This window comes from Deinococcus alpinitundrae (assembly GCF_009982895.1).
In the GTDB taxonomy this organism is placed as follows: Bacteria; Deinococcota; Deinococci; order Deinococcales; family Deinococcaceae; genus Deinococcus; species Deinococcus alpinitundrae.
On the sequence record NZ_WXZL01000009.1, the window covers coordinates 55,063 to 109,114 of the forward strand.

The window sequence follows — 54,052 nt, forward strand, 5'->3', positions numbered from 1 at the left end:
TGATGTCGGCGCGGCGCAGTTCGGCGGCCCAGGCGATGATCTCGGCGCGGTCCTGGTAGCTGCCGTAGGGAATCAGGGTGTTGTCGAGGTCGAGCAGCAGCCCCCTCAACCCGCGCTCGGCCAGAAAAGCCGGGGTGATCAGCTCCACGTTTTCGAGCAATTCGCGCGGCTGCAGCAACCCGCCCCCAGGCCGGGGCGCGGGCCACCCGGCTAGTTTCACGTCGGTGTTCACGTCCCGGCTCACGCCCTCACCCCGATCAGGGCCAGCATCCGCCCGGTACGCCCGGCGTCGCGGCGGTGCGAATAAAACTCCGGCTCGAAGGTGCAGCGCCCCGAAAGCCACACGTGCGCGTCCGGCACGCCTGCGTCCAGCAGCACCTGCTTGTTGGCCCCGGCCAGATCGAGCTGCTGCTCCCGGACGTGCGCGCCCAGGCCCGCTGCCGCGAATTGCCCGGCCACATCCACGCCCACCTGATAGCGCGCGGCGCTGATGCCCGGCCCCACGGCGGCCCGAATGCGCTCTGGGCGCGCACCGAGGCGCTGCATGGCCGCCACCGTCCGCTCGGCCACCCGCTCCAGCGTCCCTTTCCAGCCCGCGTGAGCCGCGCCGATCACGCCCGCCTCCGCGTCTTCGAGCAAGATGGGCAGGCAGTCGGCGGTCAGAATGCCCAGCAATCTGCCGGGACGGTCCGTCACCTGGGCGTCCGCCGTCTGGGTCTGGTCCGGCTGGGCCTCGACCACGTCCGCGCCGTGAATCTGCCACAGCAGCGCCAGGTCCGGCGGCGCAAAGCCCAGGGCGCCAACCGCGCGGCGGCGGTTCTCGGCGACATGCTGCGGGTCGTCCTGCCCGCCGCCGATGGCCCGGCCATCCATGTTGAAGCCGCCGCTGCCGTCCGGCGCGGCGTAGACGCCTTGAGAGACGCCGCCGAAACGCGTCGTGAAGCCGTGGGGTGAGGTCAGGTTCGGCGCGTGAAGCATCAGAAGGGCAGTATGAAGCGGCATATCTCACTGGATTCTGTCAAGACCGGGCACTGGGGGGGGTGGCAGGGGTCACGCGGGCTGGAGGCCGCAGCGGAACGCGCCTGCTAGCCTGCGGACCATGACGCCCGAACGATTCGCGAAGATTCAGCAGGTTCTCGCCCTGCGCCAGCCCACCCTCAGCGTCTTGATGGACGAGGTCAACAAGCCCCACAACTTTAGCGCCATTCTGCGGACCTGCGACGCGGTGGGCGTGCTGCGGGCCTACGCCGTGCCGCCCAAGAACGGTGACGTGCCGACCTTCAATGCCACTTCCGGCAGCGCCGAGAAGTGGGTGGCGGTGGAGCGGCGCGAAAACGCGGTGAGCGCCGTGCGGGAGTTGCAGGCTCAGGGCGTGCAGGTGCTGGCCACCCACCTCTCGCAGCGCAGTGTGGACTACCGGGAAATGGACTACACCCGCCCCACCTGCATTCTGCTCGGCGCGGAGAAGTGGGGGGTCTCGGACGAGGCCGCCGACGCTGCGGACGCCAATATCATCATTCCGATGTTCGGGATGGTACAGAGCCTCAACGTCTCGGTGGCCGCCGCGACCATTTTGTTCGAGGCGCAGCGCCAGCGCCTGGCCGCCGGAATGTACGCCGCTTCGCAGCTGCCCGCCGCCGAACTGGCCCGCCTGACCTTCGAGTGGGCTTACCCCGACCTCGCGCCGCTCTACCGGGAGAGCCAGGAGAGCTACCCGGCACTGGGTAAGCAAGGTGAGCTGCCGGTGGCCGCCGAAACCCAGCAGCCATGAGAAGATGAGAAAGGCCTTGCTAAAACATGATGGTTTTCACAATCTAACTGAGCACAGTGATCTCTAGACTGGGACCCGGACGATTTGACGTTTCCAACCCGCAGCCCCAGCTCGCCCTTCATCACGTCGGTGGGCTGGGGCCGCTCACCCTCAGTTTTCTTTTCAGGAGGAACCCCCTATGCCCGTATCCCTCACCAAAGGCGGCAACGTCTCCCTCAGCAAGGAAGCGCCCGGTCTCAAGAAAATCAATGTGGGTCTCGGCTGGGACACCCGCCGCACCGACGGAGCCGACTTCGACCTCGACGCGATGGTCTTTCTGGTCAACGACGCGGGCAAGGTCCGCAACGACCAGGACTTCGTGTTCTTCAACAACAAGTCCTCGAGTGACGGCTCGGTGACTCACCAGGGTGACAACCGCACCGGGGCCGGTGAGGGCGACGACGAGGTCATCAACATGGACCTCGAAAAAGTGCCCGCCGACGTGCAGAAGATCGTGGTGGCCGTAGTCATCTACGAGGGCCAGACCCGGGGCCAGAACTTCGGCATGGTCGAGAAGGCCTACGCACGCGTGCTCAATGGCGACGGCGGCGCAGAAATCGCCCGCTACGACCTGACCGAGGACGGCGGCACCGTCACCGCCATGATCTTCGGTGAGATCTACCGCAACGGCGGCGAGTGGAAATTCAAGGCCATCGGCCAGGGCTTCAACGACGGCTTCCAGGCCCTGGTCAAGAGCTACGGCGTCAACGCCTAAGGCGTTTCCCACCGTTCACACGCCCCGCTGACCCGCCTTTCATGGGCGAACTGCGGGGCGCTCGTTTCGCTGCTGCCCAGCTCCCGCTCTCAGTAGCCCATTCGCGGCAAGTCCAGTCGTTATCACCTGGACCTGTTGATGCCCACAAGGAGCGCCATGCAACTCGCTACCGGCCAGCGCACGGCGCTCGCCACCCTGAACCTGTCCGATCAGCTCGATATCGCGTTTGATGTTTCCGGCTCGGCCAGCGCCTACGCGCCCCTCTGTTTCGTACTCAACGCCGACAGCCGCCTAGTGCAACCGGACGCCATGGTATCGCCCGCGCAGACGCACAGCAATGACGGCGCAGTGACTTACCAGGCAGAGCGCTTTCGCGTGGAACTGGCCCGCCTCGCACCCGGCGTGGAGCGGCTGGCCTTCGCCGTGGTGCCGGAAAACGGCGACCTGCGCGGGGTCCGGCGCGGCGAGGTCAGTGTCAGCGGGCCGGGCGGCCCTGCCGCCGCCAACTGGAGTTTCAGCGGAACCGATTTTGGTAACGAGCGGGCCATTATCGCCCTGGAACTCTACCGTCACCAGGGAGACTGGCGACTGATGGTCAACGGGCAGGGCTTCGCCGACGGCCTCGCCGGACTGGTGCGGCATTTCGGCGGCAACGGCGTGCCGGATCTGCAGCCCGCCGCAGCGCCTACCCCGGCTGCGCAGCCTGCGCCTTCCGGCGGCCTCAACCTCTCGCGGCCCAGGGGCAACGGCATGCCTGCTTCGTCTGCACCGTCGTCCACCAACCCACCCAGCACTAGCAGCCCTGCATCCACGCCCTCACCCAGTCGTCCGCTCTCGCTCACCAAGATCACGCTCGATAAGCAGGGCCAGAGTGCCCGCATCAGCCTCCAGAAAGCCGGGACGCAGCGCGTTCACGTCAACCTCAACTGGGACGCCAAACCCAGCACGGCTCCTACGCCCAGCGGTGGGTTTCTGAGTAAGCTCCTCGGCAACGTCTCGGGTGTGGGCAAGGCCGCCGATCTCGACCTGGGCTGCATGTACGAACTCGCCAGCGGTGAGAAGGGCGTCATTCAGGCGCTGGGCGGCAATTTCGGCAACGCGGGCGGGCCACCCTTTATCAAGCTTGACCAGGACGACCGCTCCGGCGCCTCGGCGGGCGGTGAGAACCTGTTTATCGAGCGCCCCGATTTGATCCGCAAGGTGCTGATCTTCGCTTTTATCTACGAGGGCGCGGGCAACTTCAGCGAGGTGGGCGGCAGGCTCAGCTTCAACGATCCGCAGGGCAACGAGGTCAAGATGCAGCTCTCCAACCCCGCCGCCCTGCCGTTTTGCGCGGTGGCGCTGGTGCAGGCCCAGGGCGGCGAACTCGTCATCACCAAGGAAGAGCGCTACTTCTCGGGCCACCGCGACTGCGATGAGGCCTTCGGCTTCGGCTTCAGCTGGAAAGCGGGGCGCAAATGACGCAGCTACAAGCCGGTGAAAAACGCAAGTTTTCGGACGTGGGCTTATCGAGTCCGCTGGTGGTCACGGTGCGCCACAACCTGACGGGACTGGACATCAGCGCCTTTGGCCTCAGCGCCGAGCGCAAGATGGCCGGAGACGACTACATCGCCTTTTACAACAATCCGCGCACGCCGCAGGGCGAGATCACGGCGCAGCTCGGCGCGGATGAGGCCAGCTTCAACATCGACCTCGGCAAGCTGCCGCCCAACATCGAGCGGGTGATGTTCACGGCGACCCACGACAGTGTCCCCGTCGCCAGCGCCCCGCAGCTGCTTGTCACGCTCGGCGGCGTCAGCTTCGACGCCAAACCTGCCCTCAAGAACGAGAAGGCGGCCATGCTGCTCGAACTCTACAAGCACTCCGGCGAGTGGCGGGTCGGAGCGGTGGGGCAGGGTTTCAACGGTGGCTTGGGCGATCTGATCGTGTACTTCGGCGGTGAGGTGGAAGCTCCGGGTACGGCGGCTGCGCCCTCCCCTGCTGCCGCTCCAGTGCCCACTGCGCCCGCCGTCAGCCTGAAAAAGCAGACCCAGGTGCGGCTCGACAAGGAGATTGCCGAGAAGGCCCCACAGCTCATTTCGCTGGTCAAGCAGGCCGAGGTCAGTCTCAAGAAGCGTGGGCTGGACGAGCACACCGCTCGGGTGGCGCTGGTGCTCGACATCTCGGCCAGCATGAGCGTTCTCTACCGCCAGGGCGTGGTGCAGCGGGTGGCCGAGAAGACCCTGGCCCTCGCCAGCCGCTTTGACGACGACGGGCGCATGGACGTCTTTCTGTTCGGCCTCCAGGCCCACGACGCGGGCGATATCGGCATCGAGGGCATTGCCGGGGCCGTCGAGAAGCTCATCAAGCGCCATCCGCTGGAAGGCGGCACCATGTACGCCCGCGCCATGCAGGAAGTCCGCAAGCATTACTTCGGCGCCTCGAAGCCCCGAAAAAGTGCCCTGATGGAAAAGACGCCTGTGTACGTCATTTTCATCACCGACGGCGAAACCTTCGACAAGAAGGAATCCGAGGCGCAGCTCAAGGACGCCAGCCTGGAGCCGGTGTTCTGGAAGTTCGTGGGCGTGGGCCGCGAGAAATTCGAATTTCTGCAAAAACTCGACGATCTCTCGGGCCGCTACATCGACAACGCCGACTTCGTGCAGATCGAGAACATCGACACGCTTGACAGCGGCCAGCTCTACGAGATGCTGCTTCAGGAATACGACGGCTACCTGCGGCTGGCCCGGCAGCAGGGCCTGCTGAGCTGAGCTGGCCCTGGGCACCGCTGGCAACTTTTCATCCCGCCCCCGCGTACCCTCAGATGCTGTACCCACCTTTCAAGGAGGAACCCCATATGCCTATTACTCTCGCCAAAGGCGGCAACCTGTCGCTCAGCAAGCAGGACCCCAGTCTCGTCAACGCCGTGCTCGGCCTTGGCTGGGACGTGCGCAGCACCGATGGCCAGGACTTCGACCTCGACGCCAGTGCTTTCTTGCTAACCGCTTCGGGCAAGGTCCGCGCCGACAGCGATTTCATCTTCTACAACCAGATGAAGAGCACCGACGGGTCGGTGGAGCACACCGGCGATAACCGCACTGGGGCCGGTGAGGGCGACGACGAGCAGATCAAGATCGATCTCTCGAAGGTGCCTGCCGACATCCAGACGGTGGCTTTTACCGTGACCATCCACGACGCTGAAGCGCGCCGCCAGAGCTTCGGGCAGGTCCGCAACGCCTTTATTCGGCTGGTCAACGAGAAATCGAACAACGAGATCGTGCGCTTCGACTTGGGAGAAGACTTCTCCACCGAAACCGCCGTGATTTTTGCCGAAATTTACCGCAACGCGGGCGAATGGAAGTTCCGCGCGGTGGGCCAGGGCTTTGCGGGTGGCCTCGGTGCGCTGGCCCGCAACTACGGTATCAACCTTTAGACTTCTTATCTTTGCGTCTGAGTGAAAACCCATTTCATCTGAGCCTGAGCAACTTGTGCTGTATCTCACGCCGTAACGGAACATGGTTTTGTCCGTACGGCGTTTATGATAGGTCGACAAAACTGACCCGACGGCGAGTGAAAAGCTTTTGCCGGACAAGAGGCAGTGGGGAGCGTTCGTAGAAATGAATAACACCATTCGCAGAGAGTTTGGATTTGCCGGGATCATCACGGTCGTGGCCGTGGCGCTGGCCATGTGGTATGGCTTTCGCACCGGCGGCTGGGAGCGCGCCCTCAACGACATGCTGATCGTGCTGGTGCTGGGTGTCATGGAAATCTCGCTGAGCTTTGACAACGCTGTGATCAACGCTTCAGTGCTCAAAAACATGTCGGCCAAGTGGCAGCAGCGCTTTCTGGTCTGGGGCATTCTCATCGCGGTGGTGGGGATGCGCCTGGTCTTCCCGATTGCGATCGTGGCGCTCAGCGCCGGGCTGGGCTTTTTCGAGGTGGGTAACCTGGCCCTCAACAATCCCGAGCAGTACGCCCTGGAACTCGAAAAGTCCTCGGTAACCATCAGCGCCTTCGGCGGTGTGTTCCTGCTGATGGTGGCCCTCAATTATTTCATCGACACCGAGAAAGACGAGCACTGGCTGATGCCAGAAAGCCGTCTGGCAGGGCTGGCCCGCGTGGAAGCGGTGCAAATCATCATCGCGATGGTGGCGCTGATGGCCATCACCTTCTTGCTGGTGCCGGTGGAGCAGCGCCTCACCGCCCTGGCAGCAGGCATCGTGGGCCTGCTGATTTACCTGGCGGTCAACGCCCTGGGCGGTCTCTTCGACGTGGACAACATGGCGGCCAAAGCGGGCGCGGCAGGCTTCGCCTCGTTCCTCTACCTGGAAGTCCTTGATGCCAGCTTCTCACTTGACGGCGTGATCGGGGCCTTCGCCATCACCAAGGAAATCGTGATTATCTCGGCAGGTCTGGCGATTGGCGCGGTCTTCGTGCGCTCGATCACGCTGTTCCTGGTTCATCAGGGCACGCTGGCGCAGTACCGCTTCCTGGAACACGGCGCGCACTACGGCATCCTGGCGCTCTCGATCATCATGCTGTATTCCATGAGCGGCGCACACGTGCCCGAAGTCATCACCGGCCTGATCGGCGTGGCCTTTATCGTGGCCTCGATTCTGTCGAGCCTGGCCGCCAATAGACGCGAGAAGAGTACCGGCTGACCCAACGCTCTGCACCGATGGGCCGGACGCCCTGTGCGGCGTCCGGCCCTTTTCGCTGCTCTCGCAGGCGCTAGCATCCGGCCATGACTCCCCGACTCATCTTCGTGCCGGGCCTCGGCGGCGGCACCCTACAGCACTGGTACAGCCTCTGGCAGCAGAAATTCGGTGGCGTTCGCGTGGAGCAGGCCGACTGGGACGCGCCGACGCCCGAAGATTGGGCCGCCCAGCTCAACGAGACGGTGAAGACTGAGACGGGCGACCTGATACTGGTGGGGCACTCTGCCGGAGTGCTGACCATCGCCCACTACGCCCACCGCTACCCGGTGCCCGAACGGGTGCGCGGGGCCATTCTGGTGGCTCCCGCCGACCCCGAACAGCCGGGCGTGCTGGAAGCCCTCAGGCCGATGGCCCCGGTGCCGCTGCAACCGCTGCCCTTTCCGGCGCTGATGATCGCCAGCGAGAACGATCCCTACAGTTCCTTTGAGCGCGCCGCCGCCTTCGCCGAGGCCTGGGAAGCCGAACTGGTCACGGTGGGTGAGGCCGGGCATCTCAACCCAGCGAGTGGGCACGGCGTGTGGGAAGACGGCGAGATTCTGCTGGGCGAAGCGCTGCATGCCTGGACGCCGCCAGACATCGTGCGGTTCTGAGGCGCATCGAAACGCCGCCCCAATCAGGAGCGGCGCTGTGCTTCGTTAGATTCGGGGCCTTCAGTTGCTGACGGCACTCTCGACGTGCTTGTTGAGCAGTTGCTCGAAGGCGCGCTTGGGCTGCGCGCCCACCACGCCCTCCACCGGCTGACCGTCCTTGAACAGAATCACGGTTGGAATGCTCATCACGCGAAACTGCATGGCCGTCTGCTGGTTGTCGTCCACGTTCAGCTTGCCGACCTTGACCTGGCCCTGGTACTGTCCGGCGATTTCCTCGATGACCGGGGCCACCATCCGGCAGGGGCCACACCAGGGTGCCCAGAAGTCCACCAGGGTCAGCCCACTCTCGATCTCGCTCTTGAAGTTGCTGTCACTCAATTCTACGGGTTTCATGTCAGCAGTGTACGCCGCTCTACCTGTAATGACATGTATGACAAGTTGGGATTGGGCGTTTGCAATCTTGAGCGGGCCTTTAGCTGCTGGCGGTGTGGGGGATGGAGGGGAAAAATGCAGCGATGATGGGAAAAGAGTTGCAGGCAGGCGCGCGGCTGTTCAACGCGGGCCACTGGTGGGAAGCCCACGAAGCCTGGGAAACCAGGTGGCTGCTGGCGCGCGGCGACGAGCGGGCCTTTCTCAGTGCGCTGATTTTGCTGGCCGCCGCACTGCACAAGCGCTGGGTACACAGCAGCCTGACCCACCGCAATTTCGACAAGGCCGAAAAGTACTTGCTGGCCCTGCCCGCCCACTACGGCGGCGTGGACTTGGTCGCCCTGCGCCGGGAAGTCTGGGAAGCGCTCCAGCAGGCGGGCTTGCGGCCCCAGTTGCCTGTCGGACGCTGAAGCGCGGCTCCAGGTCACGCCTTGCTCCTGCGTTGAGCCGCCCTTCCCTGACATGCCTGTCAGCAAACCCGCTATCCTGCATTCTGCGTCAGCCGCCAAACAGCGCCGCACCCTGGCCCCGGTTGCGCTGAGCGTTGACTTCTTTTGCTCTTCGAGTTGGCCCTATTCAAGTTGCCCCATTCATACCTTATGTGGCACCACATTGGTCGCGCTGCTGCCCCCGCCCGCAGGCTGGGCACCGCGCCGCCCGGAGGATTATTCGTGAACGACCCTGAGCGCACTAACCGAATTGGCCTGTTTATCGACGGAGCCAACGTCTACGCCGCCGCCAAGCGGCTGGGCTGGAATTTCGACCACCGCAAGATTCTGGAGCACTTCGCCGATCTGGGACGGCTCTACAACGCTTTTTACTACACGGCCGTGCCGACTCCTGTGGACGACAAGCAAAAGCGCTTTATCGACGCCCTGACCTATATGGGCTACACCGTGCGGACCCGCACCCTGCGCGAGAACACCGACGAACACGGCGACACCCACCGCCGTGCCAACCTCGACATCGAGATCGTGACCGATCTGCTGACCACCGTCAACCTCTACGACGTGGCGGTGCTGCTGACTGGCGACGGCGACTTCGAGCGCCCGGTGGAAGCGCTGCGCGCACGCGGCAAGCGGGTCATCGTCGCCTCGATTCCCGAGATGACCAGTTACGAACTTCGCAACGCCGCCGACGAATACATCGACTTCAAAGACATCCGCGCCGCCGTGGAGCGTCCCGGCTACCGCCTGCCCAGCGAAGGGGGCGGCAATGCCAGCCGGGATGCAGGCCGCAGCGATCCACGGTCCTTTTACGTGAGCAGCGCCCTGGACACCGAAGATGACCGGTGAGGGTTCAGCGGTCGCCAACCCTGCCCCCAATGCCGCAGGCCTGCCCATCGCCCTGGACGCGGTGGGCGGCGACCACGGGGCCGCGCCGAACGTCGAGGGCGCGGTGCAGGCCGCCAGAGCTGGTGTCCGCGTGACGCTGGTGGGCGACCGGGTCAAGCTGCACGCCGAACTCAGCAAGTATCCCGGTGCCGCCAGCTTGCCGCTGGAGATTGTGGACGCGCCGGACGTGATCGGCATGGACGAGCACGCCAGCGACGTGCGCGGGCGCAAGGACGCCAGTATCAACGTGGCGGCCCGGCTGGTCAAGGACGGGCAGGCCGCGGCGCTGGTCAGCATGGGCCACAGCGGAGCGACAATGGCGGCCTCGCTGCTGACGCTGGGACGGCTGCCAGGCATCGACCGCCCCGCCATCCTGACGCACCTGCCGACCCGAAACGGCGCGCTGGCGCTGCTGGACGTGGGCGCCAACGCCGATGTGAAGGCCGTTTACCTGGCGCAGTGGGCGCGACTGGCCAGCACCTACCTGCGGGTGGTGGAGGCGCGCGAGAACCCGACGGTAGGCCTGCTGAGCATCGGCGAGGAGGACCACAAGGGCAATACCCTGACGCTCGAAGCCCACGCCCTGCTGCGCTCGATGCCCAGCATCAACTTCTACGGCAACGTGGAAGGCGGCGACCTCTTTAAAGGCACCACCGACATCGTCGTGACCGACGGCTTCACCGGCAATATCGTTCTCAAGCTGGCCGAGGGCGAGGCGAGGGTGCTGTTCAGCTGGATCAGAGAAGCGCTGGGCAGCAGCGCCCGCAACAAGCTGGGCGGCCTGCTGGTGCGCGGCGGCCTGAGAGCCGTGGCCGAGAAGATGGACCCCGGCACATACGGCGCGAGCATCCTGATCGGGGTGCGCGGCCTGAGTTATATCGGGCACGGCAGCGCCGACGCCAGGGCCGTCAAGAATGCGCTGCTACGGGCCTCGCGGGCACACCAGTCGCGCCTCATCGAGCGCCTCAGCAGCGAGCTGAGCTCATCTCCGGGCCATTGAAGGCCCGCACCCTTCCTGAAGCGGCCCCCTGCGACCTCATCAGCCACCCGTGAGAGACTGGAGCACATGCTCGATCTGCTTCTCGCTCAACTCTCCAAACCCTGGGTCTGGCTCAAAGTCGTGGTGGTGCTGCTGGTCACCTACGCCGTATGGCGGGCCGGGCGCAGTTTACTGCGGCTGCTCACGCCGCACATCGGCCCCAGCCTGCTCAAATTGCTCAAGTGGTTGTGGCTGGCCGTGTGCCTCTTCTCGGCGCTCGCGGTGTCGGTCTACGCCGTGTACGTACCGGTGCCTATTCTCTTTGACGCCGGGCAGATCATCACCTCCTGGTTCCGGGCCAGCGCCGGGCAACTGGTGGTCATCGTGGCGCTCTCCCTCATCGGCTGGCGCTTGGTCGGCACGCTGTCGGGCCGGATCGTGCCGGGCGACGAGTTCAGCCGCCGGGCCGTGCGGCTCTCGACCCTGCGCGGCGTGGTCGAGAGTACCCTGCGCGTCATCATCGTGCTGATCGCGGCCATCAGCGTGCTGCAAGCCATCGGCATCAACGCCACCACGCTGCTGGCGGGCGTCTCGGTGTTCGGACTGGCGGTGGGCTTCGGCGCACAGAGCCTGATCAAGGACGTGTTCAACGGCTTTTTCATCTTGCTCGAAGACCAGTACGGCGTCGGCGACGTGATCACCGTCAACAGCGGCTCGCTCAGCGGCGGCGTGGAGAAACTCAACTTGCGCGTCACGGCGCTGCGGGCACTCGACGGCACGGTTCACATCGTGCCCAACGGCCAGATTCAGACGGTCAGTGTGAGCAGCAAGGACTGGTCGCGGGTGGTCGCCACAGTGGACGTAACGTACACCGCCAACGTCAATGATGCGCTGAGGGTCCTCGAACAGGTATCTCAGGGCCTCTACAAGGACCCGGAGTGGAGCGGCAACTTTCTGGACGAGCCGGAGTTGCAGGGCGTGACCAACCTGGCCGCTGACGGCGTCGAGTTGCGTGCCCTGTTCAAGGTGCAGCCCAAAACCCAGTACGCGCTGCACCGCGAATTCAATCGCCGCATCAAGATCGCCATGGATCAGGCGGGCATCGAGATTCCCTTTCCCCAGCGCACCATCAGCATGGGGGAAGCGCCCATCTCAATTCGGCTGGTGCGCGAGGCCCCCACAGCGGACCTCTCCAAGCAGACCGTCAGCGCGCCCCGGCTGCGCCCCGGTGAGAGCCGCGACCCGGACAGTGCGGAGGACCGGGACTAACCTGTGCTCACCTTCGCTTACATATTTTGCAGCGCTGCCGTCATCAACGCTTGGAGCTTCTGGCGCACCACCGCCTGATCCTCGCGCAGTTTGACGACGCAGCCGAGCGTTTCCTCCACAACCTGCGGCGTGAGGGTGTCGTGATGCAGTGCCACCAAGGCTTCGACCCAGTCGAGCGTCTCGGCGATACCAGGCGTCTTGGCCAGCGGCAAGGCGCGCAGATACGCCGCCGCGCCGACCACCTGGCGGGCCAGCCGCGCCTCCACTCCCGGCAGCCGCGCCCGCACGATGTCCAGTTCGGCTTCGGGCGTCGGGTAATCGACCCACAGGTACAGGCAGCGGCGACGCAGGGCGTCACTGAGGTCGCGCTCGCGGTTGCTGGTCAGGATGACGTGGGGGCGGCTCTTGGCCGTAAGGGTGCCGAGTTCGGGAACCGTGATCTGCCACTCGGCCAGCAGTTCGAGCAAGAACGCCTCGAAGGCCTCGTCGGCCCGGTCCACCTCGTCGATGAGGAGCACCGGGGCCACCTCCTGACTGATGGCCTCGAGCAGCGGGCGGCGCAACAGAAACTCGGGACGGTAGAGGTCCTGCTCGCTCTCGCGCTGCCCCTGGCCTTCCAGCAAGCGCAGGTGTAGCAGCTGACGCGGGTAATTCCACTCGTAGAGGGCTGCCTGGGCGTCGAGGCCCTCATAGCATTGCAGCCGGATCAGCGAGGTGCCCAGCGCCAAGGCCAGCGCCTTGGCCGCCTGGGTCTTGCCGACCCCTGCCGGGCCTTCGAGCAGCAGCGGCTTGCCCAGCAACGTCACCAGTTGCAGGGCGGTGGTGAGGGCAGGTGAGGGCAGGTAGCCGGTGGACATCAGGGCCGCGCCGAGGTCGGCTGAGGGTGAGGACATGGTTGCCGCTCAGCGTAGCAGGCGCGGGCCGACTCGACTGCGGGCCGCTAGACTGAGCGCCATGGGTGGACCTGTCTGGGGTGTGGTGCTGGCGGCGGGCCTGAGTCGCCGCCTGGGCCAGCCCAAGCAACTGCTGACGCTCGGCGGCGAGACGCTGGTGCGCCGGGCCGCCCGCGCTGTGCTAGACGCGGGCTTCGCGGGCGTGGTGGCCGTGGTGCCGCTGGGCGAATTGGGCCTGCGGGTGCGTGCGGCCCTGACTGACCTACCGCTGACCTTCGCCGAATGCCCCCGGCCCGACCTCGGTTTGTCGGAGAGCTTCCGGGCGGGTCTAACGGCGCTGCCCGGCGAGGCGGTGGCGGCCCACTTCGCGCTGGCCGACATGCCGTTCGTGACGGCCCCGCACCACCGGGCCGTGCTGGAACTGTTCAGGGAGACGAACGCCCCGCTGGTGCTGGCCCGCTACGGTGAAGGCGGGGTGCGGGCTCCGCCTCACCTCTTCAGGGCCGATCTGTTCAGCGGCTTTACCCAGGCGGGCGACCACGGCCCCAAGCATTTGATCCACGAGTACGCTTCACAGGCGGCCTGGGTCACGCTGCCTTCGGCAGCGCTGCGCGACGTAGACACGCCGGAAGACTGGGCGCGGCTGAGAGGCCAGGCTGGAAGTTGACGCCATGCTGCGGAGCAAGGTGGCAAACGAAGTTCAAGGCCCAACGTTCAGCGTTCCCACGTCCGCCGCCGTCTTGTCCGGCCCCAGGGTGACGGCGGCCTTCGCGCCCGGCTCGCCCACCTCGCCGCCCAGGCTGTTGCCCGAACGATCAAAGCCTGCCAGCACCTGAAACGCACCGTCCGGCAGGTAGGCGTTGAAACGGCCCGCATCGTCGAGCGGCGGCGTGAAGGTGCTCGACTCGCCCAGAATGCTCAGGGTAAAGGTGTTGCTGACGGCGGGCGCACCCAGGGCCGCCGCCGCGTTGATGACGCCGAAGCCGGTGTCGTTGTCGCGGCCCGGCGTGCCCAGATCGGTGGCGGTGTCCTCGATGCGCTGCAAAGCCGCCGCCGGAGTCGCGGCCACGCCCTTGCTGAGCAGCAGCGCCAGCAGCGCGCTCACCTGCGGCGCGGCCTGCGAGGTGCCGGACTCGAACTGGTAGGTGGGCTGATTTTTCTGGTAGTCCCAGGAGGTCGAGAATATCGAGTCAAGCACCGGCTTGCCGCCGAGCGTCAGCTTCATGTTGAAGGTAGGATTGCTGGGATCGGCTCCGCCGTAAGCGGCCAGCGCCACCCCGGCGTAGCTCTGACTGTACTCGGCATGCAGCGGCAGTCCGCCCACGCCAGGCCGTACCGAGGCCACGCTGACGGCCCCTGCGCAGGCCGCCGGGTAGTACGGCTGCGCGCCGCCGCCGTTGCCCGCCGCCACGACCACCAGCGATCCGCGCTGGGTGGCCCCGGCGACGGCGTCGCACAGCGGCTGGGCCTCGGCGGCGCTGATCGGCCCGCCCAGCGACAGATTGACGACCTGGGCCGGATGAGGATTGGTGTACGCCACCCCCTGTACCGTGATCGTCTTGCCGGAAGCATAGTCCACCGCCAACGCCACGTCTGACTCGGAGGCGTTGCCGGAGCGGTCGATGGCCCGCACCGACAGCACCTTGATCGGCGCAGTCAGGGCCGCGCCGACGACCCCACTGGTGCTGCATTCGGCGCAGGGAGAAGCGAAGCTGCCCTCACCTGCCGCGATGATGCCGCTGACGTGCGTGCCGTGACTGCCGTCCACACCCGCTTCACCAGGGTCGGTAGGGTCGGTGTCGGGGCCGAAGGCGTCACTGGTCACCAGGTCGAGCGCGCCCTCGCCACTCTTCCACAGCCGCCCGGTCAGATCCGGGTGGTCGAAGCGCACCCCAGTGTCGATGACGGCCACCGTGACCGGCTTGAGGTACGGCGTGGTCTTCATGTCGCGCCACACCGCGCTGTAGCCCATCAGGCGGTAGGCGTACTGCAAGGGGGCGTACTGGTCGGCAGGCGCGTAGGGAGGCTGCACGTCGAGCGTCGGAGGTGGGAGGTTTTGGGCACGCAGCACGGCGTTCGGCACCGCATACTCCACGCTGGCATCGGCCCGCAGCGCCGCCAGGGTAGCGGCCACGTCTGCCACCTGCACCGTCAGGGTGCGCCCCGACTGCGAGGCGAGGTTCAGTGACTGTGCCTGGAACAATCCGCCGCCCCTCAGCGCCGCGCTCAGGGCCGCCGCCGTCTTGTATTTGACGATTACGCCGCTAGCGCTCGGCGAGGCGTTGATACGCAGCCGAGCGGGCGTGGGCAAGCTCTGACCCGATGTGACCGCCACGTTCACCTGCCCGCTGAGCCGGTAGAGGTCAGCACTCACCGTCAGGGTGGCGCTGCCCGACACGCCGCCGGGCGTCTGCCAGCCAAGTTTGACCGGCGCGCTGAGCCGCGACTGATCGGCTGTGTGCGGCGCGCCCGTGCTGCGGTTGATGCGGAAGGTGGTTTTCACGTTGCCGCTGCCACTGCTGGGCGAGGCACTGAGCCAGGCAGGCAGGCCGCTGATGAGCCAGTTGCCCTGAAAGGGCGCTTGATATACGGCGGTCATGGCTGGACCGGCAGTGACCACCGCGTCGTTCAGGGCGCTGGGTGGGGCCGGTTGGGGGCAGGCGGTCAGCAGGGCGCTCAGGCCCAGCAGCGCGGTCAGGTTCAGGCGGTTCATCTGGCTTCAGCATGCCGCTTTTCGGCTGACGGGGGATGAAGCCCTGCCGGGGGCGCTGCTCGACTCCCCCCGGTGCGGCACAATACCCGGCATGCCAAGCGGGCGCGTTCACAACCTCATCAACACGGCGACCTACGGAGTCATCGCCGCTGCCGCCGTGTGGGCCACCCGGCAGCACCTGATCGTCATCACCCCGGCGCAGGAGCTGGCCTTCAGCGCCGCCTACGCTGCCGGAACCTTCCTGCTCTCTCCCGATCTCGATCTGGCCGAGGGCCGGGTGGACAGCAAGCGGCGCTGGGGCTGGCTGGGCTTCATGTGGGTGCCGTATGGCCGGATGTTCAGCCACCGGGGCCTGTCACACACCTGGCTGCTGGGGCCGCTGACCCGGCTCGTTTATCTGGGCCTGCTGCTCCTGATGGTGTGGGCACTCCTCAGCGCCGTCTGGCCCGCCGTCAGATGGCCGCCCCTCAGTCCGTCGGCATTGCACCTGACCTGGCTGCTGCCATTGGCCCTGGGCTACTACGTCAGCCAGTGGCTTCACCTGATCGCTGATGGTGTGCGCCCCGACCACGGTATGAGGCGCAGCCAGCAGAAATTCAGGCACCTGCGCGGCAAGGCGCGGCGGCTGGCTCCCCGCAAACCGGGCCGCTGGAGGTAACTGCTGGGTTTCGGACGCAGCGCGGCTTCACGGCACATCTGCCCCGAGACCCCAGCGCTATGCTCGGTTTATGCGCGCTCTGCTCCTGCTCGCCCTCGGCCCACTGCTGCTCAGCGCCTGCTCGTCCAAAGGGATCACCCAGTTGCGCGCCCAGGTCCGAGGCTGGTCCGGTGGGACGGGGCAGATCAAGGTGCTGGCCGCCGACCAGACGGTACTGACCAGCAGCACGCTTGACAGCGTGGGCCGCTTTACCCTGCCATTGCCGGATGCCCAGCTGCTGTCCGCCTTCCTGCGGGCCAGTTTGCTGCCAGATGGACAGAACGCATCGTCGCACTGCACCGGCAGCGTCACGTCCAGCGGGCCGGCGGCACGGTTTTACCAAATCAGTCAGCTCAGCGCTTTTCCGGCAGGCGGCGCGGCTCCCCTGACGCTGGTGAGCCAGACCCGCAGCAACGATCCGGTCGGGGCGCAGCGCCTCGATCAACGCGGTCTGGTGTATGCCAGCGCGGCGACGCGGGTGCAGGGCGAGCGGCGCTGCCCAATGGCCTCCGCATCTGGGGCGAGGACGATTACGGCCAGCTTTGCCCTCAACCTCAAAGCTGGGTGGAACGATGTCGTCAGCCGTCAGAGTCAGGACGCCGACGGCAATAGTGCCTCCCGCCTGGAAAGTGTGGGTGACGACGGCTTCGAGGGCTGGGCAGTGAAGTAAACGCGAGGCGTGATCTGGAAACCAGTTGTACGAAATCCGGTTTGTCGCGTGTCCAAATCGGAACACAACCGGTTTGCAACGTCTAGGTCCACAACCGGTTCTTCTCCGACTCGCGTTGATCAGCTTGGACCCGCATGTTGTACAGGATTCAATCGGAGTTCGTGTTACTTAGCCGCCCGCTGCTTCTTGCCCTTGCGCCGGGCCGCTTCCTTCTCGGCACGCATCTTGTCTTGGTACTGCTTGGCGGTGTCTTCCATTAGTTGCGCGCCCTGCTGATCGACGGCCCGCTGCAACTCGATCAGGGTGCGCCCACTCATGTTGCGAAGCTGCGCCTCAATCTGCTTTTCGATGAACTTGTAGCGGATGGTGGCATTGGTGCTCAGCGTCACCTCTGTGCCGCCAGGAATATTCTTGAAGACCCAGCCCTGGGTGTACTTTTCCAGCGGGCCAAACGGCTTGACAGCTTCCCAGCCGCCGCGAAACGGGGCCTGAATCTGGCCATACTTGGCGGTGTAGGACAGGCCGAGCAGGCGGCGCTCCAGCTTGATGTTGACCAGTGAACCGCTAATCAGCTTTTCCTCGCCCGCATAAGTGGCCAGACGGATATTGGGGTCCCAGCGGGTGCGGCGTTTGGGGTCGAGCGTCAACCGGAATAGCACGTCGGGCCGCGCCCGGATGACGATGGTGTCTTTGAAACTGAGGGTCTGGGCCATGATCTGCCCACTCTAGCGTCTGACGTGCAGTCGGTCTTTGACCTCACCACGCAGGGCTTCCAGCGTCGTCTCGGCCAGCACGGGAGCGGCAGCGGGCACCTTTAGGCCTAGTTCCAGCGGTACCCAACTCACGCAACCAAGCATCTCGGGGGTCTCGCTAATCGTCAACGTCGGCGTCAGCGGGGAAACGCGCAGCACCAGGGCGTGGAGCCAGGGCCGATTGCGGTAGTGGAACCTTCGCTCGATGGCGTCGGCAGTCAGTGCCTGCACATCTTCTAGCGCCAGCGCCTCCTCCAGCGACTCGATCTTGTACACGTCTAGCACCTCGGCGCGAGCGGGCAAAATGATCTGGCCCGGCGCTGGGTCGGGGCGAAGCAGAGGCAAGAAGTCTGGCCGCAGTTCCACCGAGTTCTGGTGCAGGAAGGTGGGATACAGCAAAAACGCCCGGTGCTCAGCCTCGAAGCCGCCGTGCGTTTCCATGATGCCGCCCTTGCGGAGAATCACAGCGGTCTGGCCGCTGGTGAGGGCCTGGGTTTGGGCGTCCCATTCTTTGAGGGCGGAGAGGGTCATGGGTAGAGAGTAGCCTTTTAAGGAGGGTGAGAGGACTGCACGAGAAAGCCCCAGCCCTGAAACTACAAGACTGGGGATATAGGCATAAGAGCAAATCAGGGAAGGTTACTACCGCCCGCGCCAGTGTTAGAAAAAGCGGTTGCACCGGGCGCATCTTTGAAAAAGCCAGCTGGCGAGAGGGTGAAGACATGGCTACCCCGACGGTCCCAGACATCGATAGTATAATCGGAAACAATCGTGCCTGCGGCGCTGCGCTCCTTGACGAACATATCGGAGAAGGCACAGGCAGAGTTTACGCCATCAGTCACCTTGTTGAGTTGATCACTACCAGTGCCTATAAGTAGGTATGTTTTGTAGTCTACCTGCGAGAGGGCCTGCGCCGTCTGGATACTTTTCCCACAGGATTGAGCCCCTAGGTCGTATGAGCGTTTACTAGCACCCAGTAGATTTGTGATCAGCACGCTGGCTAAGATCCCAATGACTGCAATTACAATGAGAAGTTCTAGTAAGGTGAAGCCGTCACTGCACATTTTCGCCATCTTAAACTCCGAAAGAGGGACGGAAAGAAATCCGTCCCTCTTCAAATTAAGTTGCTAGTTAGCTTAGGGGGCCAGGGGGGCAGCAGCCGTAGGAGCAGGAGCAGCGTTGGTCAAGGCACTGGGAGTAATGGTGTAGGTTTTGCTACCACGAATATCGCCGACCTTGATTTTGTATGCGAGCGTAGTAGAAGCGGGTGCACCTTCAACTACAGACATATTCGCGTCGGCACACTGGGTTGCAACCCCATCCGTCGTAGACTTGAGGCTAGCAACCACAAGATATACTTGATTATCGACCTGACTGGTGGCTTCAGCGTTCTGGATGCTCTTGGCGCAGCTCGCCGCACCGGTGTCATACGCACGCTTCTGAGCGCCCAGCAGGTTGGGAATCAGGACAGCGGCCAGGATGCCGATGATGGCGATGACGATGAGCAGCTCGATGAGGGTGAAGCCCTGGGTACGATTCTTGTTGTTCATGCTGTTCTCCTATGAGGGCGCTCGCAGAAAGAAAATTAAATGGCTGCGTTCGCCTGCTTGCTATTGCGGCGGCGTCGGTGTCTCCTTCGCTGCTGAATGAATGGTAAGTGCCCGGCTCTTACATGGGTCTTACGAATCGGCGTGGGTGAAGTCCGCGCTTGCTCGATACCGTGAATGATGTCCCAGAGCTTATTTTCTCTGCTTTCGAGAATGATCTGCCAGTAATCGCGAACAAAAAGACTGACAAAACCTCACAGGCTTCCCACTGCGCCCACGCAGGTGCTACACTGCCCTCCGCATTGCTGGCGTAGCGCAGCGGCGACGCTCGAACCTGGTCAGGGCCGGAAGGCAGCAGCCATAAGAGATGATCGCTGGGTGCCGTTACTCACCGGCAATGCTTTTTCATGCCTCGGTCTTTTGCAGCCCGCCGAGCCGCCAGCGCCGCCGCATCAGCGCACGTTCTCAAAGCAGACCCGCGCTAGAATGCCCGGCATGAGCGTAATTCCTTATGTGATTGAGCAGACTGGGCGCGGCGAGCGGATGTACGACATCTACTCGCGACTGCTCAAGGACCGCATTATTTTTCTCGGCACGCCGATTGATTCTCAGGTTGCCAACACCGTTGTGGCGCAGCTCCTTCTACTCGACTCACAAAATCCCGAGCAGGAAATTCAGATGTACATCAACTGCCCCGGCGGCGAGGTTTACGCGGGCTTGGCAATGTACGACACCATGCGCCACATCAAGGCCCCCATCAGCACCATCTGCGTGGGCATCGCCATGAGCATGGGCAGCGTGCTCTTAATGGCCGGGAACAAGGGCAAGCGCCACGCCCTGCCCAACTCGCGCATCATGATTCACCAGGGGTCCAGCGGCTTTCGGGGCAACACCCCCGACGTGGAAGTGCAGGCCAAAGAGACTCTGTATCTGCGCGACAAACTGGTGAACATCTACAACCAGCACACTGATCTGCCCCATGAGAAGCTGCTGCGCGACATGGAGCGCGACTACTTCATGTCGCCGGAAGAAGCCATGAAGTACGGCCTGATCGACTCGGTGGTCGAGAGTAGCCGTGAACTGGAAAAGGCTTGAACCTTATGACGCTTTTCATTCCTTCAAAGGAGGCCGTCCGTGGCTGACCGTTGTTCGTTTTGTGGCCGCAGCCATCCGCAAGTCGCCCAGCTGATCGAGGCTCCGGGCCGCACTGCCTTCATCTGCAACGAGTGCGCCGAGCGGGCCTTCGATCTGGTCAAGCAGCAGCGCAAGGCGGGCGGTGAGTTCAGCCTCGAAGAGCTGCCCAGCGCTAGGGAAATCAAGGCGTACCTCGACGAGTACGTGATCGGCCAGGACGAGGCCAAGAAAGCGCTGGCCGTCGCGGTGGTCAGCCATTATCACCGACTGGCGCACCCCGACGTGGGCCTTCAGAAAAGCAACATCCTCCTGATCGGCCCCACCGGCACCGGCAAGACCCTGCTGGCCCAGTCACTGGCCGAGATGCTGGAAGTGCCGTTCGCGATTGCCGACGCCACCACCCTGACTGAGGCCGGATACGTCGGTGACGACGTGGAAAACGTGATTGTGCGCCTGCTGCAGGCTGCCGATTACGACGTGGCGGCCGCCGAGCGCGGCATCATCTACGTCGATGAGATCGACAAGATCGCCCGCAAGTCCGAAGGCACCTCGATTACTCGCGACGTGTCGGGCGAGGGTGTGCAGCAGGCCCTGCTTAAGATCATCGAGGGCACCGTCGCCCAGGTGCCGCCGCAGGGCGGACGCAAGCACCCCCAGCAGGAACTGGTGCAGGTCAATACCAAGAACATTCTGTTTATCGTGGGCGGGGCCTTCGACGGCATCGCCGACATTGGCCGCAGCCGCACCAACATTCGCGGTCTGGGCTTCGGGGCCGAGCACAAGGGCGACGAGAAGGCCGAACTGCGCTTCCTGCCGGAAGACCTGGTCAAGTTCGGGCTGATTCCCGAGTTCGTGGGAAGATTGCCCCTGGTCGTGCAACTTCAAGACCTTGACGAGGAAGCGCTGATCCGCATTCTGACCGAGCCGCAGGGAGCCATCATCAAGCAGTACCAGGCTCTCTTCGGCTTCCAGAACGTGGACATCAGCTTCACCGAGGCGGCCCTCAAAGAAGTGGCCCACCGCGCTGCTGCACGTAAAACCGGCGCACGCGGCCTGCGGGCGGTGCTGGAAAAGTCCATGACCGATCTGCTGTTCGAGCTGCCGCTGGAGACGCTGAAAAAGCTGAGCTTCGATGCCGAGAATATCGATGCGCCGCTTAAGGCACTTGAGTCTAAGGGACTCAAGAAGTCTGCATAAAACAAAGCAGTTTAGATTACAGCAGCCCTCCAGCCTGCCGGTTAGAATTCCGGCATGTTGGAGGGCGTAGTCTTTTTTCTCAGCAGTTCCTTTCGGTTCGGGGGCAGACAAGCTGGGAGCACGCCGAGGTACCACACCGTCTTTTCTCCGGCCATGCAAGATGGAGCGCCGGTTCTCAAGGAGCAAACATGATCTGGGAACTTCCCGTTGTCGCACTCAGAAATATGGTGATCATGCCCGGCGTGACCATGAACATCGACGTGGGCCGCCCCAAGAGCAAGCGGGCGGTAGACGAGGCCCAGTCGGCAGACCGCCGCGTCTTGGTCGTGACCCAGAAGGAAGCCGCCACCGACGACCCGATGCCCGGCGAGCTGTTCGAGATCGGCACACTGGCGGTCATCAAGCAGGTCGTGCGCCTTCCCGACAACACCTATCAGGTGCTGGTCGAGTCGCAGGAGCGCGTTAGAATGCTCGATCAGGTGCCCGGCAGCTACCTGCGGGTGCGCGTCGAGACCCTGGACACCCAGCCCGGCAATCCCGACGAACTGCGGGTGCTGATGCAGGAAACCAAATCGGCCTTCGAGGAATACCAGCGCCAGAACAAGACGCTGCGGCTCGACAATTACCAGCTGGAGGGCATCAAGACCCTGACCAGTGCGGGCGCGCTGGCCGACCAGATCGCCCACCACGCCACCTGGACCCTGGAAGAAAAGCAGGCCGTGCTGGACACCAGCGGTGAGCAGCCGCGCCTGACCCTGGTGCTGCAGCATCTGACCCGCGACCTCGAGCGCTTCAATATGGACAAGAAGGTGGCCGGACGCGTCAAAGAACAGATGGACGCTAACCAGCGCGAGTACTACCTCCGCGAGCAGATGAAGGCCATCGGCAAGGAACTCGGCGGCGGCGAGGAAGGCCCTGCCGAGGTCGAGGCCCTGCGCGAGAAGATCGAGGCCGCCGGCATGCCCGCCGAGGTCAAGGAAAAGGCCCTCAAGGAACTGGCCCGCTTGGAGCGCACGCCCGGCGGTAGCCCGGAAGGCACCGTCGTTCGTAACTACATTGACTGGCTGACTGACGTGCCGTGGAGCAAGCGCGACGAAGAAATTCTGGACATCGTCCGCACCCGCACCATTCTGGACGACGACCACTACGGCTTAGATGACGTCAAGGAGCGCATTCTGGAGTTCCTGGCGGTGCGCCAACTGACCCACAAGCCCGACGAACTCGACGAGCAGGGCGAGAAGAAGCAGCGCACGGCGGAAGAGCGCATCGAGGATTCCGAGCTGCGCGCTCCCATTCTGTGCCTGGTCGGCCCTCCCGGCGTCGGCAAGACCTCGCTGGGCAAGAGCATCGCCCGCAGCCTGAACCGCAAGTTCGTGCGGATGTCGCTGGGCGGCATGCGTGACGAGGCCGAGATTCGCGGCCACCGCCGGACCTACATCGGCTCAATGCCGGGCCGGATCATCCAGGGCATGAAGAATGCCAGCGTGGTCAACCCGATCATGCTGCTCGACGAGATCGACAAGATGGCCTCCGATTGGCGCGGCGACCCCTCCAGCGCCATGCTGGAAGTGCTGGACCCCGAGCAGAACCACACCTTCCAGGACCACTACCTGGAAGTGCCCTACGACCTCTCGCAGGTGATGTTCATCACGACGGCCAACAGCCTTCAGACCATCCCGCGCCCGCTGCTCGACCGCATGGAGATCATCCAGATTCCCGGCTACACCATGCCGGAAAAGCTCCAGATCGCCAAGCGTTACCGTCTTCCCCGGCAGCTTCGCGGCCACGGGCTGGAAGGCCGTCTGGAAGTCACCGACGCGGCGCTGCAACGCATCATTGAGGAGTACACCCAGGAAGCGGGCGTGCGCAATGTTGACCGCATGATCAGCAAGCTGGCCCGCAAGGCCGCCCGCGCGCTGCTGGAAACCCCCTGGGAAGGCGTGAAGACGGTGGACGCCGAGAACGTGCCGGACTACCTGGGCATTCCGCTGTTCAAGCCCAACCGCATGGAGAAAGAAGCTCAGGTCGGCGTGGCGCAGGGTCTGGCCTGGACCTCGGTGGGTGGCACCATGCTGGTGGTCGAAGCGCTGGCAACCCCCGGCACCGGGCGCATCAACATGACCGGCAGTCTCGGCGACGTGATGAAGGAGTCGGTGCAGGCGGCGGTGGCCTACCTCCGTAAGCACGCCACCGAATACGGTGCGGACCCGGAGTTTTACAAGAACACCGACCTGCACGTCCACTTCCCCGACGGCGCGACGCCCAAGGACGGCCCCTCGGCAGGTATCACCATTGCCACCGCCGTGATCAGCGCCATCACTGGACGTCCCGCCCGGATGGACATCGCCATGACCGGCGAGATCAGCCTGCGTGGACGGGTGCTGCCCATCGGCGGAGTCAAGGAGAAGCTGCTGGCGGCCCACCAGGGCGGCATCCGCGAGGTCATCGTGCCCAAGGACAACGAGCCGAACCTGCAAGACCTGCCCGAGAGCATCCGGGGCGAGCTCAAGATTCACACCGCCAGCAACGTGGGCGAGGTGCTGGAGCGCTTGCTGCTGGCCGCTCCCGAGCAGCCCGTCTCGCCGCCCCCGACTCTCAGCAAGCCCGCCCAGCCCGGCGCGTCGAGCTGAAGTCTCAAACCTCATCAACCTCTCTCCCCTGCCGTCGCGGCGGGGGAGTTTTTTATGTTCAGAATGGAGACGCAATGAAGCGTCGCCGGAAAGCCGAACTCCCGATCGGGTGCTGGATCGTTCTGGCACTGCCGTTGATACTGGTGAGCGCACCATTCGTGCTGACGTTCGGGGCAATCCGAGAACAGCTCCAACGCTGCCCAGGCTGCAAAAGGCGTGGGACTTTGGAACGTGTCCGCCTGGAGCCGCTCGCCGAAGCGTTAGAACTGGGTCGCCTGGAGGCTTCAGCCTTGCCCGTTCAGGAGAGCTGGCAGGACACCCCGTGGGAAGACCTGCGGCGCGTCAATCCCGATTCGGTGGTGTGGCAGTGCCGGGTCTGCGGCGCACAGTTCAAGCAGGACAGCGCGCTGACCCGACTCAACTCCTGAGCGCCACCTCGATCTCTCCCCGTGTGGGCATAGCGGCCTGAGCACCCAGCCGGGTGCAGGCCAGCGCCCCGGCCACGTTTGCGGCTTCGAGGGACTCGGGCAGCGCTGCGCCGCCCGAGAGCCAGGCTGCCAGGACGCCGCAGAAGGTATCGCCCGCTCCGGTGGTGTCCACGACCTCAACTGGATGGGCAAGCTGTCTTATGGATTCGTCCTGCGTCACGGCCAGTGAGCCGCGCCCGCCCAGCGTCACGATCACCGTGCCCACGCCGCGAGAAAGCAGTGAGCGGGCTGCCGCTTCCTCCTGATCCACCGACGTTCCGGCGAGCTGGGCCAGTTCGTGCTCGTTGACGAGCAGGAGGTCGAGCAGCGGCCACAGTTCGCCGAGCAACTCACGGGCAGGTGCGGCATTGAGCATGACCTGTGCGCCCGCCGCCCTGGCCCGTGTGGCGGCGGCCAGTACCGTTTCCTGCGGAATTTCCTGCTGCATCAGTAGATGGCTCACGCCCGAGAAATCGGCGGGCAAGTCGGTGGGCGAGAGCCGGGCGTTGGCCCCGCTCGCCACCGTAATGCTGTTCTCGCCGCCGTCCGAAATGGTGATCAGGGCGACGCCGCTGGGCACGTCCAGTTCGCGCAGATGCGTGAGATTGACATTGGCTGCCGAGAGCGCCTGGCGCGGCACTGGGGCGAAACTGTCACGTCCCACCGCACCGCAAAAGGCAACGGACGCACCCGCCCTGGCCGCCGCCACCGCCTGGTTGGCTCCCTTTCCGCCGGGCTGCACCTCGGCGTCACTGCCCAGCACCGTCTCGCCGGGGGAAGGCGCGCGCCGCACCCGCACCAGAATGTCCGTGTTGAGGCTGCCGACGATCAGAACGCTCATGGTCTGAGTTTAGTCCACCCCCGCCGTCTCTGCGGGGTAACGCTGCTGCCACAGCTGCCAGCCCTCTTCAGGAAAGGCCCGCTTGGCCTCGGGGGCAAACAACACCGCGCCCTCCTGTTCCAGGTCGGCGTCGGGGCATGGAACGACATCGGTTTCCTGCATGGCGGGATGGTCGGCCCAGGCGATCAGGCGGCCCGCTCCGCCCCAGGCGTCGTCAGTGGCCCAGACTAAGCGGCCCAGTTGCAAGAGCGCCGAGGCTCCGCCGCACATCAGGCAGGGTTCCAGGCTGGTGTAGAGGGTCAACGATTCGGGGTTTTTGAGTTTTCCTGCCTGAAAGAACACGTCCATCTCGGCGTGCGACACGCTGGCATCGCCCACGTGCTCGGCGCTTTGGGGTTCGCCAACCCGGTTGCGGCCCCGGAAGACGATCTCACCGCCCGCGTCGACCAGCACCGCGCCGACCGGCGAACTGCCTGCCGCCTGGGCTTCGCGGGCCAGCTTGAGGGCTTCTTGCAGGTAACGGCGGTGCGGCTGGGTGTGAAAGGTCATGCCACCAGTCTAGGAAGTGCCCGAGTCCTCACTGGACTGAGCGGCGTTTGAGGTTTCTGAAGATTGTGACGCCACTTGAGATTCGGTCTGCGGGTTGGCCTGGACATCGGGAAACGGCCCCGCTGCGGTGTCGATGACCGTCAGCGAACGCAGCGTCTCGCCCTGGTGCCAGCCGTACTCGGGCGTCTCGAACCCCAACCCCTGGGCGATGGCTGAAGCGGTGGCGTGATCGGGCACGCTGTCGAGGGAGAAGAGCAGGAAGCGCGAGCCGCCCGGCGCGATGCGGCAGTAGAGGTCCTCGCCGATCTGAACCTGCTGGGTGCGCTCCAACTCGCGGGCACGCTGCTGGGCACGGCGAAGCACGTCCCTGATCTTGACGGTATCGGTGGGGGGCAGGGCCATGCCTTCAGGGTAACGAGTTTGGCGAGCGGCGTGTGCGGACTTGCCGCACCGAGCGGACATCCGGCAGCTCAGGCCGTCAGGAGACAGCGGAGTCGGGCGGGCAAAAGGGTTATAACCGGAAGCATGACCACTTCCCCCTCCCCGACCCAGCCTGCACCCCTCTCCGGCGTGCGCGAGGCGGTGCGGCGCACCCCGGCCTACCCGTTTACCCCAATTGACGCCCCGATCAAGCTCGACCAGAACGAGAGCGCCCTGGACCTTCCCCCCGAGCTGCGCGCGCTGGCGCTGGCGCGATTGGCAACCCAGGACTGGAACCGCTACCCCGATCTGCACGCCGACACCCTGCGTCACAAGATCGCCGCCTTCGAGGACTGGGACCCGGAAGGCGTGGTCGTCACGCCGGGCAGCAACGTGCTGATCAAGCTGCTGACCGAATTGGCGGGCCTGCACCAGACGGTGCTGAGCGTGCAACCGACCTTCTCGGTCTACACCCTGGAATCGAGCCTGCTCGGCGCGAAGACGGTGCTCATCCCGCTCAACCCCGACTTCTCGCTGCCGGTAGAGGCGCTGAGCGCCGAGCTGCGCGGCGGTGGGCCGGGCCTGCTATTCGTGACCCAGCCACACGCGCCCACCGGCCACCTCGACGCCGAGGCCGACGTGAGAGCGGTGCTGGACGCCGCCGGAGAAGGGTGGGTCGCCGTGCTGGACGAGGCATACCACCAGTTCTCGTCGTCCGATGGCCGTTCTCTGGTGCGCGGGCGCGAAAACCGCCTCTCGCTGCGGACCTTCTCCAAGGCCTGGGGACTGGCGGGCCTGCGGCTGGGCTACGCGCTGACCTCACCGGCCCTGGCCGCCCACCTGCAAAAACTGGTCAGCGCCTTCAACGTCAATATCCTGACCCAGACGGTGGCCGAGGTGGCGCTGGAGCATCCCGGCTACGTGCGCGAGCGGGCGGCCCAGACCATCGCCGAGCGGGACCGGGTGCTCGCAGCCCTGAAACAGCACCCGGTTTACAGCGCGCTGCCCTCGCAGGCCAACTTCTTTTTGCTGCGCACGCCCGACGCCGACGCCGCTTACCAGCACCTGCTGTCGCGCGGCATTCTGGTGCGCCGCCAGGACAAGCTGCCGATGCTGGGAGGCTGCCTGCGCGTCAGCATCGGCGCGCCGCACGAGAACGATGCTTTGCTGGAAGCACTGGCCGAGATCAACGCGTAGAGCTGTTGTCTGTCTGGATGACTGGGCCACCAGCACGCTCAGTCATCCCGCCGCCTAAATGCGCTCTCTTTCGCTTCCGTCAATTCAGCGCTGAGCACGATCGGGAATCAGCAAGGTCTTCAGGGGCTTGCCGCCGCCGAACACTGGGAACAGTTCCTGTTTGAGGTACGAATTGACTACAGCGTCATGAATGCTGGGCGGCAGGGTACCCGCCGGGTACTGGTTACTGACCGGATCGATCGGGAAGCCCAGCGCGAGGGATCCCACCAGCACCAGTCCAGCCAGGAAGCCGCCCACCGCTCCGGCGATCAGGTGCCAGGTCTCGATTACCGAACCGATCAGCCGCCGGGCCAACCAGGCCACCCCGAAACCCAGCAGCAGCGCGGCGGGCAAAGCGGCCCAGCCGCGCAGCAGGGTGTTGCAGACAAAACATACGGCGACAATCCCCACTCCCCAGGCTAGGCCCGCCAGCCCGCGCCTGGCTCCCAGGGCAGTGGTGGCGGCCAGCAGCGTCACGAGCAGGGCGTCAAACCAGGTAATCACGCTCAGCAGTGTAGGGCAAGGAATCTTGCAAGAGGTTCACAGCCCGCGCGCCAAGTCTTCAGGGCCGGGCCTGTAACGCTTGGTTCACTGCCGCCGCTCACACGGGCGTAGACTGCGGGCATGATTCGAGTGCTGCTGGCCGACGACCACGCCCTGTTTCGCCAGGGGTTACGAAGCCTGCTGGAAAGCGAGGGCATGCGTGTGATTGGGGAGGCCGCCAACGGACGCGAGGCCATCCGCTACGCTGCCGAAACCCATCCCGACGTGATCTTGATGGACATCCAGATGCCGGAACTCGATGGGGTGAAGGCCACCCAGAACATTCTGGAAATCGACGCCAACGCCCGCGTCATCATCATCACCATGTACCGCCAGGACCGTTACGTGTTCGAGGCGGTTAAGGCCGGAGCACGCGGTTACATCCTCAAGGACGCCGACGCCGCCACCCTGATCGACGCCATCGTGCGGGTCGCGGGCGGCGAAGCGCTGCTCGATCCCGACATGGCCCAGAACGTGCTCGACGATTTCCGTGACAAGCGCGAGGTGCTCCCTAGTGGCAAGCACGCCGACCTCAACGAGCGCGAAACCATGATTCTCAAGTTGCTGGCCCAGGGCTTTTCCAACCAGGAAATCGCCCTGCGGCTCGACATCTCCGAGAAGACCGTCCGCAACCGCTTGTCGGAAATCTTCACCAAGTTGCAACTCAACAACCGCACCCAGGCCGCGCTCTATGCCATCCGCGAGGGCATCGCCAACCTTGAGTAGAGCTTCAGGCAAATCAGCTTCCAATAAAGCGCCGGGCAGGCCACGCCTTCCTGCGCCCAGCGCCCAAACCTACCGGGCCGGATGCGCCCGCACCTGGACCCTGGCCGCCACCGAGCCTGACCTGGCCTACACAGACCTCGTCTTTGCCGAATGCCCCGAGTGTCCGCACCGGGTCACGCCCGACGGTGGGCCGGACTTCTGCACGCTCAGACCGCAGGGTGCGGCCCACCCGTTCGCGGCGCTGGCGGCCCTGAAACTGACGTGACGCCCCAGCAGCGCGGTCAGGCGTTTGTGGAGCAGCTGCGCAGTCGGGGCTACGCGGGCGAGGTGGGGCTGCACATCAGCGCTTTGGACGGGCAGCTGCTGGCAACGCACGCCGCCGACGTGGTGTTTCCGGCGGCCAGCATCATCAAGGTGCCGCTGCTGCTGCTGGCCCTGGAGCGGGTGCAGGCCGGAGCGCTGAACCTAGCCGAGCGTTTCGAGTTGCGCGCCGCAGACCGGGTGGGCGGCGCGGGCGTGCTGCACGAACTCGGCGCGGGGCTGCGGCCCAGCTTGCAGGACCTGCTGACCCTGATGATTATCGTGAGCGACAACACCGCCACCAATCTGGTGATTGAGCAGCTCGGGGTAAACGCCGTGAACGCCTGGCTGGATGAGCGGGGCTGCTCCCACACCCGGCTGGTCGGCAAGTTGCAACTGCCGCCCGAACAGCACAACCCGGCCCAGCGCCGGGGCGAGCGCAACCGCACCACAGCAGCTGAGCAGGCCCGGCTGCTGCTGGGATTGTGGAACGGCGAGCGGCTCGACCCGCTGCACCGAGAACTGGCCCTCTCGATTCTGGGCCACCAGCAGTACCGCGACATTCTGGCCCGCCCGCTGCCGCACGACGCCCAGGGCACGCCGCTCTACCGGACCCATACCAAGAGCGGCGAACTCGGCGGCGTCCACCACGATGTCGGCCTGCTGCAGCTGCCCAGAGGACTGTGTGTGACGCTGCTCAGCCGGGGCGGCAGCGACGCGGCAGGGCATCCCTACAACCGCGACGCGATTGCGCTCTCGGATACGCTCTACCCGCTCCTGGCCGCGCTCGGTGGGATTTATGAGGACGTGAGCGGGGACATTTAGACCACTCATTTTTACGTACACTCAGTGGACGCCAAGTCGCGCCGTTCTGAGCACCCTGTTGCAGTGAAAAACTCGGCTGGGTGCGCTGCCAGCGCTCTTGGGGCCAGTGTGGGCGTGGTATGCTGGGCACGGACCAGGAACGCGGCGCAAGAAGCGCCACTTCACGCATGAGGGAGAAAGAACGTGGAACGGAACGACGCAGTGATGCCCTCGGTCGCGATTGTACTCGCGGCGATTATGTGGATTACGCTTCTCTTTTTATTTAACCAGGAAACGGCCCCGGAGCCGGTCAAGATCGACCCGGCCCTGAACGCGGCGGCGGCCAAAGAGTGGCCTGTGCTGGGCAAGCAGATCTTCACCCAGGGCAACCCCGCCGAGGGAGCCACTGCCTGCGCGGGCTGCCACGGCCTCAACGGTCAGGGCGGCGTGGGACCCAAACTCGCTGGTGACCAGAACATCTTGCAAGACGCTGTGCTGGTTCATACCCGTGTGGTCAAGGGCAAGGGAGCCATGCCCGCTTTCGGGGAGCAGCTCAAGGACAACGAGATCTACGCCGTGACCAACTACGTGCTCAACTCCTGGGGCAACAAGGCGACTCCCCCGCTGGTGACACCCGCCGTGGTGGCTGCCGCCGCCACCACCATCAGCCCCGACCTGCTCAAGAACCGCTCACGCTTCGTGCCCGAAGAGATCAAGCTGCCGGAAATCACGCTGGTGACGTTCATGCTGCTGTGCCTGACCTACGGCATCATCGGGCTGTACAGCGTCTGGGCCGAGGGCCAGGAACTCAAGCCCGGCATCCACAAGACCCGCAGCTCCCCACTCTCGATGCTCTCGATGATCGCCACCCTGATCGGCATCATGGTGTTCGGCGTGCTGTTCGCCCGCCAGATTCTGGTGGACCTAGCGGGCTGGTCAGCGGACCCGATTGTCAAGCCCAACGTGTCGGCGGAAGGCTTTTACTCGGCGATGGTCGTCATTTTGCTGGGCGTGGCGGCGGGCCTCTACAAGAAGTACTTCATGGACAGCGAAGTGCTGATCGAAGACTCCAGCGGTGAGTTCCCGTGGTAAGCGGGACCGAAAGAAGCGTGGTGACGAAATTATGACCAAGTACAGACGTGCAGACCCTGAAATTTCCCGACGCAAGTTCATCAACGTGGCGCTCGGCACCGCCGGAGCCGTGGGCGGCCTCGGGTTGGTGACGGCGCTGGCCGGAGTGCGTCCGCCCAACCGCATCACCTTCGGCAAGTTGCCCGCCGTAGACGGCGACATCCTGGTACATGCCGAAGGCCCCAACGACGGTCAGCCAATCAAGGTAGCCGACCTCAACGACAAGATCACCCGGGCCTGGCCGCAGGGCAAGGATAACAAGGGCAACACCGTCATCAAGAAGGACGAACCCAACAACCTGCTGATCATCTACAAATTCCCGGTGAACGAACTGATCGCCCCCACCAACCTCAAAGGCACTGATCAAGGTGTAGTCGCCTACAGCGGCATCTGTCAGCACCTCGGCTGCCAGGTGGGCGACAATGCGTCCAAGCCCGAGACCATTTTGTGCCCCTGTCACTCTGGGGCCTACGATCCGCGCGCGGGCTGCAAGGTCATCGGCGGGCCACCTCCCAAACCGCTGCCGCAGCTTCCCATTAAACTCAGTGGTGACGGCGTCACGGTGGCTGCGCCGCTTGAGGAACCCTATTTTGGCTTGACGGACAGCGACTGGAAAGCGCTGCTTGAGGAGGCGAAGACACTATGAACCAGTGGCTCGACGAACGGCTCCACATCTCGCGCTTGAACGACAAGTTTTTGCGCAAAGCTTTCCCTGTTCACCATAGCTTCTTCCTGGGTGAAATCACGCTGTTCGCCCTCATTGTGCTGATTCTGACCGGCGCGATCCTGGCGCTGTTCTACGAGCCCAGCACCGTGCTGGTCAAGAACCCGCTTGACCCGACCGGAGCCACTGTGCCCGCCGCCTGGGCCAGTGCCATCAACATTAACGCCATGCCGTTCGGCGACATGCTGCGGCGGATGCACCACTGGATGGCCAACCTGATGATGGGCGCGGGCCTGATGCACATGATGCGCATCTACTTCACGGGCGCTTACAAGAAGCCCCGCGAGATCAACTGGTGGATCGGCCTGCTGCTGATCATCTTCACTGCGCTGACCGCCGTCACCGGCTACAGCCTGCCCTACGATAACTTCGCTTTCACCACCCTCAAGGTCGTCGTGGGAATCGCTTCGAGCATTCCCTGGATCGGCGAGTGGGTCGGCCAGGCAGCCTTCGCGGGCAAGTTCCCCGGCCCCGGCATCATCTCTCGCGTCTACGGCTACCACATCATGCTGCTACCCGGCATTCTGCTTGCCCTGACCGGCGCGCACATGCTGCTGATGATCAAGCAGAAGCACACCCAGCCCCGCTACGCCAAGGAGCTGGCCTACAAGAAGATCGTGGGCGTGCCGCTGATCACCCAGCAGACCCCCATCATGCTGATGCTGGCGCTGCTCTTTACAGGCCTGGTGATGCTGTTCGCCGCCTTCATCCCAGTTCACCCCGTCGAGGTCTTCGGACCGCCCAGCAACCAGTCACCCATCGTCAAGCCGGACTTTTACCTGCTGTGGGTCTTCGGTATCCTGGCGATCTTGCCGGGCAGCCTGGAGTTCAACCTGTGGGGCGGAGTCTTCAACGCCGAGTTCTTCGGCGCGCTGGTCACACCGGGTATCATCATCGGCCTGCTGTTCGCCATTCCCTTGATCGACCGCAGCAGCGAGAACCAGTACTACGCCGAAAACCCCACCGACTACCCGGTGAGGCTGGGACTGGGCATCGCCTTCTTCGTGATGATCGGGGTCTTCAGCGTGGCCGGGTACCGACCGGAACTGGTGCAATCGGGCATCCTCAAGGAGAGCAACGCCAACACCATTCTGTGGATTCTGGCGGTTGTCCTGCCCATCATCAGTTACTTCGCGGTCATCGGCATCGTGCGCGGCATTCGCAAGCTGCGTGAGGCCGACCAGCGTGAGATGCAGGCTGCCGCCGCCGACGACTGAGTTAACCAGTTCAAAGCAAAACCGAGAGGGCCGGACAGGGAGACTTGTCCGGCCCTTCTTTTATGCTGTGCGGGTGAGTGATCTTGAAGTTTATCTGGCGGAGCAGGCCCGTCGCCTGAACCTCACGCCCCTGACCCTGGGTACAGCCAGCCCCGAAACCCTGCATACCTACTGCGCGGCGGTGTTGCACGAACTCGCGGCGCGGGGCCTGCTGGAAGGCGAGCGCGAGATCGGCTGCTACGCGGCAGCGCGGGCCAGCGGGAACTGAGCCATGCTGCTTACGCTTTACGCCTGCTGCGGCTCCAGCTCCACTTTGATCCAGCCGGGCTGGCGCTTGTCGAACGCCTTATAGGCGCTGATGGCGTCCTGAATGCCCACGTCCTCGGTCAGCACCTTGGTGGGATCAATCACGCCAGCGGCCACCATGTTGACCAGGCGGGGGATGTAGGCGCGGTGGTCGCAGTTGCCCATGCGCAAAGTCAGGTTCTTGTTCATGGCCTTGCCAATGGGGTAACTGGTCATGGTGGGCGAGTACACCCCGATGATGCCGATCTGCCCAGCCTTTTTCACCACTTCTACTGCCCATTCCAGCACCTGCGAAGGGCCGTCGCCCGGCACCCACTGACCGTCCTTGGTCGGTTTGGCGTCAGGGGCGTTGTGCTGCACCTGGGCCTTGAACTGCTTGAGCTGCTCGGCGTCGGGTTGGGCCGGACCGCCGTGGGCGTGCTGGGCATCGATACCCACCACGTCAATCACGCAGTCGGCCCCCACTCCGCCGGTCAGGCGCTGCACAGCCTTCACCGGGTCTTCGGTATCGAAGTTGACGGTCTCGGCTCCGTTGCGCCGGGCCATGTCGAGCCGGTCCGGCAACCGGTCCACCGCGATGATCCGGGTCGCGCCCAGCAACTTGGCGCTGATGATGGCGAACTGCCCCACCGGCCCGCAGCCGAACACGACCACCACACTGCCTTCCTTGACACCCGCGATGTCAGCCCCGAAGTAAGCGGTGGGGAAAATATCGGAGAGCAAGATGGCCTGATCGTCGCTGACATTGTCGGGCAACTTGATCAGGCTGCTGTTGGCGTAGGCGATGCGGGCCTTCTCGGCTTGCAGACCGTCAAAGGGGCCGGAATCCTTGGGGCCACCGTAAAAGGCCGTGCCCGCCGAGGGGCCGTTGGGGTTGGCGTTGTCGCACTGGGCGGTGTTGCCCTCGCGGCAGGGCGGGCAGTACCCGCAGGAGATGGTCGAGGGAATGACCACCCGGTCACCCGGCGCGAAGTTGCGAACGTCGTCGCCGACCTGCTCGACCACGCCCACACCCTCGTGACCGAGAATGGTCCCCGGCACCATGCCGCCCATGGTGCCGCGAATGAAGTGCAGGTCGGTGCCGCAAATGGCGCTAGCGGTCAGCCGCACCACCGCGTCGGTCTTCTCCCTGAGCTGGGGTTCGGGAACGTCGTCGAGCCGAATATCACCAATGCCGTGCCAGACTACTGCTTTCATACTGCCTCCTGAAGAGTCTCGAACGAAACCGTTTCAGGTGTAGCGTCTCAGCGCCGCCGCTGGATGAACGAAACAGGGCGAACGCCTTCAAAAATGGACGAACGCTGGAGAAGCTGGTGCGCGCAGCGTAAGGAGCCGCACACTCTAAAGAGCAGCCCCCAGTTCAGTCGAACCCGTTCAGTTGCAACACTTCAACCAAGACAGCTCTGTCAGCGTCGCCGGGTCAGCCGCCGCCCCCCGCTGGGGAGATGTTCCAGGTGCAGCAACCAGGCGTCGGGGAAGTCGTCGTAGAAAAGCTGGCCCCACTCGATGATGCTCAGCCGGGCCTCACCCATCAGGCGCTCCAGGTCCATCTCGTAGAGTTCCTGGGAACGGTTCACCCGGTAGGCGTCCACGTGCATCACCTGGCCTTGCGGCGTGGGGTAGAGCTGCATCAGGGCGTAGGTGGGGCTGCTGACCAAGCCGCCGAAGCCGAGCGCCGCGATCAGTCCCTGGGTCAGCGTGGTTTTGCCCGCGCCGAGTTCACCTTCCAGAAACAGCACCGCGTGGGCGGTCAGACTGGGCAGCAACGCCGCGCCGAAGGCCCGCTGGGCGGCCTCACTTCCGAGTTCGGTGCTCTGGCCCAGCTGCATACAGGGCATCATAGCGACTGAACAGGACGAGTGGATTATTCCGGAAATTCGTCCAGGCGTGCCCTGGCCTGCTCAATGCTGCTTCCCTGAACTGCCCGGTGACCACCGAGATGCGGCACCAGCAACCAGACACCGTCCGGCGTCTCCAGGCGCACCTCGGCGTCTCCGATGGGCGGCGGTAGTTCGGCGAGCTGCGCACTCAGGCGCGCCAGTGACCACGCCTGCGGGTCCGGCGCGCCGCGCATGACCAGGCCGCCGCGCAACTCCCACAGCCCCGTCGGCAGCGGCGCGGCGGTCATCAGTTCCTGCTGCGGTGCCTCATCGAGCCCCAGGGCGTCGAGCAGGCCGGTCAGGGCGTCCTCGCCGAATTGGGCGGTGACCTCGCGGGCCACCTGAAATTCGGCCCTGGCCTCGGTCAGCAGCGCCTCGGCCTCACTGAGCACCTGAACGTAGTGCGCGCGGCCATCGGCAGACAGCTTGCCGAGCTTGAGATGGGAGCGCAGGGTATCGGCCAGGCGACCCAGCCGCAGAATCGTCTCACCGGCCAGATAACGGTACTGGCCGTATTCGTCGAGCACCTGCCGGGCACGGGTATCGTAGGCCTCGCGCTCCTGAGCTGCTGCGCCCTTGCGCTGGTCGATCACGGCCCACAAAGCACTGAGATCGGCCATCTCGCCGCGCTCGAGCGCCTGGGCCGCCTGCGACAGATCACCCTGAAGGCCCTCGATCACCGGCAGGTCACGGGCCGCCTGCTCGATTTCCAGCAGTTCGCGCTGGCTTTCCAGGGCGTCCTCGGCACTCTCACCTTCGCGCTCCAGAACCGGCAAGCTGCGCGCGAGCAGGCGCAGTTCGTCGGTGGCGAGGCTGCCCGAGGCCAGCAGGCCCAGTGCCACCGAGACGGCCAGCTGGGCCTGCTGCACCGCGCCGAGAGAAGCGTCGAGCTGCACCAGCCGCGCTTCCAGGTCACCGAGTTCGATCTGCTGAGCGTCGAGCCGGGCCACCTGGGCCGCTTCCAGATCGCTGCGCAGGCGCACGAAGCGCTCCTCGCCGAGAAGGTGCCCACTGTCGAGCCGCTCCCTGGCCGCCTGCACTTCCAGGTTCAGCGCGTCCTCGACACGCAGCAGCGCAGCAAATTCACGGCTGAGATCGCCCAGCGCCCGCACCTCGTGGACGCGGTCCATCTCGCGCATCTCCTGCACGACGTCGTCGCTGGCCTGCGGAGCTGCGCCGCCCACCGGCAGGCCCACCACCGAGGACGCCACCAGTTTGCGCAGATCGAGGGTCAGGCTGCGGGCGCGCTCGACTTCCGAAGGCAGTAGCGCGCCTTCCTTCTGGGCCGACTCGATACTCTGAAGGAGGCCGCCCAGACGGCGCACCTTGGGACCGCCCACCCCCTCGACCCGGCCAAATCCGGCGCGCAGCTCGGCCAGATCGCTTTCCTGTCTCACCAGTGCTTCGGCCAGACGGGCCGCCAGGGTATCGCACAGTTCCTGACCCTCGAAGAGCAGCTTTTCCGGTGGCGGTTTGCCCGCGTCCAGTTCGGCGCGTAGCACCGCGCTCAGCGCACGCAGGCGCTTGACTTCTGGCCAGTCGAAATACAGCGCATATGCCTTGAGGGCGTCTTCGAGCTGCGCGACCTGGGTCTGCTGCTCGGGCGTGGCCGCCGGAAGCTGGGGGGCCGTATGCTCAGTCTCATCCGGCGCCCCGGCAAACTCTGCCGAATTGCTGAAGATGGTCGGGGTGGCGGGCCGGACGATTGGCGTGGCCGCCGCCGACCTTGCCAGTTCGGCCAGCACTTCCTCGATGCGGCGCTTGGCCAGCGAGGCGGGCACCGTGAGTTGCAGGCGGCGAAACACGTCACGCTTGAGAATGTCGGCGAGCTGGGCAGGCGAGAGTTGCTCGGCCCGCAGTGAACGGTCCTGGGCGGCACCCTCGATCAGCCGCTCCAGTGCCCGCGCCGAGATGAGGTCGCCGAGCTGGCGCACCGCTTCCTGGTAAGACATTCAGTTCTCCTTGAAACCGGGCGCGGCCCGCCGCACCATCAGATTTCCTCATCCCATTCCAGACTGCTCTGGGTTTCGGTTTGGATCGGCTTGGCATTGACTCCCAGCAATCCGAATTGCAGGCACAATCCCCGGAAGCCGTAGGTCAGGGCCGTCAGAGCCAGCATCAGACTCAGAATCCAGACGGGACCGCCCCAGGCGTTCTGGGTCAGGGTCAGGTTGGTGAAGCTGCGCAGCGCGCCGACGCCTGAGAGGTCGCCCAGGAAGCCGAGCAGCCCACCCACGCCTTCGAGCAGCGCGGGCAGCAGCAGCAAAATCAGCCCGCCCAGAATGGCCCGCCAGTAGGGGTTGCGGCTGCCGAAGGCCAGGTTGAGCAAATAGAGCGGGTAAGCCGAGAGGACCGCCAGCAAGAAGAAGAACATGGCCCGCACCACGCCACCGAAGCTGCGTGAGACGCTGGCGGCAGAAGCGTTCAGAACGCTGCCGGGGGTGGCCTTGACCTCGGCCTCGACGTTGCCGAGTTCACCGATCAGCGACTGCACGTCGCTGGGCCGCAGGCCACTGCGGTTTTTCAAGCTGCTCAGATCCTGGGCCAGTGCCGGGTAGCTGGCGCTGCGGCTGAGCGTGCGGGCCTGGCGCAGTGCGCCCTCGGCGTTGGCCAGGGCCAGGCGGGCTGTGGGCTGATCGGCCACCGCCGCCGCACTCAGGGCGCGCCCCAGATTGGCGTAGACCGCCTCCGCGCCGCCGATGGACCCGGCACCCGGACGCGGCGTCGCCCCGGCAGGGCTGTCTGCCGGGGTGGTGCTGGCCGAACTGGTCGCCGGACTGGGCGTGTTCTGGGGCACGGCCGGAGTCGGTTGTGCCACCGTACTCGCCGCGCTGCCGGAAGCTGCACTCTGCACGAAGCGGGCCGCCCCGGTGCGAAGCGTCTGCAGGGCGCTACGGGCCGCCTCGCTGTCGCCGCCAGTCAGGGCGCTGAAGGCGCTGGCGAACTGATCGACCTGCAAGTTGCCCGCTGCGGGCGCGCCCTGCACCGCCGTGTACCAGCTAGCGGCGCGGGTCAGGTTGAGGTAGGCCCCGGCGCGGTCGGCCAAATTGACGGCCCCCAGGTAGCCCTGCACCTTGCGGGCGGCGGCCTGGTCGAGCAGCCGCTGGGCCTGCGGCAGATTGCGGCTGGCCGAGGTGAGGAACGAGCTGCGGCTGGCGCCATCCAGACCGAATTCCTCGGCCAGCAGGCGGCTCTGGTTTTGCAGGCTGGCGCTCGGGGTAGTCGACGCAGCACTCCGGGCAGCGGCCAGGGCGCTGAGGGTCTGGCTGTAGAGCACCGCCCGCATCAGCCCGCGTGCCTGGGTGACCTGGGCTTCCAGATCGGCGGCGCTGCGGGCCAGCGAGGCGCGCGAGGACGAGAGCGAGGTGTCCAGACCCTGCGCCAGCAAATTGCTGCTGATGGTGGGTTTCAGGGTGTCGAGCGCTTGCTGTGCCTTTTGCAGGTCGCCCAGGCTGCGCGCCTTGCTAAAGGCCCGGTCCTGCACAGCACTGCCGAGGGCCGACTTGAGTTGACGGTAGGCGTCCAGGTTCTGCGCACCCGCACTGCCGATCAGGGCCAAGCCGAGCAGCGCGGCTCCCGGCAGGGAGCGTGAACGGAGCAGCGCATTCACGCCGCCACCTCGATCTGCTGCAACTCGCTGAGGAGCCGCCCCACGTTGACATTGCCGCGAGCCAGCAGGGCCACGCAGTAGTTGCCGACGACCCGCATGCAGACGGTGGCGTTGCCAAGATCGGCACTGAGCAGTTTGAGGTCGCGCTGCCGGAACAGCATGGCGGTGGCAGCCACCACGCTGCCGAGTTGCGGCGCACCCTGCGGCGCGCGCACGCTCAGCACCTGGCCGTCGGTGCTGCACAGCACCACAGTCTGTACGCCCGCGTGCCGGGCCAGTTCGTAGAGCAGCGCGTCCTGGCCCTGGGGGGTTGCCAGTTCGTAGCGCTTGTGAGCCGCTTGCAGGTGGGCGTAGTCGGGGTCGCTGAACTCGAAGTCGTCCGCACCGAAGGCTTCGGCACTCGACTCCTCGGCACTGGCGGCGAACGCCTCATCCTTCAGATCGGACTTCAGGGACTCGGCGGCAGATTGGGGGGCACTCAGGTCGGTCACGCTCTCCTCTTTTCGGCCCGCTTCGGGGACCGGGGGTGTGGCTTTGAAACGAGCGTCAAGCGGCGCAGGACTGGGCGGCGGGCGTCTGGCGGCAGTCGGCGGCGCACGGTCTGGTCCTTCCTCAGGGCCTTGCAGGTGGCTCTCGTCGTTCCATATGGTGTCGTCTTCCTGATCCCAGATCACGGTTCGGTCGTCCTGGCCGAACATGGTCGAGGATTTGAGGTCGTTGCGCTCAAGCCTGCGTGAGAGTGCGCGCAGCTTGTCGAAGGCGGCGGTGCCGGGCAGCACCTGTGAGAGGCGGCGTTCGAGCGGTCCAGCCAACACCCGCTGCATATCCCGCGCCGTGACCGTGTCGGGCGAGAGCTTGAGGTCACGCAGTGAGGCGCTCAGCATCGTCTCGGCAGCACGGCCCGACACCACCTTCGATAAGGAGCGTGCTGTGAGTTGGAAGACGGGGTTCGGCATGAGTTAGGAAAAGTATAAAGAGGGCCGCTTACATCTTTCTCTCAGAAGCTGTCGCCAGCTCAACCGGGTCCGCCAGACTCGCGGGCATGACCGCATCCGAATCGGCCGGGCTGGGCCGGGGTAAGGTTCTCTTCATCACCGGGGCCAGCAGCGGTATCGGCGCGGCGGTGGCCCGGCAAGCAGCCGCCGCAGGCTGGCGGGTGGCCCTGCTGGCCCGCCGACTGGAGAAGGTGCAGGCGCTGGCCGCTGAACTCGGCGGCGCGGCCTTGGCCATCGAGGCCGACGTGACCGAGTGGAGCGATCTGGAGCGAGCAGTGGCCCGGACAAGGGACACCTTCGGCCAACTCTACGCTGTGCTGGCCAATGCCGGACTGAGTAGCGGCGCGCCGAACTATGCCAGCAGCGATCCGACCCCCGACGCGTGGCGCGAGATGATCTTGACCAGTGTGCTGGGCGCGGCCCTCACGGCGCGGGCCAGCCTGCCCGATCTGATCGCCAGCCGGGAGCACCTGCTGCTGGTCGGCAGCGTTGGCCGGGCGGGTCGCCACACCTGGCCCGTACAGCGCCACCAAATGGGCAGTGTCGGGCATGGGCGACAGCATCCGCAAGGAGGTCTCGGCCCAGGGGGTGCATGTCATTTTGATCGAGCCGGGCCGGGTCGAGACGCTGTTCTGGACCCGGGATGTGCCGGACGGCCCCATCCTGCACGAGGACGATGTGGCCCGCGCCGTGCTGTATGCCCTCTCGCAGCCGCCGCTCATGGCCGTCAACGAGATTCTGATCCGTCCCACCGGCCAAGACGTTTGAGCACCACGCTCCTCTGACAGCCTGCCCGGAAGTTGCCACAAACAAACGCCGCTTCCAATCCAGGAAAGCGGCGTTTGTCTGTGGTGGAGGCGGAGAGAGTCGAACTCTCGTCCGAAAACCCATTCAGCGTGACTCTACGTGTGTAGCCTGGGTATGGATTGTCGGGGCGGGGCTGGCCCACAGGCAGGCTTCCCTTTCCTTAACCCTGTTTTATTTCGCGCCCGGTCCCAGGGTGTAACCGGAGCTAGCCATTATTTAAGTCAGCTCGCGTCGCGCCAATGGCAAGGCTCTAACGGTTGCTGCGCTGGGGTTTAGGCAGCGTAAGCGTACTGCATTTCTTGGTTGCCAGTTAAAGGCTTTGCCGCTTTTTTACGAGGCCAACGGCACCCTCGACACGCAACACATCCTTCAGAGATCCCCGTCGAAACCGGATCGCCCCCAGACATATAGAGTATATACCCGCAGCGCGAACGATGCCTTGAGCAAATGACCTCCCCCGTCTCACTGGGGTCTCAGCTTCTCTTCGCAAGACCAAGTAAATGAGGGCTGTGGGTGTGTCGGGAAGTTGTCAGGCCCGCTTGCCTACTCTGGACGGATGAGCCGCCCGGACGCCCCTTCCCCCATCTCCCCCACCGGCCCGGACGCCGAGTTGCTGGCCCTGCTGACGCTGCGCCTGACACCGGGGCTGGGACCGCGCCGCATCGAGAATCTGCGGCGGCATTTCGGCTCGGCCCAGGCGGTGCTGGCCGCCCCCCTGGCACGCCTGCGGGAGGTACCGGGCCTTGACAGCAAGTCACTGAGCGCCGTCGGGATGCCGGGCGTGGGGGTGCGCGCCGAGCAGGAACTGGGGCGCGCACGTGAGGCCGGGGTGCAGGTGCTGGGCCGGGGGCTGCAGGGCTACCCAGCGGCCCTGGAAGCGCTGCAAGACCCGCCCGCCGCGCTGTGGGTGCGCGGCCCCGACCTGCCGCTGGAGGTGGTGACGCGCGCGGTGGGTCTGGTCGGGACCCGCGCGGCCAGCGAGCACGCCCTCAGGCTCACGCGCCAGCTCTCGGGCGATCTGGCGCGCGCCGGGGTCAATATCGTCAGCGGCCTGGCACGCGGCATCGACAGCGCGGCGCACCAGGCGGCCCTAGACGCGGGCGGTGTCAGCACGGCACTGCTCGGTTGCGGAGTGGACGTGATCTATCCGGCGGAGAATGCCCGGCTGGCCGCGCGCCTCACGCTGGTCAGCGAGTACCCGCTGGGCACCCGGCCCGCCACCCACCACTTTCCGCAGCGCAACCGCTTGATCGCCGCTTTGAGTGCCGGGTCGGTGATGATCGAGGGCGATCTCAAGAGCGGCGCGATGATCACAGCGACGCACGCGCTGGAATGCGGGCGCACGGTGTTCGCAGTGCCGGGCCGGGCGAATGATCCGCTGGCCGCCGGGGCACACCGACTGCTGCGCGAGGGCGCGGTGCTGACCGAGCACGCGGGCGACGTGCTGCACGAACTTGGCTGGGGCGAGGCTCCCGCCGCCGTCCATCTGGACCTGACCCCCGAGCAGGCCCTGGTCTACACGGCCCTGCCGGAAATCGGCGCGGTTTTACTCGACGACATCGTCTCGCGCAGCGGGCTGGACATGAGTCAGGCCCAGCTCGCCCTGACGATGCTGGGCCTGTGCGGCCTGGTCGACGAGCAGGGCGGGCGCTACCTGCGGCGCTAGCACCTGCACGCCTTGCCCACCGGCTCCGCTCAGGGCTTACTGGGTGGGCAGCTCCAGGGCGATGCTGCGCAGTGTCAGGTTGCTCAGGCTGGTTTTGGCGGTGGCCGCACCGCTGGTCAGGTTGAGACTGTAGAGCTGGGTGGTGCCCGCCGTACTGACACTGAGGTACGCCTCGCCTGGACCCACGATGTCGAAGCCGGTGTTGGCCGCCGCGTCGATGCCCAGCGCTCCCACCGTATTGAGGGTGCTGAAGTTACCGGCCGGAGCCGGGGCCGCCGTGTTGGTGTGCTTGACCAGTACGTCGAGATCGGCGTCCACGCTGTAGAGGGTGGTGGCGGTCGCCTCGGGCTTGAAGTTCTTGAAGCTGTTGGTGTAAGCGGCAGCCACCAGGTTGGGATTCTTGCCCGCGTTGATGTCGCCTGTCAGGTAGGTCAGCATGCCGTCTTCCGTCACGACACCCGCCGTTGCCGCTGTGGTCGCCGGAGTCAGGCGGTAATTCATGTCACCCGCCGACAGCACCCGCAGGCGCTGGGCCGCCGGGTTGAAGTCGATCACCTCGGGCGTGCCGACGCCGGGCGTGAGCGCCGCCACCGCGAAGGTCGCCGCGCCGCTCACCGGATCAATGGTATAGAGCTTGCCACTGGCACTCAGGCCGGTCAGCGCGCCACCGTTGGTGTTCACGTCGATATCGATGAGCCCTTCTTTCTCCAGCCCGGTGATGACCTTGGTGGTCAGGCTGGCAGCGGCATTGTCGAGACCGAAGACGGCAAGTTGGCTGTCAGCGGTCAGGCCGTAAACCACCCGGCCCTGGGGGGCTTCGGGCGGCGCGACCACCATGGGCGAGCAGGCGGCCAGACTGAGGGCGGCGAGAACAGCAGCGGACGACAGCATCAATCGGTTCATAAGACTCCTTCGAAAAGAGGCAACGGCGAACGGCAACGGCATGGCCCCAGTGGTGCTGCGGGGTACTGGGGTATATCCGTGCCGCTGCTGGGTTGGATGTGGAAGCACACGAACCTAAATGCTAGATGAAATTGATTGGGCATTCTCCCGCGTTCACTCCGGACACGGTTTGAGCCGGGCCGACTTCACCTCGCGTCTAGGCGTGTGGAGGCAGACTGCGGGCATGCGTGCGCCCACTTCCCCGTCCAGCGGCGATCCCAGCGAGCCGACGCCGACCGCCGCACCCGACGCCGATACACAGGTAGCCGCGCAGGTGGCACTGGACGCCTCTGCGCCACAGGTTCGCGCGCCCACACGCCGCTTGGTGGCCCTCGATGCCTGGCGCGGCCTCACCATCCTGCTGATGCTGCTGGTCAACAACGTGTCGCTGGGCCGCTACACGCCTGGGCAGCTCGTTCACGCGCCCTGGGGCGGCGGCCTGACCCTGACCGATCTGGTGTTTCCCTGGTTTCTCTACTGCGCCGGGGTATCGATTCCCTTCTCGCTCGGCAAGCGGGCCGGAGGCAAGGCTGGCTGGTGGCCGGACCGGGACACAGTCTTCAAGCTGTTTCAACGGGCCGTGCCGCTTTACCTGGTGGGGGCGCTGCTGACCAGCGTCGAGAATCAGGCCCTGACGCTGGGGCTGGGCGTGCTGCAACTCATCGCGCTGGCCTCACTGTGCGCCGGACTGCTGGCCCGTTTTCCGGCACGCTGGCAGCTGGGCGTGGCACTGGGGCTGCTGCTCGTCTACCGGCTGTTTTTGCTCAGCGCTCCGTTCAGCGAAACCGACAACGCCGTGGCGCGGCTCAATGCCATGTTCCTGAACGACTTCGGGCTGCGCGGCGTCACGTCGGTGGTTCCCGCCACCGCGCTGGTGCTACTGGGCAGCGTGGCAGCCCAGCCCCTCAAGAACCGCCGCCGCGAGCTGCCCCTGCTGCTGGCTTTCGGCACGGCACTGGCGCTCGGCGGCTGGCTGCTGGCCGACGCTCTGGGCTTCAACAAAGCGGTCTGGACCCCAGCCTACATCCTCTACTCGGCAGGGCTGGGCACACTGGGGATGCTGGCCTTTTACCTGATCGGCGACGACCACCAGGGCCAGTTCGCCTGGCTGCTCAGCCCCCTCACGGTAGCGGGGCGCAACTCGCTGCTGGCCTACGTCTTTCCTATTCTGCTCAAGCTGTGGATTCTGGCGGTGTGGCAGGTCAACTGGAGCGGCACATCGCAGAGCATTCTGGGCGCACTGCTGACGCTGGCCCAGCGCGGCCTGGGCGTGCAGGCGGGCGGCTGGGTCTACAGTCTCGGCTACGTCGGCGTGTTCTGGCTGGAGCTGTGGGTACTGGCGCGGCGCGGCTTTGTCTGGAAGCTCTGACATCTGGAAGTTGTGACACGGCGCGCTTTCATGCCTGGCTGATCGGGGCTGCCTAGGGTGGCCGGGTGACCTCGTTTGTCTGCTCGCTCACTTCCCTCGACAAAGCAGGTTCTCCATGAACAGATCCAAATGGCTTTCCCTCGCAGCGCTGCTGGGCATGTCGCAGGCCGCCGCGCCCACGCCCTCGCCCAACGACGCAGCCTACGCCTACGTCAGCCCCGCCTTCAAAGCACTCACCAAGGACTCGTACACCCTGCGCAATCTGACTTCACCCGACTTTTCAAGCTGGCTGGAGGGCAAATACGCCGCCGCCAAGCTGCCGCTCTCGGGCAGCAAGACACTGCTGGCGGGATTGGCGGCGCGCAAGGCGGCCATCGCAGCGGCCAGTGGCGAGACGCGCGACCAGCTCGCCCAGGACACCGCCCAGTGGGCCCACACCTTCATCAAGAAGATTCTGCCCAATTTCAGCCTGGAGCGCGGTTACGAGTTCGCCTACGCGGTCCAGGCCGGGCAGCGCCAGTGCCTGCTACAAACCCTGCTGATTGCCGCGCTGCTCCAGCAAGCGGGCCTCGACGCGGGCGGCGTGATGGTGTGGCAAAACGACCAGGGCCAGGAAAGCAACCTCGGCCATGTGGTCGCCCTGCTGCGGCTGCCCTCCGGCAAGGCGGCGCTGCTCGACGATGCCAGCGACCCGAGGCCCTTCATGACCCACCGGGGACTGCTGATCCGTGACGGCGGCGCGTACCGCTTCGCGCACCCGGTCTATAGCGGCCAGCGCATCACCGGCTTCACGCGGGCCGATACCCAGGCCGCCATTGCGCTGAGCAATGCCCAGCCGCTCGACCTGGCTTACCTCAAGTCACAGATCAACTACTACCGGGGCGAGCGCGCCCCCGGCGGCTTCATGGGTGCGGGCGGCAACTACAGTGGCAAGAGCGACGCGGCGGGCCTGGCCCGGAGCGCCAGATTCTTGCAAAGCGCCGTCAAGGACAACAACCAGAACGCCCTAGCCACCTACGTGCTGGGTCTGGTGGAGCGTAAACTCGGCCAGAACGCCCAGGCCAGAACCCACCTCCTGGCCGGTGCCAAGCTGTACCAGGCCCAGGGTCACCTTCCCGCCGGACCCGCCGACGCCCTGAAGTGGGCACAGGCCAACTGAAGCCCGGCGCGGACCAGTTCGCCACGCCTACGACCAGCCGCACGATTTTGCTTGCTCACTTCTGGAGTTGCCTGACACCATGCCGACTGCTGCGCGTCTTCTGGCGCTATTTTCACCTGCCCTGCTGTGTCTGAACCTAGCGCAGGCGCAAATCCCCACCCCAATTCCTCCCACCCCCCTGCCCGCCGCGCCGCACACCAGGGCGCTGCGCTTGCCCGGCGAGACCCAGCCGATCGCCCCCGGCACCCGCCGTGCCCCGCCGGTTCCCGAGCTGACGCTCACCCCGCCGATGCCGCAGGTGCGCCAGATCCAGTACCTCGGCAACGGCCACATCGAGGTTGCCAGCGCGGTGCTGCTCTTGCTACCCGGCGAGGTGGCTCAGGCCCGCAAGCTGGCGGCCACGGCGGCGGCCCGCACCCTGCTGGCCCGCCCCAGCCTTGCCGAGGTCGATATCAGCGTCTACAACAAGGCGGGTTACGGCGGCTTCGGCGGTCCGCTGCCGATTCTCACCCTCAGCGCACCGCGCGCCCGACTGCAAGATGTGGCGGCCTGGGCGGCGGGCGGCCCTTACGAACGGGCCTGGGAAGCGCTGGGCAGCACCCCGCCCAATCCCGGCAACACGGACCGCATCGCCGACAAAGTGCGCGAGCGGACCATCAATTTCTTCGGCGACGTGAATCAGACGCTCTCCGACGCCCACACCCGTACCGCCAGCCGGGTCAAGGGAGGCATTCAGGACGGCCTGCTCTACGGCGGCAATGTGCTCAGGCCGGTGGCGGCCCTCACCTTCGACGACGCCCCACACCCGATGTACGAGCCATTGCTGCTCGATCTGCTGCGCCGCGACCAGATCCGGGCCACCTTCTTCGTAATTGGCCGCAACGCCCGCGCTTACCCCTACTTCGTGCGCGACATGGTGCAGCAGGGCCACGAGGTCGGCAACCACACCTACCACCATGTGCGGCTCCCGGCGCTTCCGCTGCCCGCCGCCATCACCGAACTCAGCCTCACCAACCAGACCCTGCGGGGCCTGACCGGGCAGCCGGTCAAGTACTTCCGGCCTCCCGGCGGCGACTACACTCCCCAGACCCTCGACGCGGCGCGCGCGCTGGGCCTCACCACCGTCTTCTGGACCGACGACCCCGCCGACTTCCAGAATCCCGGCGACGGGGTGCTGGAAAGCCGCTTCGACCGCCGGTTGCACCCTGGCGGCATCATCTTGCTGCACGACAACGCCCAGGAAACCCTGGCTGTCTTCGGGGCTTTTCTGGCTTATGCTCGCAAGCGCGGCGTGACGCTCACCACTGTCAGCGGTCTGCTCGGGGGCAAGCCAGCCGACGTAATCGGGGCGTTCCATCAGGTCAGCGTTGACAAGTCGGTGCCCGGCCATTAAACTCTACTTCGCTTGCTCGTTGAGAGCTTGCCCTTTGCTGGGGTGGCGGAATTGGTAGACGCGCACGTTTGAGGGGCGTGTAGGGCAACCTGTGTGGGTTCAAGTCCCATTCTCAGCACCAAAACAAAACGAAACAGCTGCGTTCACCTTCACGCTGAACCGCTGAAACCCGCCGGAGGTCCTCGTCCGGCGGGCGTTTTTTTGGCTGCCCGGGCGGCCACGCCTCACCTTCTCACCGCGCCTTTTCGCACCGTCATGAACTTCTGTTAGCCTGTTGCGGTGCGCTTCCTGCTTCGGTTTCCCCTGCTGCTGACCTGGCTGGTCATGGGCGCGGCCCTCAGCCCAGTCGCCAGCGCGGCGGAGGTGACGCTGCAAGCCGTCCTCAGCCCGGCGGTGACGGCGCTGCTCAAGCGCGCGCCTGTTCCCGCCCACCTCGGCCTGCTGGTGCGTGACCTCGACACCGGCAAGGTGCTGGAAGCGGCCCGCCCCGACGAGCTGTTCGTGCCTGCCTCCACCATGAAGCTCGTCAGCATGGCTGCCCGGCTCACCCAGACCGGGCCGCAGAGCCGCTACCGGGTGGACGTGCTGGCCCCGGCGCAAGAGGTCAGCCGCCACGCCAAACGGATTAGCCGCCTGACCCTGCACGGCCTGGGCGATCCGAGCCTGAGCATCAGCGGACCGTACTCGCTCGCGGCCCTGGCGCAGCAACTCACCAAGAGCGGCATCGAGGAGATCGGCGAACTCCGGGTTTCGCCCAGCATCGACAGCGCCACCTGGCCCGCACTGCCGCTGGGCACCCCACTGGTGGCGCTGCGCCTTCAGGAATACCCTGGCTGGAACGATTCCCCCGACGACTACGCGGCGCGGGTCACGGGCGCGTTCGCCGGGCAACTGCGGGCGGTGGGCATCCGGGTGGGTGCGGCGGCGAGCGGATTGGGCCGTCTGGTGGGAGAGCAGAGCGTCCAGCAGTTCGGGCGGGTGACAGCGGGCTATGCCCCCGCACCTGCGCCCATAGCCGCCACGCCCGAGGTCAGCCTGGCGAGCGTCCAGAGTCCACCGCTGACGGCGCTCATCCGGCGAACCCTCAAGCCCAGCGACAACGTCTGGGCCGACCAGATCGCCGCCCAGCTCGGTCAGGTGCCAGGTCAGGCCAGCAGCGAGCCGCTCACCCACGCCGGGATGGTGGCGGGGCTGCGCCGGTTTCTGATGAAGGTCGGTGTCGAGCCTGCGCCGCTAACCCTGAGTGACGCTTCCGGACTCTCACAAGCCAACCGCCTGACCCCACGCACGCTGGTCACGGTGCTGGAGCGGATGTACGATCTGCCGATCACCAATCTCAAGACGCCGCTCACACCGGCCCAGGCGTTTGCCCAGCGCAAGAACCTCTTCATCGAGGCCCTGCCGCGTGGCAGCACCGGAATCGCCAGCGCGGCAGCCCGGGCCGAGGGCGGCACGCTGGCCGAACGCTTCATTGGCAGCGGGCTGGACGTGCGGGCCAAAACCGGTACCCTGCCGGGCGCGTCCAGCCTGGCGGGCTACGTGCGCGCCAAATCGGGGCACGTGCTGGCCTTCGCCATCATGGTCGATCAAGCTCCCGGCAACACCCTCGATCTGCGGGCTTACCAGGACAGATTGCTGAAGGTCATCGCGCAGAGCCACTGAGTAGACTTCGGCAAACCAAAAAGCGCCTCGCCCATGACCGGGCGAGGCGCTTCTAAAGATTTAAGTTGTCAGAACTTACTTCTTGGCGTGAACGATCAGCTTGAACGGCACGCTCACTTCGGGGTGGGCGCGGTAGCTGACCTCGTACTCGCCAATGTCCTTGACCGCTTTGGGCATGTCGAGCTTGCGGCGGTCGACTTCGAAGCCCTTCTCGGCCAGCGCAGCGGCCACGTCGGCGTGGGTCACGGCACCGTAGATCTTGCCTTCGCCCGCCTTGACGCTCAGCTCCACGCTGAGGTCCTTCATGCGCTCGGCGAGGTTCTCGGCGTCCTTCTTCTCCTGGGCCAGCACCTTGTTGCGCGACTTGATGCGGGCTTCCAGGCTTTTGAGGTTGCCCTGGGTGGCCGGGAGTGCCATGTTCTGGGGAATCAGGAAGTTGCGGGCGTAGCCGTCTTTAACGCTGACCACGTCGCCGACCTGGCCCAGTCGGTTGGGTTCGAGCAAAATAATCTGCATGGCGTATCCTTACTTCCGGACCAGTTTCTCGGTGTAGGGCAAGAGGGCCATCTGACGCGCCAGTTTGATGGTCTGGGCGATGCGGCGCTGGTGCTTGGCCGAGAGGCCGGTGCGGCGGCGGGGCAAGATCTTGCCGGTGTCGGAGACAAATCGGCGCAGCATCTTGACGTCTTTGTAATCGGTAATTTCCAGCTCGCCGATGGCGAACGGATCAACCTTGGGCTTGCGGGGACGCTTGGGTCCCTTGCCACGCGGTTTACGGTCAGTCTGGGTCATGGTTTCCTTATATTGAAACAGCATTACGGCAGCTTGGTGCTGCCACTGACCTTTCACTTCAAGCCGGAGTGCGGCTCAAAATGGCAGGTCTTCTTCCGGCGGAAAATCATCGAGGCCCTGATCAATATCCAAGCTGGCCGAACGGTTCCCCTGCGGCTGTGTCTGGGACTGTGCCGCCCGCGCAGGTGGAGCGCTGCGCGTCGGTGCGCTGCCCGCGGCCATCGTGCGGGGCGCGCCGGAGGTGGCTGCAGGTGCACCGGCACCCACGCCTCGGGCCAGAGCTTCGACTTTCGTCGCCTCTACTTTGGTGGTGTTGCGCTTGTTGCCGTCTTTGTCCTGCCAGCTGTCGTTGACCAGCCGTCCCTGCACCAGCACCGGGTCGCCCTTGCGCAGGTTCTGGCAGCTCTCGGCCAGTTCGCGCCACAAGGTGATGTCGATCCAGTGGGTCTTTTCCTGCTGGTTGCCGTTGCGGTCTTTCCAGGTCTCGTTCACGGCCAGTCCCAGTCCCAGCACCGCGTCACCCGTGGGGGTGTAGCGCAGCTCAGGATCGCGGGCCAGATTGCCGATCACGATGACGGTGTTCCAGCCGCCGCTCATCCGCACGCCGCCGCCAGCGTCTTGCACCAGTTCGGCTTCGCTGCCCAGAGACTCCATCCGCAGGGCTTTGACACGAACCTGGCTGCGCTTGCCGCCTTCGGGGGCTTCCCACTGGCTGTAGTCCAGGGTGCCTTCCACGATCACAGGATCGCCGGATTTCAGGTTGCGCTCGGACTGCCACTCGGCGGGTTTGCCGAGAATGCTGACGCGGTGGTACCAGGGCAGTTTGCGCTCCTTGCCGTCGTTGCCGATCAGGTGATCTTCGCCAGCAATCGTGGCTTCGAACACCGGCACCCCGCTGGGGGTGTAGCGCAACTCGGGGTCGCGGGCGAGACTGCCAACCAGATAAACGTGATTCATTCCACGGGCCATGTGTGTGTCTCCCTTCGTGTCAATCGTAGCTAATAGGCTTAAGTTTCGTGGCGGGCATTGGCCTTCGTGTGTGCTCACATCGAAGTGCAGTCAGGTTAACAAAGACGATTCATTCTGTCAAGAGCGTAATAACTCGGTGTGGGGGCGTTCAGTCCGGCTTACGCCTTCTTGGTCTTCCACTCGGGACGGTCCTTGACCACCAGCACCCGGCGCACGTTGTCGCGCAGACGCAGGCTGGCCGCGATGTCCTTTTCGGGATCGCCGCTGGCCTTGATGGTGTACATCAGGTAGTAACCTTCGCGGTCCTTCTGGATCGGGTAGGCCATCCGGCGGGTTCCGGCGTCGTCGAGGTTCGTCACCTCGGCTCCGGCGTTTTGCACGGCGTTGCTGATGTAGTCTTTCTCGGTCTGAAGCTGCTCACCGCTGAGGGTGGGGTTGAGAATCAAGTTGAGATCGTATTGATTTTGCATGTTTCACCTCCTTGTCTTGCGTCTTCGGCCATCTGGCCCTGCTGCCCCGGTTGAGGGCAGGCGCAGTGGCGACACGCAACTCGAAATTGTAGCAGGCCCACGCGGCGGGTGCAAAGTCTTGGCGCTGGCCAGGTCTGGAAGACTCCGTGGAATGTGACACTTTCGTCTTTCAAGACCCTGACCGCATCCGCGCCGGGACGACGAGGAAACTGTTACACTTCTCATATGCCGCGTATTCTGGTGGTGGACGACGACGCTGCCATCCTCAAACTGATCAGCGTGATTCTCTCGCGGGCGGGCCATGAAGTCCGCACCAGCAGCCATCCGGTGGAAGCGCTGGAAATGCTCAACGTGTTTACCCCGGATCTGGTCATCAGCGACGTGGTGATGCCGTACATGACCGGCCTGGAATTCCTAGAACAGGTGCGTGCCAACGAAGCACGCTCGGCACTGCCGTTCATGCTGCTCTCCAGCCACGCCGAGCGCGGTGATGTGCGCCGGGGCATGAACCTGGGGGCCGACGATTACCTGCCCAAGCCGTTCACGCCCCAGGACCTGCTGACGGCCATCGACGCCCGCCTGAGACGGGCCGGGCTGGCCGCGCGGGGAGCCAGCGGCACCGAGGCCAAAGCGCTGGGCACCGCCCAAGTGATCTGGAAGGGCGAGAGCGTGTCGTGGGTGTCACGCAAGGCGCTAGAGCTGTTTTTCTATTTGCTGGAGCACAAGGAAGTGACCAGCTGGCAAGCCGCCGAGGCGCTGTGGCCCGAGAAGGACGAGGCCAGGGCCAGCAGCCTCTTTCACACGACATTGCACCGGCTGCGGCGCTCGCTGAGCAACGAGGCGGTGGTCAGCACCAACCGCCGCTACACCCTGGCCGACGACATCAACCCCAGTTACGACGCCCAGCGCTTCGAATTGCTGACCAAGCAGGCCGAGGCAGGCAGCCTGGGCCTGGAAGAACTGCGCGAACTCGCCAGCCTCTACGGTGAGTTTCTGCCGGGTGTGGACTCGCCGTGGGCCGACGATGTGCGCTCTCGCCTGGAGCAGCGCCAGCTTTCGGTCCTGAGTATTGCCGCCCGCGCCGCCGGAGAAGCCGGGCGGGTCAAGGACGCCGCGCAGTTTCATCAGCGGGCGCTGACCATCGACCCCCTCAGCGAGCAGGACTGGAACGGACTGGCCAAAGCGCTCAGCGCGCTGGGCGACCCGCGTGCCCGACTGGCCGTACAACGCGAAGCTTGGTGGGCGGTCGATTTCGAGTAGCGCCGGAGCGTTTATAGACGGTCCAGTCGTCAGGCTGGGCCGTTTCCGTTTGCAGGGTGAGGTGAACTGAGGCGGCAGATGAGCAGTCGGAACCGCGCCGACCTCAGCTTTACGTGAAATAGACCAAGAGGCCGTTAAGGGAGCATAAACCGCTGGGGGGATTGGGCTTCACCGTCGGCATCAGCATCTTCATTAAGATGGCCCGTAAGCATCGAAAAGGCGCTGAGGTCCTCTCCACCTCAGCGAAGATGACCACCCATGGAACAACGCATCCTCCTGATTGAAGACAACCCCGACATCACCCGCGTGGTCCAGTACGAACTTGAACAAGCCGGTTACCGGGTGCTGACTGCCCCGGACGGCGTCACCGGTCTCACCAGCGCCCGTGAGAACGCGCCTGATCTGGTCATTCTCGACTTGGGCCTGCCCGACTTCGACGGTGCGGAGATCGCCCGACGCCTACGCAAGACCAGCGCCGTGCCGATCATCATTCTGACAGCGATGGACGCGGTGGACCGCAAGGTGAACCTCCTCGAAGCCGGGGCCGACGACTACATGACCAAGCCCTTTCACCCGGAAGAACTCGTCGCCCGCGTCAAGGTACAGTTGCGCCACCAGCAGCACGGCGAGGTCATTCAGATCGGCGCGCTGGAGATTCACCCACAAAAGCGGCTGTGCCATTACAACGGCCACGAGGTCCGGCTCTCGCCCAAGGAGTTCGATCTGCTGACTTTCCTGGCGCGGCAACCGGGCCGGGTCTACTCACGTCAAGAAATTGAGCGCGAGGTCTGGAACGGCGAGTTGCCCAGCAATAGCAACGTCGTGGATGTGCATATGGCCAATATGCGTGCCAAACTGCGCGACCTCGACGGCTACGGCATCATCCGCACGGTGCGCGGCATTGGCTACGCCCTGAAAACGCCCTGAGCGCCCTCCTCACTGGCGAGACCGCCTGCTCACCCATCGGATACAGAAGCAGATGATCTCGTTTGTGGTGGCCTGAACATGGGTGTTCAGGAGTTCAGCTTGTTTCGGCAGGTGACACAGACACCATGCACTTCCAGGCGCACGTCCGAGATTTGAAAGCCGCCGGGCAATGTCGCGCTGGGCAAGCTGGGCAGATCCTGCACCTCAATATCGAAAATTGCCCCGCAGGTCCGGCAGACGGCGTGGTGGTGGTGGTCATCGCGTCGGAAATCGTAGCGGGTGGCCTGCCCAGCACGCTCGATGGTCACGGCCACACCGTCGCGGACCAAGGCATCCAGAGTGCGGTACACCGTGCCGAGGCTGATGCTGGGCAGTTCGAGCCGCACTTCCTGATGAATCCAGGCGGCGTCGGGGTGCGTGCGGGTGGTTCGCAGGGCCTGAAGCACAGCCTGCCGTTGCCGCGTGTTTCGCACCATCGTCATAGCGGGAGTCTAGCAAAAACCCTCAGCTGGGCTTGTGACGCCGGGCAGGCTTGCTTTGCCCCAACGACCGCTTTGTCTTCACTTCAGTGGCCCGGCAGACCCAGCGCTGCCCGGACCGTGCCCTGGTGACCCAGCTTCGTCTGCACGGCCTTCAAGTCGTCGCCGAGCGCCAGCACCAGCACGCTATCTCCAGCCTGCAAGGTGGTGGCTCCCTTGGGCACCAGAAATTCGCCGCCCCGGTGCACCAGAATGACTAGTGCGTCGGGCGGCAGCTTGAGGTCCATAATGCGCCTTCCATCGGCCTCACTGCCCGGCCCGACGTCCACCTCGGCCATGTCGTTTCTGCCGGTGC

Annotated in this window: 59 protein-coding genes, 1 tRNA gene and 2 other RNA genes (2 of these 62 running past the window's edge); 36 read left to right on the plus strand and 26 right to left on the minus strand. The window is 65.1% G+C overall.

The genetic code is table 11. From position 1 onward, the window contains the following. Nucleotides 1-178: the beginning of a YqeG family HAD IIIA-type phosphatase gene (locus tag GUI70_RS10220; protein ID WP_161882323.1), read on the minus strand. 356 nt of this gene lie to the left of the window's left edge; 178 of the gene's 534 nt are visible here — the first part of the coding sequence; the start codon lies at nt 176-178; its stop codon lies beyond the left edge, outside the window. A gap of 62 nt (nt 179-240) precedes the next feature. Then, complete coding sequence (gene pgeF / locus GUI70_RS10225; RefSeq protein ID WP_237724829.1) at nt 241-978, minus strand: peptidoglycan editing factor PgeF; 738 nt, start codon at nt 976-978, stop codon at nt 241-243. Nucleotides 979-1,099: 121 nt separating this feature from the next. Here pgeF and trmH point away from each other — a divergent pair, with 121 nt between their 5' ends. The 7 genes from trmH (at nt 1,100) to GUI70_RS10260 (ending at nt 7,812) form a co-directional block, all read left to right on the plus strand. Then, the gene (gene trmH, locus GUI70_RS10230) at nt 1,100-1,771 is read left to right on the plus strand and encodes a tRNA (guanosine(18)-2'-O)-methyltransferase TrmH (RefSeq protein ID WP_161882216.1); all 672 of its coding nucleotides are present in this window, start codon (nt 1,100-1,102) and stop codon (nt 1,769-1,771) included. A gap of 178 nt (nt 1,772-1,949) precedes the next feature. After that, nucleotides 1,950-2,525 carry a TerD family protein gene (locus GUI70_RS10235; RefSeq protein ID WP_161882217.1) on the plus strand — a complete coding sequence of 192 codons (576 nt, stop codon included), beginning with the start codon at nt 1,950-1,952 and terminating at the stop codon, nt 2,523-2,525. A 156-nt stretch (nt 2,526-2,681) separates the two neighbouring features. Beyond that, the gene (locus GUI70_RS10240; protein ID WP_161882218.1) at nt 2,682-3,986 is read left to right on the plus strand and encodes a TerD family protein; all 1,305 of its coding nucleotides are present in this window, start codon (nt 2,682-2,684) and stop codon (nt 3,984-3,986) included. Next, complete coding sequence (locus tag GUI70_RS10245; RefSeq protein ID WP_161882219.1) at nt 3,983-5,275, plus strand: VWA domain-containing protein; 1,293 nt, start codon at nt 3,983-3,985, stop codon at nt 5,273-5,275. Before GUI70_RS10240 ends, GUI70_RS10245 begins: the two co-directional genes overlap by 4 nt. 86 nt (nt 5,276-5,361) lie before the next feature. Then, nucleotides 5,362-5,937, plus strand: a complete 576-nt coding sequence (locus GUI70_RS10250; protein WP_161882220.1) for a TerD family protein — start codon at nt 5,362-5,364, stop codon at nt 5,935-5,937. A 184-nt stretch (nt 5,938-6,121) separates the two neighbouring features. Continuing rightward, nucleotides 6,122-7,165, plus strand: coding sequence for a DUF475 domain-containing protein (locus GUI70_RS10255; protein ID WP_161882221.1), 1,044 nt, complete (start codon nt 6,122-6,124; stop codon nt 7,163-7,165). An 83-nt stretch (nt 7,166-7,248) separates the two neighbouring features. Beyond that, complete coding sequence (locus tag GUI70_RS10260) at nt 7,249-7,812, plus strand: RBBP9/YdeN family alpha/beta hydrolase (RefSeq protein WP_161882222.1); 564 nt, start codon at nt 7,249-7,251, stop codon at nt 7,810-7,812. 60 nt (nt 7,813-7,872) lie between these two features. Here GUI70_RS10260 and trxA read toward each other — a convergent pair whose 3' ends face one another. Beyond that, the gene (trxA, locus tag GUI70_RS10265; RefSeq protein WP_161882223.1) at nt 7,873-8,205 is read right to left on the minus strand and encodes a thioredoxin; all 333 of its coding nucleotides are present in this window, start codon (nt 8,203-8,205) and stop codon (nt 7,873-7,875) included. A gap of 125 nt (nt 8,206-8,330) precedes the next feature. Between trxA and GUI70_RS10270 the strand changes: the two genes are divergently transcribed. The 4 genes from GUI70_RS10270 (at nt 8,331) to GUI70_RS10285 (ending at nt 11,823) form a co-directional block, all read left to right on the plus strand. Beyond that, nucleotides 8,331-8,651: a DUF309 domain-containing protein gene (locus GUI70_RS10270; protein ID WP_161882224.1), complete on the plus strand. Its 321-nt coding sequence runs from the start codon at nt 8,331-8,333 to the stop codon at nt 8,649-8,651. Nucleotides 8,652-8,912: 261 nt separating this feature from the next. Then, nucleotides 8,913-9,536: a LabA-like NYN domain-containing protein gene (locus GUI70_RS10275; RefSeq protein ID WP_237724830.1), complete on the plus strand. Its 624-nt coding sequence runs from the start codon at nt 8,913-8,915 to the stop codon at nt 9,534-9,536. After that, on the plus strand, nt 9,526-10,575 hold the full coding sequence (gene plsX, locus GUI70_RS10280) for a phosphate acyltransferase PlsX (protein ID WP_161882226.1): 1,050 nt from the start codon (nt 9,526-9,528) through the stop codon (nt 10,573-10,575). The genes GUI70_RS10275 and plsX overlap by 11 nt, the downstream gene beginning before the upstream one ends. Before the next feature lie 66 nt (nt 10,576-10,641). Then, nucleotides 10,642-11,823: a mechanosensitive ion channel family protein gene (locus tag GUI70_RS10285; protein WP_161882227.1), complete on the plus strand. Its 1,182-nt coding sequence runs from the start codon at nt 10,642-10,644 to the stop codon at nt 11,821-11,823. A 17-nt stretch (nt 11,824-11,840) separates the two neighbouring features. On the opposite strand, the gene GUI70_RS10290 is transcribed toward GUI70_RS10285, so the two are convergent. Continuing rightward, nucleotides 11,841-12,716: an AAA family ATPase gene (locus tag GUI70_RS10290; protein ID WP_161882228.1), complete on the minus strand. Its 876-nt coding sequence runs from the start codon at nt 12,714-12,716 to the stop codon at nt 11,841-11,843. Between the two features lie 61 nt (nt 12,717-12,777). Here GUI70_RS10290 and GUI70_RS10295 point away from each other — a divergent pair, with 61 nt between their 5' ends. Then, entirely contained in the window at nt 12,778-13,383 is a 606-nt protein-coding gene (locus GUI70_RS10295; RefSeq protein WP_161882229.1) for a nucleotidyltransferase family protein, read from the plus strand. A gap of 33 nt (nt 13,384-13,416) precedes the next feature. On the opposite strand, the gene GUI70_RS10300 is transcribed toward GUI70_RS10295, so the two are convergent. Continuing rightward, entirely contained in the window at nt 13,417-15,429 is a 2,013-nt protein-coding gene (locus GUI70_RS10300) for a S8 family serine peptidase (RefSeq protein ID WP_161882230.1), read from the minus strand. A gap of 91 nt (nt 15,430-15,520) precedes the next feature. Here GUI70_RS10300 and GUI70_RS10305 point away from each other — a divergent pair, with 91 nt between their 5' ends. Both GUI70_RS10305 and GUI70_RS10310 read left to right on the plus strand, forming a co-directional pair. Continuing rightward, complete coding sequence (locus GUI70_RS10305) at nt 15,521-16,087, plus strand: metal-binding protein (protein ID WP_161882231.1); 567 nt, start codon at nt 15,521-15,523, stop codon at nt 16,085-16,087. A gap of 70 nt (nt 16,088-16,157) precedes the next feature. Beyond that, nucleotides 16,158-16,796, plus strand: coding sequence for a hypothetical protein (locus GUI70_RS10310; RefSeq protein WP_161882232.1), 639 nt, complete (start codon nt 16,158-16,160; stop codon nt 16,794-16,796). Between the two features lie 164 nt (nt 16,797-16,960). Here GUI70_RS10310 and GUI70_RS10315 read toward each other — a convergent pair whose 3' ends face one another. The 4 genes from GUI70_RS10315 to GUI70_RS10330 form a co-directional block, all read right to left on the minus strand. After that, complete coding sequence (locus GUI70_RS10315; protein ID WP_161882233.1) at nt 16,961-17,509, minus strand: SRPBCC family protein; 549 nt, start codon at nt 17,507-17,509, stop codon at nt 16,961-16,963. A 12-nt stretch (nt 17,510-17,521) separates the two neighbouring features. Then, nucleotides 17,522-18,079, minus strand: a complete 558-nt coding sequence (locus tag GUI70_RS10320; RefSeq protein WP_161882234.1) for a DUF1802 family protein — start codon at nt 18,077-18,079, stop codon at nt 17,522-17,524. Between the two features lie 95 nt (nt 18,080-18,174). Further along, nucleotides 18,175-18,618: a type II secretion system protein gene (locus GUI70_RS10325; RefSeq protein ID WP_237724831.1), complete on the minus strand. Its 444-nt coding sequence runs from the start codon at nt 18,616-18,618 to the stop codon at nt 18,175-18,177. 63 nt (nt 18,619-18,681) lie between these two features. Next, entirely contained in the window at nt 18,682-19,095 is a 414-nt protein-coding gene (locus GUI70_RS10330) for a type II secretion system protein (RefSeq protein WP_161882235.1), read from the minus strand. A gap of 299 nt (nt 19,096-19,394) precedes the next feature. Between GUI70_RS10330 and ffs the strand changes: the two genes are divergently transcribed. The 5 genes from ffs to GUI70_RS10355 all read left to right on the plus strand — a co-directional run bounded on the left by ffs (nt 19,395) and on the right by GUI70_RS10355 (nt 24,481). Next, an RNA gene (gene ffs / locus GUI70_RS10335) (signal recognition particle sRNA small type) lies at nt 19,395-19,493 on the plus strand. 85 nt (nt 19,494-19,578) lie between these two features. Further along, nucleotides 19,579-20,187: an ATP-dependent Clp protease proteolytic subunit gene (clpP, locus tag GUI70_RS10340; protein WP_237724832.1), complete on the plus strand. Its 609-nt coding sequence runs from the start codon at nt 19,579-19,581 to the stop codon at nt 20,185-20,187. Nucleotides 20,188-20,226: 39 nt separating this feature from the next. Continuing rightward, the gene (gene clpX, locus GUI70_RS10345; protein ID WP_161882237.1) at nt 20,227-21,423 is read left to right on the plus strand and encodes an ATP-dependent Clp protease ATP-binding subunit ClpX; all 1,197 of its coding nucleotides are present in this window, start codon (nt 20,227-20,229) and stop codon (nt 21,421-21,423) included. A gap of 188 nt (nt 21,424-21,611) precedes the next feature. Further along, the gene (lon, locus tag GUI70_RS10350) at nt 21,612-24,053 is read left to right on the plus strand and encodes an endopeptidase La (RefSeq protein WP_161882238.1); all 2,442 of its coding nucleotides are present in this window, start codon (nt 21,612-21,614) and stop codon (nt 24,051-24,053) included. 224 nt (nt 24,054-24,277) lie between these two features. Next, nucleotides 24,278-24,481: a hypothetical protein gene (locus GUI70_RS10355; protein WP_161882239.1), complete on the plus strand. Its 204-nt coding sequence runs from the start codon at nt 24,278-24,280 to the stop codon at nt 24,479-24,481. Here GUI70_RS10355 and GUI70_RS10360 read toward each other — a convergent pair. Genes GUI70_RS10360 through GUI70_RS10370 form a run of 3 tightly spaced genes read right to left on the minus strand, consistent with a single transcriptional unit; the run spans nt 24,471 to nt 26,312 of the window. Beyond that, on the minus strand, nt 24,471-25,361 hold the full coding sequence (locus tag GUI70_RS10360) for a ribokinase (protein ID WP_161882240.1): 891 nt from the start codon (nt 25,359-25,361) through the stop codon (nt 24,471-24,473). The two genes, GUI70_RS10355 and GUI70_RS10360, sit on opposite strands and share 11 nt — an antisense overlap. 9 nt (nt 25,362-25,370) lie before the next feature. Continuing rightward, complete coding sequence (locus tag GUI70_RS10365; RefSeq protein WP_161882241.1) at nt 25,371-25,910, minus strand: nucleoside deaminase; 540 nt, start codon at nt 25,908-25,910, stop codon at nt 25,371-25,373. A 9-nt stretch (nt 25,911-25,919) separates the two neighbouring features. Then, entirely contained in the window at nt 25,920-26,312 is a 393-nt protein-coding gene (locus tag GUI70_RS10370; RefSeq protein ID WP_306468292.1) for a hypothetical protein, read from the minus strand. A gap of 123 nt (nt 26,313-26,435) precedes the next feature. Here GUI70_RS10370 and GUI70_RS10375 point away from each other — a divergent pair, with 123 nt between their 5' ends. After that, on the plus strand, nt 26,436-27,527 hold the full coding sequence (locus GUI70_RS10375; protein WP_161882242.1) for a pyridoxal phosphate-dependent aminotransferase: 1,092 nt from the start codon (nt 26,436-26,438) through the stop codon (nt 27,525-27,527). An 84-nt stretch (nt 27,528-27,611) separates the two neighbouring features. Here the strand turns inward: GUI70_RS10375 and GUI70_RS10380 are convergent, their stop codons facing one another. Further along, nucleotides 27,612-28,070 carry a hypothetical protein gene (locus GUI70_RS10380; protein ID WP_237724833.1) on the minus strand — a complete coding sequence of 153 codons (459 nt, stop codon included), beginning with the start codon at nt 28,068-28,070 and terminating at the stop codon, nt 27,612-27,614. Nucleotides 28,071-28,190: 120 nt separating this feature from the next. Between GUI70_RS10380 and GUI70_RS10385 the strand changes: the two genes are divergently transcribed. The 7 genes from GUI70_RS10385 (at nt 28,191) to GUI70_RS10410 (ending at nt 33,279) form a co-directional block, all read left to right on the plus strand. After that, nucleotides 28,191-28,835, plus strand: a complete 645-nt coding sequence (locus GUI70_RS10385) for a response regulator transcription factor (RefSeq protein WP_161882243.1) — start codon at nt 28,191-28,193, stop codon at nt 28,833-28,835. Beyond that, on the plus strand, nt 28,828-29,100 hold the full coding sequence (locus tag GUI70_RS23980) for a hypothetical protein (protein WP_202630454.1): 273 nt from the start codon (nt 28,828-28,830) through the stop codon (nt 29,098-29,100). Before GUI70_RS10385 ends, GUI70_RS23980 begins: the two co-directional genes overlap by 8 nt. Continuing rightward, nucleotides 29,097-29,960, plus strand: a complete 864-nt coding sequence (locus tag GUI70_RS10390; protein WP_237724834.1) for a serine hydrolase — start codon at nt 29,097-29,099, stop codon at nt 29,958-29,960. Before GUI70_RS23980 ends, GUI70_RS10390 begins: the two co-directional genes overlap by 4 nt. A gap of 237 nt (nt 29,961-30,197) precedes the next feature. Continuing rightward, nucleotides 30,198-31,031, plus strand: coding sequence for a c-type cytochrome (locus tag GUI70_RS10395; RefSeq protein WP_237724835.1), 834 nt, complete (start codon nt 30,198-30,200; stop codon nt 31,029-31,031). A gap of 31 nt (nt 31,032-31,062) precedes the next feature. After that, entirely contained in the window at nt 31,063-31,716 is a 654-nt protein-coding gene (locus GUI70_RS10400) for a QcrA and Rieske domain-containing protein (RefSeq protein WP_161882245.1), read from the plus strand. After that, complete coding sequence (locus tag GUI70_RS10405) at nt 31,713-33,011, plus strand: cytochrome b (RefSeq protein ID WP_161882246.1); 1,299 nt, start codon at nt 31,713-31,715, stop codon at nt 33,009-33,011. The genes GUI70_RS10400 and GUI70_RS10405 overlap by 4 nt, the downstream gene beginning before the upstream one ends. A 73-nt stretch (nt 33,012-33,084) precedes the next feature. After that, complete coding sequence (locus GUI70_RS10410; RefSeq protein WP_161882247.1) at nt 33,085-33,279, plus strand: hypothetical protein; 195 nt, start codon at nt 33,085-33,087, stop codon at nt 33,277-33,279. A 17-nt stretch (nt 33,280-33,296) separates the two neighbouring features. Here the strand turns inward: GUI70_RS10410 and GUI70_RS10415 are convergent, their stop codons facing one another. The 5 genes from GUI70_RS10415 to GUI70_RS10435 all read right to left on the minus strand — a co-directional run bounded on the left by GUI70_RS10415 (nt 33,297) and on the right by GUI70_RS10435 (nt 39,763). After that, the gene (locus GUI70_RS10415; RefSeq protein ID WP_161882248.1) at nt 33,297-34,514 is read right to left on the minus strand and encodes a zinc-dependent alcohol dehydrogenase; all 1,218 of its coding nucleotides are present in this window, start codon (nt 34,512-34,514) and stop codon (nt 33,297-33,299) included. Nucleotides 34,515-34,723: 209 nt separating this feature from the next. Beyond that, nucleotides 34,724-35,146, minus strand: coding sequence for a tRNA (adenosine(37)-N6)-threonylcarbamoyltransferase complex ATPase subunit type 1 TsaE (tsaE, locus tag GUI70_RS10420; RefSeq protein ID WP_161882249.1), 423 nt, complete (start codon nt 35,144-35,146; stop codon nt 34,724-34,726). 35 nt (nt 35,147-35,181) lie between these two features. After that, entirely contained in the window at nt 35,182-37,149 is a 1,968-nt protein-coding gene (locus tag GUI70_RS10425; RefSeq protein ID WP_161882250.1) for a coiled-coil domain-containing protein, read from the minus strand. A 38-nt stretch (nt 37,150-37,187) separates the two neighbouring features. Continuing rightward, nucleotides 37,188-38,807: a hypothetical protein gene (locus GUI70_RS10430; RefSeq protein WP_161882251.1), complete on the minus strand. Its 1,620-nt coding sequence runs from the start codon at nt 38,805-38,807 to the stop codon at nt 37,188-37,190. After that, complete coding sequence (locus GUI70_RS10435; protein WP_161882252.1) at nt 38,804-39,763, minus strand: roadblock/LC7 domain-containing protein; 960 nt, start codon at nt 39,761-39,763, stop codon at nt 38,804-38,806. Before GUI70_RS10435 ends, GUI70_RS10430 begins: the two co-directional genes overlap by 4 nt. Before the next feature lie 86 nt (nt 39,764-39,849). Here GUI70_RS10435 and GUI70_RS26055 point away from each other — a divergent pair, with 86 nt between their 5' ends. Continuing rightward, nucleotides 39,850-40,587, plus strand: coding sequence for an SDR family oxidoreductase (locus tag GUI70_RS26055; protein WP_202630451.1), 738 nt, complete (start codon nt 39,850-39,852; stop codon nt 40,585-40,587). A 64-nt stretch (nt 40,588-40,651) separates the two neighbouring features. On the opposite strand, the gene ssrA is transcribed toward GUI70_RS26055, so the two are convergent. Beyond that, nucleotides 40,652-41,010, minus strand: a transfer-messenger RNA (tmRNA) gene (gene ssrA, locus GUI70_RS10445). Nucleotides 41,011-41,165: 155 nt separating this feature from the next. Between ssrA and dprA the strand changes: the two genes are divergently transcribed. Then, complete coding sequence (gene dprA, locus GUI70_RS10450) at nt 41,166-42,275, plus strand: DNA-processing protein DprA (protein ID WP_161882253.1); 1,110 nt, start codon at nt 41,166-41,168, stop codon at nt 42,273-42,275. Between the two features lie 36 nt (nt 42,276-42,311). Here the strand turns inward: dprA and GUI70_RS10455 are convergent, their stop codons facing one another. Then, nucleotides 42,312-43,178: a DUF4394 domain-containing protein gene (locus GUI70_RS10455; RefSeq protein ID WP_161882254.1), complete on the minus strand. Its 867-nt coding sequence runs from the start codon at nt 43,176-43,178 to the stop codon at nt 42,312-42,314. Nucleotides 43,179-43,401: 223 nt separating this feature from the next. Between GUI70_RS10455 and GUI70_RS10460 the strand changes: the two genes are divergently transcribed. From GUI70_RS10460 to GUI70_RS10480, 5 genes are all read left to right on the plus strand, one after another. After that, entirely contained in the window at nt 43,402-44,586 is a 1,185-nt protein-coding gene (locus GUI70_RS10460) for a heparan-alpha-glucosaminide N-acetyltransferase domain-containing protein (protein ID WP_161882255.1), read from the plus strand. A 115-nt stretch (nt 44,587-44,701) separates the two neighbouring features. Next, on the plus strand, nt 44,702-45,745 hold the full coding sequence (locus GUI70_RS10465; protein ID WP_161882256.1) for a hypothetical protein: 1,044 nt from the start codon (nt 44,702-44,704) through the stop codon (nt 45,743-45,745). A gap of 79 nt (nt 45,746-45,824) precedes the next feature. Continuing rightward, complete coding sequence (locus tag GUI70_RS10470) at nt 45,825-47,138, plus strand: polysaccharide deacetylase family protein (RefSeq protein WP_161882257.1); 1,314 nt, start codon at nt 45,825-45,827, stop codon at nt 47,136-47,138. Nucleotides 47,139-47,174: 36 nt separating this feature from the next. Next, a tRNA-Leu gene (locus tag GUI70_RS10475) sits at nt 47,175-47,259 on the plus strand. A 158-nt stretch (nt 47,260-47,417) separates the two neighbouring features. After that, a complete protein-coding gene (locus GUI70_RS10480) occupies nt 47,418-48,800 on the plus strand; it encodes a D-alanyl-D-alanine carboxypeptidase/D-alanyl-D-alanine-endopeptidase (protein WP_161882258.1) in 1,383 nt (460 codons plus the stop codon). A gap of 75 nt (nt 48,801-48,875) precedes the next feature. On the opposite strand, the gene rplI is transcribed toward GUI70_RS10480, so the two are convergent. The 4 genes from rplI to rpsF all read right to left on the minus strand — a co-directional run bounded on the left by rplI (nt 48,876) and on the right by rpsF (nt 51,031). After that, nucleotides 48,876-49,316, minus strand: coding sequence for a 50S ribosomal protein L9 (gene rplI / locus GUI70_RS10485; RefSeq protein WP_161882259.1), 441 nt, complete (start codon nt 49,314-49,316; stop codon nt 48,876-48,878). 9 nt (nt 49,317-49,325) lie between these two features. Then, a complete protein-coding gene (gene rpsR, locus GUI70_RS10490) occupies nt 49,326-49,592 on the minus strand; it encodes a 30S ribosomal protein S18 (protein WP_161882260.1) in 267 nt (88 codons plus the stop codon). 75 nt (nt 49,593-49,667) lie between these two features. Continuing rightward, complete coding sequence (locus GUI70_RS10495) at nt 49,668-50,561, minus strand: single-stranded DNA-binding protein (RefSeq protein WP_161882261.1); 894 nt, start codon at nt 50,559-50,561, stop codon at nt 49,668-49,670. 158 nt (nt 50,562-50,719) lie between these two features. After that, on the minus strand, nt 50,720-51,031 hold the full coding sequence (gene rpsF / locus GUI70_RS10500) for a 30S ribosomal protein S6 (protein ID WP_161882262.1): 312 nt from the start codon (nt 51,029-51,031) through the stop codon (nt 50,720-50,722). Between the two features lie 225 nt (nt 51,032-51,256). On the opposite strand from rpsF, the gene GUI70_RS10505 reads away from it, so the two are divergent. Beyond that, on the plus strand, nt 51,257-52,291 hold the full coding sequence (locus GUI70_RS10505; protein ID WP_161882263.1) for an AfsR/SARP family transcriptional regulator: 1,035 nt from the start codon (nt 51,257-51,259) through the stop codon (nt 52,289-52,291). Nucleotides 52,292-52,549: 258 nt separating this feature from the next. Further along, nucleotides 52,550-53,218 carry a response regulator transcription factor gene (locus GUI70_RS10510; protein WP_124870390.1) on the plus strand — a complete coding sequence of 223 codons (669 nt, stop codon included), beginning with the start codon at nt 52,550-52,552 and terminating at the stop codon, nt 53,216-53,218. Nucleotides 53,219-53,304: 86 nt separating this feature from the next. Here GUI70_RS10510 and GUI70_RS10515 read toward each other — a convergent pair whose 3' ends face one another. After that, entirely contained in the window at nt 53,305-53,700 is a 396-nt protein-coding gene (locus GUI70_RS10515; protein ID WP_161882264.1) for a Fur family transcriptional regulator, read from the minus strand. Between the two features lie 83 nt (nt 53,701-53,783). Then, a protein-coding gene (locus GUI70_RS10520) for a potassium/proton antiporter (protein ID WP_237724836.1) crosses the window boundary here: on the minus strand, nt 53,784-54,052 show its final stretch. 1,222 nt of this gene lie beyond the right edge of the window; 269 of the gene's 1,491 nt are visible here — the last part of the coding sequence; its start codon lies off the right edge, out of view; it ends in the stop codon at nt 53,784-53,786.

What these genes read in the sequence shown, in the direction of transcription:
- pgeF (WP_237724829.1), bottom strand. Translation starts at nt 978, where the DNA reads ATGCTTCACGCGCCGAACCTGACCTCACCCCACGGCTTCACGACGCGT.
- trmH (WP_161882216.1), top strand. Translation starts at nt 1,100, where the DNA reads ATGACGCCCGAACGATTCGCGAAGATTCAGCAGGTTCTCGCCCTGCGC.
- GUI70_RS10235 (WP_161882217.1), top strand. Translation starts at nt 1,950, where the DNA reads ATGCCCGTATCCCTCACCAAAGGCGGCAACGTCTCCCTCAGCAAGGAA.
- GUI70_RS10240 (WP_161882218.1), top strand. Translation starts at nt 2,682, where the DNA reads ATGCAACTCGCTACCGGCCAGCGCACGGCGCTCGCCACCCTGAACCTG.
- GUI70_RS10245 (WP_161882219.1), top strand. Translation starts at nt 3,983, where the DNA reads ATGACGCAGCTACAAGCCGGTGAAAAACGCAAGTTTTCGGACGTGGGC.
- GUI70_RS10250 (WP_161882220.1), top strand. Translation starts at nt 5,362, where the DNA reads ATGCCTATTACTCTCGCCAAAGGCGGCAACCTGTCGCTCAGCAAGCAG.
- GUI70_RS10255 (WP_161882221.1), top strand. Translation starts at nt 6,122, where the DNA reads ATGAATAACACCATTCGCAGAGAGTTTGGATTTGCCGGGATCATCACG.
- GUI70_RS10260 (WP_161882222.1), top strand. Translation starts at nt 7,249, where the DNA reads ATGACTCCCCGACTCATCTTCGTGCCGGGCCTCGGCGGCGGCACCCTA.
- trxA (WP_161882223.1), bottom strand. Translation starts at nt 8,205, where the DNA reads ATGAAACCCGTAGAATTGAGTGACAGCAACTTCAAGAGCGAGATCGAG.
- GUI70_RS10270 (WP_161882224.1), top strand. Translation starts at nt 8,331, where the DNA reads ATGGGAAAAGAGTTGCAGGCAGGCGCGCGGCTGTTCAACGCGGGCCAC.
- plsX (WP_161882226.1), top strand. Translation starts at nt 9,526, where the DNA reads ATGACCGGTGAGGGTTCAGCGGTCGCCAACCCTGCCCCCAATGCCGCA.
- GUI70_RS10285 (WP_161882227.1), top strand. Translation starts at nt 10,642, where the DNA reads ATGCTCGATCTGCTTCTCGCTCAACTCTCCAAACCCTGGGTCTGGCTC.
- GUI70_RS10290 (WP_161882228.1), bottom strand. Translation starts at nt 12,716, where the DNA reads ATGTCCTCACCCTCAGCCGACCTCGGCGCGGCCCTGATGTCCACCGGC.
- GUI70_RS10295 (WP_161882229.1), top strand. Translation starts at nt 12,778, where the DNA reads ATGGGTGGACCTGTCTGGGGTGTGGTGCTGGCGGCGGGCCTGAGTCGC.
- GUI70_RS10300 (WP_161882230.1), bottom strand. Translation starts at nt 15,429, where the DNA reads ATGAACCGCCTGAACCTGACCGCGCTGCTGGGCCTGAGCGCCCTGCTG.
- GUI70_RS10305 (WP_161882231.1), top strand. Translation starts at nt 15,521, where the DNA reads ATGCCAAGCGGGCGCGTTCACAACCTCATCAACACGGCGACCTACGGA.
- GUI70_RS10310 (WP_161882232.1), top strand. Translation starts at nt 16,158, where the DNA reads ATGCGCGCTCTGCTCCTGCTCGCCCTCGGCCCACTGCTGCTCAGCGCC.
- GUI70_RS10315 (WP_161882233.1), bottom strand. Translation starts at nt 17,509, where the DNA reads ATGGCCCAGACCCTCAGTTTCAAAGACACCATCGTCATCCGGGCGCGG.
- GUI70_RS10320 (WP_161882234.1), bottom strand. Translation starts at nt 18,079, where the DNA reads ATGACCCTCTCCGCCCTCAAAGAATGGGACGCCCAAACCCAGGCCCTC.
- GUI70_RS10325 (WP_237724831.1), bottom strand. Translation starts at nt 18,618, where the DNA reads ATGGCGAAAATGTGCAGTGACGGCTTCACCTTACTAGAACTTCTCATT.
- GUI70_RS10330 (WP_161882235.1), bottom strand. Translation starts at nt 19,095, where the DNA reads ATGAACAACAAGAATCGTACCCAGGGCTTCACCCTCATCGAGCTGCTC.
- clpP (WP_237724832.1), top strand. Translation starts at nt 19,579, where the DNA reads ATGCCCGGCATGAGCGTAATTCCTTATGTGATTGAGCAGACTGGGCGC.
- lon (WP_161882238.1), top strand. Translation starts at nt 21,612, where the DNA reads ATGATCTGGGAACTTCCCGTTGTCGCACTCAGAAATATGGTGATCATG.
- GUI70_RS10360 (WP_161882240.1), bottom strand. Translation starts at nt 25,361, where the DNA reads ATGAGCGTTCTGATCGTCGGCAGCCTCAACACGGACATTCTGGTGCGG.
- GUI70_RS10365 (WP_161882241.1), bottom strand. Translation starts at nt 25,910, where the DNA reads ATGACCTTTCACACCCAGCCGCACCGCCGTTACCTGCAAGAAGCCCTC.
- GUI70_RS10370 (WP_306468292.1), bottom strand. Translation starts at nt 26,312, where the DNA reads ATGGCCCTGCCCCCCACCGATACCGTCAAGATCAGGGACGTGCTTCGC.
- GUI70_RS10375 (WP_161882242.1), top strand. Translation starts at nt 26,436, where the DNA reads ATGACCACTTCCCCCTCCCCGACCCAGCCTGCACCCCTCTCCGGCGTG.
- GUI70_RS10385 (WP_161882243.1), top strand. Translation starts at nt 28,191, where the DNA reads ATGATTCGAGTGCTGCTGGCCGACGACCACGCCCTGTTTCGCCAGGGG.
- GUI70_RS10395 (WP_237724835.1), top strand. Translation starts at nt 30,198, where the DNA reads ATGTGGATTACGCTTCTCTTTTTATTTAACCAGGAAACGGCCCCGGAG.
- GUI70_RS10400 (WP_161882245.1), top strand. Translation starts at nt 31,063, where the DNA reads ATGACCAAGTACAGACGTGCAGACCCTGAAATTTCCCGACGCAAGTTC.
- GUI70_RS10405 (WP_161882246.1), top strand. Translation starts at nt 31,713, where the DNA reads ATGAACCAGTGGCTCGACGAACGGCTCCACATCTCGCGCTTGAACGAC.
- GUI70_RS10415 (WP_161882248.1), bottom strand. Translation starts at nt 34,514, where the DNA reads ATGAAAGCAGTAGTCTGGCACGGCATTGGTGATATTCGGCTCGACGAC.
- tsaE (WP_161882249.1), bottom strand. Translation starts at nt 35,146, where the DNA reads ATGCAGCTGGGCCAGAGCACCGAACTCGGAAGTGAGGCCGCCCAGCGG.
- GUI70_RS10425 (WP_161882250.1), bottom strand. Translation starts at nt 37,149, where the DNA reads ATGTCTTACCAGGAAGCGGTGCGCCAGCTCGGCGACCTCATCTCGGCG.
- GUI70_RS10435 (WP_161882252.1), bottom strand. Translation starts at nt 39,763, where the DNA reads ATGCCGAACCCCGTCTTCCAACTCACAGCACGCTCCTTATCGAAGGTG.
- GUI70_RS26055 (WP_202630451.1), top strand. Translation starts at nt 39,850, where the DNA reads ATGACCGCATCCGAATCGGCCGGGCTGGGCCGGGGTAAGGTTCTCTTC.
- dprA (WP_161882253.1), top strand. Translation starts at nt 41,166, where the DNA reads ATGAGCCGCCCGGACGCCCCTTCCCCCATCTCCCCCACCGGCCCGGAC.
- GUI70_RS10455 (WP_161882254.1), bottom strand. Translation starts at nt 43,178, where the DNA reads ATGAACCGATTGATGCTGTCGTCCGCTGCTGTTCTCGCCGCCCTCAGT.
- GUI70_RS10460 (WP_161882255.1), top strand. Translation starts at nt 43,402, where the DNA reads ATGCGTGCGCCCACTTCCCCGTCCAGCGGCGATCCCAGCGAGCCGACG.
- GUI70_RS10465 (WP_161882256.1), top strand. Translation starts at nt 44,702, where the DNA reads ATGAACAGATCCAAATGGCTTTCCCTCGCAGCGCTGCTGGGCATGTCG.
- GUI70_RS10470 (WP_161882257.1), top strand. Translation starts at nt 45,825, where the DNA reads ATGCCGACTGCTGCGCGTCTTCTGGCGCTATTTTCACCTGCCCTGCTG.
- rplI (WP_161882259.1), bottom strand. Translation starts at nt 49,316, where the DNA reads ATGCAGATTATTTTGCTCGAACCCAACCGACTGGGCCAGGTCGGCGAC.
- rpsR (WP_161882260.1), bottom strand. Translation starts at nt 49,592, where the DNA reads ATGACCCAGACTGACCGTAAACCGCGTGGCAAGGGACCCAAGCGTCCC.
- GUI70_RS10495 (WP_161882261.1), bottom strand. Translation starts at nt 50,561, where the DNA reads ATGGCCCGTGGAATGAATCACGTTTATCTGGTTGGCAGTCTCGCCCGC.
- rpsF (WP_161882262.1), bottom strand. Translation starts at nt 51,031, where the DNA reads ATGCAAAATCAATACGATCTCAACTTGATTCTCAACCCCACCCTCAGC.
- GUI70_RS10505 (WP_161882263.1), top strand. Translation starts at nt 51,257, where the DNA reads ATGCCGCGTATTCTGGTGGTGGACGACGACGCTGCCATCCTCAAACTG.
- GUI70_RS10510 (WP_124870390.1), top strand. Translation starts at nt 52,550, where the DNA reads ATGGAACAACGCATCCTCCTGATTGAAGACAACCCCGACATCACCCGC.
- GUI70_RS10515 (WP_161882264.1), bottom strand. Translation starts at nt 53,700, where the DNA reads ATGACGATGGTGCGAAACACGCGGCAACGGCAGGCTGTGCTTCAGGCC.